The sequence below is a fragment of the Vicinamibacterales bacterium genome, assembly GCA_036504215.1.
Lineage (GTDB): Bacteria > Acidobacteriota > Vicinamibacteria > Vicinamibacterales > Fen-181 > FEN-299.
In genome coordinates this window covers 57,672-115,342 of the sequence record DASXVO010000054.1, presented here as the reverse complement: position 1 = coordinate 115,342, position 57,671 = coordinate 57,672, and the positions used below count along the sequence as shown (strand labels likewise).

Annotated in this window: 48 protein-coding genes (2 of these 48 cut by a window edge); 28 read left to right on the top strand and 20 right to left on the bottom strand. The window is 67.4% G+C overall.

Annotated features, from left to right (window positions below; all coding sequences use genetic code 11):
• Nucleotides 1–1,885, bottom strand: partial view of an alpha-galactosidase gene (locus VGK32_15345; protein HEY3383145.1) — the 5' portion only. 242 nt of this gene lie to the left of the window's left edge; the window shows 1,885 of its 2,127 coding nt (coding positions 1–1,885); the start codon lies at nt 1,883–1,885; the stop codon falls past the left edge of the window.
• Nucleotides 1,886–2,073: 188 nt separating this feature from the next.
• On the opposite strand from VGK32_15345, the gene VGK32_15340 reads away from it, so the two are divergent.
• Both VGK32_15340 and VGK32_15335 read left to right on the top strand, forming a co-directional pair.
• On the top strand, nt 2,074–2,988 hold the full coding sequence (locus VGK32_15340) for an MBL fold metallo-hydrolase (protein ID HEY3383144.1): 915 nt from the start codon (nt 2,074–2,076) through the stop codon (nt 2,986–2,988).
• Nucleotides 2,985–3,131 carry a hypothetical protein gene (locus VGK32_15335; GenBank protein ID HEY3383143.1) on the top strand — a complete coding sequence of 49 codons (147 nt, stop codon included), beginning with the start codon at nt 2,985–2,987 and terminating at the stop codon, nt 3,129–3,131. The genes VGK32_15340 and VGK32_15335 overlap by 4 nt, the downstream gene beginning before the upstream one ends.
• Before the next feature lie 70 nt (nt 3,132–3,201).
• Here VGK32_15335 and VGK32_15330 read toward each other — a convergent pair whose 3' ends face one another.
• On the bottom strand, nt 3,202–5,895 hold the full coding sequence (locus VGK32_15330) for an ABC transporter permease (GenBank protein ID HEY3383142.1): 2,694 nt from the start codon (nt 5,893–5,895) through the stop codon (nt 3,202–3,204).
• Between the two features lie 4 nt (nt 5,896–5,899).
• Nucleotides 5,900–6,253 (bottom strand): PadR family transcriptional regulator, encoded by a 354-nt coding sequence (locus VGK32_15325; GenBank protein ID HEY3383141.1) that lies wholly within the window; start codon nt 6,251–6,253, stop codon nt 5,900–5,902.
• Between the two features lie 316 nt (nt 6,254–6,569).
• Here VGK32_15325 and VGK32_15320 point away from each other — a divergent pair, with 316 nt between their 5' ends.
• The 11 genes from VGK32_15320 (at nt 6,570) to VGK32_15270 (ending at nt 20,191) form a co-directional block, all read left to right on the top strand.
• A complete protein-coding gene (locus VGK32_15320; GenBank protein HEY3383140.1) occupies nt 6,570–7,181 on the top strand; it encodes a M20/M25/M40 family metallo-hydrolase in 612 nt (203 codons plus the stop codon).
• A gap of 66 nt (nt 7,182–7,247) precedes the next feature.
• Nucleotides 7,248–8,231, top strand: a complete 984-nt coding sequence (locus VGK32_15315; protein ID HEY3383139.1) for a TAXI family TRAP transporter solute-binding subunit — start codon at nt 7,248–7,250, stop codon at nt 8,229–8,231.
• Nucleotides 8,228–9,934: a HAMP domain-containing sensor histidine kinase gene (locus tag VGK32_15310; GenBank protein HEY3383138.1), complete on the top strand. Its 1,707-nt coding sequence runs from the start codon at nt 8,228–8,230 to the stop codon at nt 9,932–9,934. The genes VGK32_15315 and VGK32_15310 overlap by 4 nt, the downstream gene beginning before the upstream one ends.
• Nucleotides 9,909–10,616: a response regulator transcription factor gene (locus tag VGK32_15305; GenBank protein HEY3383137.1), complete on the top strand. Its 708-nt coding sequence runs from the start codon at nt 9,909–9,911 to the stop codon at nt 10,614–10,616. Before VGK32_15310 ends, VGK32_15305 begins: the two co-directional genes overlap by 26 nt.
• A gap of 142 nt (nt 10,617–10,758) precedes the next feature.
• Nucleotides 10,759–12,600, top strand: a complete 1,842-nt coding sequence (gene ggt / locus VGK32_15300; GenBank protein HEY3383136.1) for a gamma-glutamyltransferase — start codon at nt 10,759–10,761, stop codon at nt 12,598–12,600.
• A gap of 29 nt (nt 12,601–12,629) precedes the next feature.
• Complete coding sequence (locus VGK32_15295; GenBank protein HEY3383135.1) at nt 12,630–13,193, top strand: DUF6305 family protein; 564 nt, start codon at nt 12,630–12,632, stop codon at nt 13,191–13,193.
• Nucleotides 13,194–13,203: 10 nt separating this feature from the next.
• Nucleotides 13,204–14,511, top strand: a complete 1,308-nt coding sequence (locus tag VGK32_15290) for a hypothetical protein (protein HEY3383134.1) — start codon at nt 13,204–13,206, stop codon at nt 14,509–14,511.
• Nucleotides 14,512–14,530: 19 nt separating this feature from the next.
• Entirely contained in the window at nt 14,531–14,677 is a 147-nt protein-coding gene (locus VGK32_15285; protein ID HEY3383133.1) for a hypothetical protein, read from the top strand.
• Nucleotides 14,678–14,686: 9 nt separating this feature from the next.
• Nucleotides 14,687–15,829 carry a succinylglutamate desuccinylase/aspartoacylase family protein gene (locus VGK32_15280; GenBank protein HEY3383132.1) on the top strand — a complete coding sequence of 381 codons (1,143 nt, stop codon included), beginning with the start codon at nt 14,687–14,689 and terminating at the stop codon, nt 15,827–15,829.
• A gap of 120 nt (nt 15,830–15,949) precedes the next feature.
• Nucleotides 15,950–18,865 (top strand): TonB-dependent receptor, encoded by a 2,916-nt coding sequence (locus VGK32_15275; GenBank protein HEY3383131.1) that lies wholly within the window; start codon nt 15,950–15,952, stop codon nt 18,863–18,865.
• A 33-nt stretch (nt 18,866–18,898) separates the two neighbouring features.
• Nucleotides 18,899–20,191 (top strand): dicarboxylate/amino acid:cation symporter, encoded by a 1,293-nt coding sequence (locus VGK32_15270; GenBank protein HEY3383130.1) that lies wholly within the window; start codon nt 18,899–18,901, stop codon nt 20,189–20,191.
• Between the two features lie 142 nt (nt 20,192–20,333).
• On the opposite strand, the gene VGK32_15265 is transcribed toward VGK32_15270, so the two are convergent.
• The 9 genes from VGK32_15265 to VGK32_15225 form a co-directional block, all read right to left on the bottom strand.
• On the bottom strand, nt 20,334–20,954 hold the full coding sequence (locus tag VGK32_15265) for a hypothetical protein (GenBank protein HEY3383129.1): 621 nt from the start codon (nt 20,952–20,954) through the stop codon (nt 20,334–20,336).
• Between the two features lie 141 nt (nt 20,955–21,095).
• Nucleotides 21,096–23,096, bottom strand: a complete 2,001-nt coding sequence (locus VGK32_15260) for a TonB-dependent receptor (protein HEY3383128.1) — start codon at nt 23,094–23,096, stop codon at nt 21,096–21,098.
• 341 nt (nt 23,097–23,437) lie between these two features.
• Nucleotides 23,438–26,524: a carboxypeptidase regulatory-like domain-containing protein gene (locus VGK32_15255; GenBank protein ID HEY3383127.1), complete on the bottom strand. Its 3,087-nt coding sequence runs from the start codon at nt 26,522–26,524 to the stop codon at nt 23,438–23,440.
• Nucleotides 26,525–26,810: 286 nt separating this feature from the next.
• Entirely contained in the window at nt 26,811–27,236 is a 426-nt protein-coding gene (locus VGK32_15250) for a hypothetical protein (GenBank protein ID HEY3383126.1), read from the bottom strand.
• A gap of 86 nt (nt 27,237–27,322) precedes the next feature.
• Nucleotides 27,323–28,492 carry a hypothetical protein gene (locus VGK32_15245; protein ID HEY3383125.1) on the bottom strand — a complete coding sequence of 390 codons (1,170 nt, stop codon included), beginning with the start codon at nt 28,490–28,492 and terminating at the stop codon, nt 27,323–27,325.
• Nucleotides 28,493–28,494: 2 nt separating this feature from the next.
• Nucleotides 28,495–29,982 (bottom strand): MBOAT family O-acyltransferase, encoded by a 1,488-nt coding sequence (locus VGK32_15240; protein ID HEY3383124.1) that lies wholly within the window; start codon nt 29,980–29,982, stop codon nt 28,495–28,497.
• A gap of 59 nt (nt 29,983–30,041) precedes the next feature.
• A complete protein-coding gene (locus VGK32_15235; GenBank protein ID HEY3383123.1) occupies nt 30,042–30,566 on the bottom strand; it encodes a hypothetical protein in 525 nt (174 codons plus the stop codon).
• Complete coding sequence (locus tag VGK32_15230) at nt 30,563–31,714, bottom strand: 4Fe-4S binding protein (GenBank protein ID HEY3383122.1); 1,152 nt, start codon at nt 31,712–31,714, stop codon at nt 30,563–30,565. Before VGK32_15230 ends, VGK32_15235 begins: the two co-directional genes overlap by 4 nt.
• Nucleotides 31,707–32,357 (bottom strand): sulfite exporter TauE/SafE family protein, encoded by a 651-nt coding sequence (locus VGK32_15225; GenBank protein ID HEY3383121.1) that lies wholly within the window; start codon nt 32,355–32,357, stop codon nt 31,707–31,709. The genes VGK32_15230 and VGK32_15225 overlap by 8 nt, the downstream gene beginning before the upstream one ends.
• A gap of 163 nt (nt 32,358–32,520) precedes the next feature.
• Between VGK32_15225 and VGK32_15220 the strand changes: the two genes are divergently transcribed.
• Entirely contained in the window at nt 32,521–32,787 is a 267-nt protein-coding gene (locus VGK32_15220; GenBank protein ID HEY3383120.1) for a hypothetical protein, read from the top strand.
• Between the two features lie 63 nt (nt 32,788–32,850).
• On the opposite strand, the gene VGK32_15215 is transcribed toward VGK32_15220, so the two are convergent.
• From VGK32_15215 to VGK32_15185, 7 genes are all read right to left on the bottom strand, one after another.
• The gene (locus tag VGK32_15215) at nt 32,851–33,345 is read right to left on the bottom strand and encodes a type II toxin-antitoxin system VapC family toxin (GenBank protein HEY3383119.1); all 495 of its coding nucleotides are present in this window, start codon (nt 33,343–33,345) and stop codon (nt 32,851–32,853) included.
• Nucleotides 33,288–33,575, bottom strand: a complete 288-nt coding sequence (locus VGK32_15210) for a type II toxin-antitoxin system prevent-host-death family antitoxin (protein ID HEY3383118.1) — start codon at nt 33,573–33,575, stop codon at nt 33,288–33,290. The genes VGK32_15215 and VGK32_15210 overlap by 58 nt, the downstream gene beginning before the upstream one ends.
• A gap of 31 nt (nt 33,576–33,606) precedes the next feature.
• Nucleotides 33,607–34,959, bottom strand: a complete 1,353-nt coding sequence (locus tag VGK32_15205; protein ID HEY3383117.1) for a sigma-54 dependent transcriptional regulator — start codon at nt 34,957–34,959, stop codon at nt 33,607–33,609.
• Complete coding sequence (locus VGK32_15200) at nt 34,956–36,359, bottom strand: HAMP domain-containing sensor histidine kinase (GenBank protein ID HEY3383116.1); 1,404 nt, start codon at nt 36,357–36,359, stop codon at nt 34,956–34,958. The genes VGK32_15205 and VGK32_15200 overlap by 4 nt, the downstream gene beginning before the upstream one ends.
• 40 nt (nt 36,360–36,399) lie before the next feature.
• On the bottom strand, nt 36,400–37,041 hold the full coding sequence (locus VGK32_15195) for a hypothetical protein (GenBank protein ID HEY3383115.1): 642 nt from the start codon (nt 37,039–37,041) through the stop codon (nt 36,400–36,402).
• A gap of 17 nt (nt 37,042–37,058) precedes the next feature.
• Nucleotides 37,059–38,303, bottom strand: a complete 1,245-nt coding sequence (locus tag VGK32_15190; protein ID HEY3383114.1) for a BamA/TamA family outer membrane protein — start codon at nt 38,301–38,303, stop codon at nt 37,059–37,061.
• 140 nt (nt 38,304–38,443) lie between these two features.
• Complete coding sequence (locus tag VGK32_15185; GenBank protein ID HEY3383113.1) at nt 38,444–39,286, bottom strand: C-GCAxxG-C-C family (seleno)protein; 843 nt, start codon at nt 39,284–39,286, stop codon at nt 38,444–38,446.
• A 208-nt stretch (nt 39,287–39,494) separates the two neighbouring features.
• On the opposite strand from VGK32_15185, the gene VGK32_15180 reads away from it, so the two are divergent.
• The 11 genes from VGK32_15180 (at nt 39,495) to VGK32_15130 (ending at nt 53,302) form a co-directional block, all read left to right on the top strand.
• Nucleotides 39,495–40,472 (top strand): DUF1684 domain-containing protein, encoded by a 978-nt coding sequence (locus VGK32_15180; GenBank protein HEY3383112.1) that lies wholly within the window; start codon nt 39,495–39,497, stop codon nt 40,470–40,472.
• Nucleotides 40,473–41,102: 630 nt separating this feature from the next.
• On the top strand, nt 41,103–41,693 hold the full coding sequence (locus VGK32_15175; GenBank protein HEY3383111.1) for a hypothetical protein: 591 nt from the start codon (nt 41,103–41,105) through the stop codon (nt 41,691–41,693).
• Nucleotides 41,694–41,733: 40 nt separating this feature from the next.
• Nucleotides 41,734–42,906, top strand: coding sequence for a L,D-transpeptidase (locus tag VGK32_15170; protein HEY3383110.1), 1,173 nt, complete (start codon nt 41,734–41,736; stop codon nt 42,904–42,906).
• The gene (locus VGK32_15165) at nt 42,845–43,648 is read left to right on the top strand and encodes a L,D-transpeptidase family protein (GenBank protein HEY3383109.1); all 804 of its coding nucleotides are present in this window, start codon (nt 42,845–42,847) and stop codon (nt 43,646–43,648) included. The genes VGK32_15170 and VGK32_15165 overlap by 62 nt, the downstream gene beginning before the upstream one ends.
• Nucleotides 43,649–43,654: 6 nt before the next feature.
• Nucleotides 43,655–44,461, top strand: coding sequence for a hypothetical protein (locus tag VGK32_15160; GenBank protein ID HEY3383108.1), 807 nt, complete (start codon nt 43,655–43,657; stop codon nt 44,459–44,461).
• A 183-nt stretch (nt 44,462–44,644) separates the two neighbouring features.
• Entirely contained in the window at nt 44,645–45,196 is a 552-nt protein-coding gene (locus tag VGK32_15155) for a hypothetical protein (protein ID HEY3383107.1), read from the top strand.
• A gap of 165 nt (nt 45,197–45,361) precedes the next feature.
• Nucleotides 45,362–46,471, top strand: coding sequence for a histidine kinase (locus tag VGK32_15150; GenBank protein HEY3383106.1), 1,110 nt, complete (start codon nt 45,362–45,364; stop codon nt 46,469–46,471).
• Nucleotides 46,468–47,226 (top strand): LytTR family DNA-binding domain-containing protein, encoded by a 759-nt coding sequence (locus VGK32_15145; GenBank protein HEY3383105.1) that lies wholly within the window; start codon nt 46,468–46,470, stop codon nt 47,224–47,226. The genes VGK32_15150 and VGK32_15145 overlap by 4 nt, the downstream gene beginning before the upstream one ends.
• A gap of 225 nt (nt 47,227–47,451) precedes the next feature.
• Nucleotides 47,452–48,576, top strand: a complete 1,125-nt coding sequence (locus tag VGK32_15140) for an efflux RND transporter periplasmic adaptor subunit (protein ID HEY3383104.1) — start codon at nt 47,452–47,454, stop codon at nt 48,574–48,576.
• On the top strand, nt 48,576–51,674 hold the full coding sequence (locus tag VGK32_15135; GenBank protein HEY3383103.1) for an efflux RND transporter permease subunit: 3,099 nt from the start codon (nt 48,576–48,578) through the stop codon (nt 51,672–51,674). Before VGK32_15140 ends, VGK32_15135 begins: the two co-directional genes overlap by 1 nt.
• Nucleotides 51,675–51,751: 77 nt before the next feature.
• Complete coding sequence (locus tag VGK32_15130; protein HEY3383102.1) at nt 51,752–53,302, top strand: TolC family protein; 1,551 nt, start codon at nt 51,752–51,754, stop codon at nt 53,300–53,302.
• A 118-nt stretch (nt 53,303–53,420) separates the two neighbouring features.
• On the opposite strand, the gene VGK32_15125 is transcribed toward VGK32_15130, so the two are convergent.
• Entirely contained in the window at nt 53,421–56,582 is a 3,162-nt protein-coding gene (locus tag VGK32_15125; GenBank protein ID HEY3383101.1) for a glycoside hydrolase family 2 TIM barrel-domain containing protein, read from the bottom strand.
• 125 nt (nt 56,583–56,707) lie between these two features.
• On the opposite strand from VGK32_15125, the gene VGK32_15120 reads away from it, so the two are divergent.
• The 3 genes from VGK32_15120 to VGK32_15110 all read left to right on the top strand — a co-directional run.
• Entirely contained in the window at nt 56,708–56,971 is a 264-nt protein-coding gene (locus VGK32_15120) for a hypothetical protein (protein ID HEY3383100.1), read from the top strand.
• A complete protein-coding gene (locus VGK32_15115; GenBank protein HEY3383099.1) occupies nt 56,946–57,419 on the top strand; it encodes a hypothetical protein in 474 nt (157 codons plus the stop codon). Before VGK32_15120 ends, VGK32_15115 begins: the two co-directional genes overlap by 26 nt.
• Nucleotides 57,420–57,521: 102 nt before the next feature.
• Nucleotides 57,522–57,671, top strand: partial view of an amidohydrolase family protein gene (locus tag VGK32_15110; GenBank protein ID HEY3383098.1) — the beginning only. It continues 1,473 nt past the right edge of the window; 150 of the gene's 1,623 nt are visible here — the first part of the coding sequence; it begins with the start codon at nt 57,522–57,524; its stop codon lies off the right edge, out of view.

Here is a 57,671-nt window from a genome sequence, read left to right as displayed (position 1 = left end):
ACACGTCGAGCAGATCCACTCCCCCGCCCGTGATGTGGCGGCTCGTCGCGACGATCTGCGGATGAGGAAGGCGCTCGCGGATGATGAACACCTGCGAGTTGAACGCCGGGGAGATCGGCCCGGGCACGAACGACCCCGCGTCGGCGGAGATGAACCTCCGCTCCCAGAACTCGAATACCGTGTAGCGCTTGTTCGGGTCGAGGCCAATCGCCTCCCAGCGGATCTCGTCGAATGCGCCGCCCGTGCGGCCGAGCACGACCCATGATTCGAACGGTCGGGCGATCTCCAGTTCGTAGAGGTGCGCGGCGGGCGTCAGGCCGGCGTCGAACGGTTTCGGATCGCGGCCGCTGACCTCTCCGTCCACGCGTGCCAGTTCCGACGAACGCGACGGGTCGACGTCGTAGAGCTGGCCGGGCGACGTGACGAGCACCGGCGCGGCCCGCCGGGCGGGTTCGACGAACGCCGTGCGATATCGTTCGGGTTTGTCGGTGAGGAGGAACAGCGATCCCGTCAGCGACGTCACCATCGTCGAACGCCACGCGTCCGTCGCGCTGAGCTCGATGTGATCGGGATCGTTGCGCCACACCACGTTGTTGAACGAGTTGTACTGCGCGAGCCCTGCGTAGGAGAAACCGTCCGTCCCGATCCGGCAGCCATCGACCAGGCCGACCAGTTCCGGCCGCACGCCCCAGCACGCGAGCAGGAAGTGATCGCGGCCGACCTCCTCGCGGACCGCCGCCACGTATTGGCGGAGCACGTCTCCCGGTTGAAGGTCCTTCTTCTCGAAATGCCCGCGGTACGAGTTGTAGCCCTCGTACCGCAGGTGGCGCAGGGCATCCAGCTTGAAATACTCCCAGCCCATGCCTCGAAGGCCCTTGTAGATGGGACGGACGAGCGCATCGAGCGCGCCGGGCACCGACGCGTCCACGGGATGATCGATCCAGTTCCCGCGCGCCACGCCGCCCGCCGCATTCCGCACGAACCAGTCCTTGTGCTGATTCGCGTAGTCGGTTTGCGAGAACGTGGCGTTGGTCCAGATGCCCGGCTTGAGTCCCTTCTGGCGGATGTAGTTGGCGGTGGCTTCCATGCCCTGCGGGAACTTGTCATTCGGCTTCAGCCAGAGTTCGGGCAAGCCGGTCCCGCGCTGGTACCCATCGTCAATCTGCAGGTACTCGTAGCCGTACGGCAGGAGGACCTCGGACATGACGTCGGCGGTCCGGCGCACGTCCTGATCGGTGACCTTGTCGAAGAAGGCGAACCAACTGCACCAGCCGACCACCGGCCGGCTCCAGACGGCGTACGTCCAGGGTTCGAAGTGTCGAAGGCCGCGGTGTTGCTGGTAGAAGCGTGGCCGAAACCTCAGCACAATCTCAGTGCCGCGCGCCTCGAGCGAGAACGTGCGCGTGTCAGCAGTGTCGGATACCGGAGTCACCGTGACGGCCGTGCGAGGGTGATCGTCCACCGACAGCACCCAGTCCCATCGCCGGTCGTAGACAGCCTGGTTCAGGCGGCTCCGGCTCAGCCCCGAGCTGTGCCTGACGACGGGAAGCGCGCGAACCGCGCGATCGCTCTCGCATGGAAACGCTTCCGCGCTGGCTGTGACGATCCCTGACACCTCAAGCTGACCACGGGTGGCGAAGAGGGCCAGGACCTGATCCACCGCCTCGCCCCGCCGCGAGACCGACGGCACGGCAACGCGCAGCGCATCAGGATTCCTGATTCGCCCGTCGAACACCACCGATCCGTTGTAGCGAATGGTCACGTGATCGCCCTCGACGGCAATCTGGGCCGGGGCGTTGGGCGGCGCGGCGCGATCGGCCACGAGGATGGAGCCGACCCAGGAGCCGAGCAGAAGCGTGAGCACGATCCGCGCAGCATGCGTCATCGCGCGGATGCTACCACAGGGCGATTCGACCGTCAGACCCGCCTGGCCTCCCTGCCTGTCACCTTTCGGCCCGCGCGCGCACATGGAGAGGAGGTCCGCCACGCGCGTGGGGCCAGCCAGGAGGCGCGGTGAGGCAGCGGCGGCTGTGGCTTGCCGCCATGGCGTCCGGCCCGACAGGAGGTGGTTCGATGTCCGCTCGAATCCGTGGAATCCTCGTGTGCGCGTCGCTCGCGGCGGCTCTCGGCGCTCCGGTCCTGGCGCAGGATTGGGACAAGCTCCCGGTCAGGACTGTAAAGGTTACCGACCAGATCTCGATGCTCATCGGCGCGGGCGCCAACATCGGCGTCAGCATCGGCGCCGACGGCGTTCTGCTCGTCGACAACGGGTTCGTCCAGCAGAGTGCGAAGGTCAAGGCCGCGGTTGCCGCGCTCGATCCGCGACCCGTCAAGATTGCGCTCAACACCAACTGGCACATCGATCACGCCGACAGCAACGGCGTGTTTGCCGCCGGCGGCGCCGTCGTGATGGCGCACCGAAAATCGCGCCCGCATATGCTCGTCGAGCAGCGGATCACGGAGCTCGACCCGGCGCTCGTGGTCCCGCCCTGCAAACCGGAGGCGCTCCCGGCCGTGACCATCACCGAGCCGACAACCATCTACTTCAACGGTGACGAGATCGCGGTGATCCACGTGCCGACCGCGCATTCGGACGGCGACCTGGCCTACTACTTCCGCAAGGCCAACGTGCTGTTCACCGGCGACTTGCTCTTCCCCACCAGCATCCCGTTCATTCATTTCACGGGCGGCGGAACGGTGGCCGGGATGATCCGCGCCGCCGATCGGATCCTCACGGTGGTCAACGACCAGACCAAGATCATCCCAGGGCACGGACCGGTCTCCGCCATCGCCGACGTGCGCGCGGCGCGCGAGCTGTTGATCACGGTCCGCGACCGCATTCAGGCGCTCGTGAACGCCGGCCGCACGGCGGAGGAAGTGGTGGCCGCCAATCCGCTGCAGGATCTCTACAAGCGGAGGGAATCGGTGCCCCCCGAACGGTTCGCGCGCCTGGTCTACGAGGATCTGAAGAAGGTCGGGCGAAAGTGAATTGGAATCTCGGCTACGATGTGTTCATGCTCAAGGACGCGCTGCTGAGCGACAACGCCGATCGCACCAGGACGGTCCAGGGGTTCTGCAATACCGCGAGCTACTCGGCGATGAGACTGATCCTGGACCTGTGTCGGAAGTAGTGCGGACCTCGGCCAGGATTCTGGCGGCCCTCGCCGGCAACAACAGGACCGTCGACCGCTGGTTCGGGGTTCATTCCTCTCGCAACGCTCCAGCCGCGTGGAGGCGCGCCGCGCGAACCGCCGGCACGATGGTGGCCACCACGCCGGTCATCGTCAGCAGCGCGCCAGCCACGACCATCGCCGTCGGGTCGGTTGGCGTCAACCCAAACAGCAACGAGCGCGCTGCGGTCGCTGCGAGCCCCGCCAGCACGGCTCCGAGTGCGATGCCGGCCCCAAGCCAGCCGAGCGACTCGCGAGCCACCATTTGCACGATCGCGAGTCGCGTCGCGCCAAGGGCGAGTCTCACTCCGATCTCCTGCCGCCGCCTGACCACGAGGTACGACAGGACGCCGTAGATCCCGATCGCCGACAACGCCATTGCCAGGATCCCGAAGGACGCCGACAAGGCTGCCAGCATGCGCTCGCGCTGCGTGGCGTGGCGAACGATCTCCGAGAGCGTGGAGAACTCGATGGAGATCGCGGGCCCCACCTCGGCAATGGCTCGACCGACGGCCGACCTGAGGACCGTTGGCGGCAGACGCGAGTGAATCAACAGCCGCGCGTCGCGATCGGGCTCCGCGTCCTGATCGAGCGCCAGGTAGGCGACGGGCGGCACGGGGTCGCGCACGTCGGAGTAGACCGCGTCTTTGACCACGCCGACGATTTCGTACGGCATCCAATGGCCAGGCGTCGTCTGGATCTCGAACGAACCTCCGACCGCGGTGGCCGGGGAAAGGAATCGCGCGGCGAATGTCCGGTTGACGATGGCGACAGGCTTCGAGCGGGTGTCGTCATGATCGTCGAAGTCCCGGCCCGAGACGAAGGACAACCCCATCGTCCGAAAATAGCCAGTGCCCACCCGATGAAAGGACGTGTCCCGCTGCGTGGTGCTGGTGCCCCTGACGACGCGAATGGTGTCGTTCATCTGCATGCCGGCCATGGGCACGATGGCCGTCCGGGCAACGGACTCGATACCCGGCACCGCGCGGAGGCGCTCGATGAGCGTTCGATGGAGCGCGGGCAGCCGGTCGTTCGGCACGCCCAGGCGCCCCAGCGAGAGTTCGGCAGCCAGAACCCCGTCAACGCGGTGCCCTGTGTCGAAGGTGGCCAGGTTGCGCAGGCTCAACGCAAACAGCACGGCACTGCCCACCATGACCATCGACAACGCCACCTGCACCACCACCAGCGTTCCCTGAAGGCCGTGGCGTCCGCGATCGATCGACGCGCCCCGGCCTCCGGCCTTCATCATTCGGTGGACCGGCGTGGCCGTGGCGCGCAGCGCCGGCGTCAGCCCGAATGCCAGCGCCGTGACCATCACCATCGCGATCGCGAACCCGAGCACTCGCCAGTCCATCGAGAGGTCCATGAACACTGGGTCCTGTGCGGTGCTCAGAGAGGCGACGAGCAATCCGCTCAGACCGTGGGCCAGCAGAAGACCCGACGCCGTTCCGATGGCGGCGAGCAGCACGCTCTCGGTCAACAGTTGGCGGACGACCCGCCAACGCGACGCGCCGGTCGCCAGGCGCACGCCGACCTCACGCTCGCGGGTGCCCGCCCTCGCCAGCATGAGGTTCGCGAGATTGACGCACGACGCGAGCAGCACCACCCCTGACAGCGCGAAAAGGAGCCAGAGGGGCGTCCCGTAGTCCGCGCGAAGAGACGAAAACCCGGCCGAGCACGAAACCGCCTCGAGCTTGAACGCCAGGTAGTCCTTCGCCTGCTCGGGATCGAACCACGCGGACAGCGTGCGCTGGAACAGGCTCGGCGAGATGGCGCGCAGATGTGCCGTCGCGCGCTCGCTCGTCCACGCCGGACGCAGCCGCCCCATCGCGGAGAGCCACCATACGTGAGACTGCTCGATCATCCCGGCGTCGGGCTCGAGGACGGCGGCCGCGCAGATGGGCACGGCCACGTCGTAGGATCGGCCGACCTCGACGCCATGGAACGTCGGAGGCGTGACGCCGATGATGTCGAATGGGTGTCCGGCCAACTGAACTTTCCGGCCGAGCACTCCGTCCTCTCCGCCGTACTCCCGCTGCCAGAACGCATGGCTGATCACGGCGCCGGCACCCGCACAGCCGGGGCGATCGTCGGCATCGTTGAAGACCCGGCCCCTCGCCGCCGGCACGCCGAGCACCTCGAAGAAACTCCCGCTGACGTACAGTCCGTGCGCCTTCCGAACCTCTCCTCCGCGTGCCAGATCGAACCGCTCCGCCCCCCAGGCCAGCACGCCGGTGAACGCCTGCTGGCGCGCGCGAATCTGTTCCCACTGCGGGTTGGTCAGCTCGGCATACGAGCCGTAGAAATTGCCGGCCCGGCTTCGAGGTGTGGCGATGCGCACCTCGACGAGTTCCTGGGGCTGACCTACGGGGAGCACGCGGAGCCGAACCGCGTCGATGACCTGGAAGATCGCGGCGTTGGCGCCGATCCCGAGCGTGAGCGACAGCACGGCAACGGCCGTGAAGCCGGGCGTTCGCCGAAGGAGCCTCACACCGTAACGCAGGTCGCGCCAGAGCGCGTCCAGGCTGGCGATGGTGTTCATACGGTAGATGTCCTCGCGAATCCGAAGCACGTTCCCGAGCTTCCGATGCGCGGCGCATCGGGCCTCGTCGGGCGCCATGCCGCGGGCGATGTTCTCGTCGGTCTCGATCGCGAGGTGGGCCTCGAGTTCCAGCGCCCGTTCGGCATCCCATCGGCCCCGTCGGAGAAAGCGGGTCCATCCCATGCGATCACTCCGTCGCGGGCTTGACGATGCGGTTGACCGCCTGGACGAGCGCGTCCCAGCGACTCTCCTGCCGGACGAGTTGCTTGCGGCCGGCGGGCGTGAGGCGGTAGTAGCGGGCGCGGCGGTTGTTCTCGGATGTCCCCCAGAACGAGGCGATCCATCCACGGTCCTCGAGCCGGTGCAGCGCCGGGTAGAGCGACCCGTACTCGACCTGCAGCACCTCGTCGGAGCGCTGCTCGATGGCGTGGGCGACGGTGTGGCCGTGGGCGGGGCCGAGCATCAGCGTCTTGAGCACGAGCATGTCCAGCGTTCCCTGCAGCAGTTCGCCGTCCAGCGGGGCGGCTCCTCGTTTCGGCATGAACACACGATACTCCAGTAGATTATCTTCTGCAAGAGATACGATCTCATGGGCGTTTCGGTTCACTATGCGACAAATGTGGCCGTATCTCAGGAATGTGTCTCAGTGAGATAGTCTATTGGCGAGATGCGACACTGCGGCGCGCCCGGCATCATCTACATTCCCGATCGGCCCGTCGCCAACCCGAACGGCGACTGGCAGGCCGGCTTCAGGCCAGCCATCATCTCGATGAAAGCGGCCGCTGTCCTTCACAACCTCATCGACCGTCCGCGTCAGCGTCCAGTCCACCCACGTCGCCAGCGGCACCGGCTACAACGTGATCGGCATCGTCGAGGGATCGGATCCGGCGTTGCGGCAGGACTACGTGGTGATGGGCGGCCACATGGACCACTGCGGCTCACTCGGCGCCGGTTACTACCCGGGCGCGAACGACAATGCGTCGGGCACCGCGGTGGCGATGGAGATCGGCCGCGCGATGGCGCTGCTCGACAGGAAGCCGAAGCGTTCGGTGGTGATCGCACTGTTCGGCGGCGAGGAGATGGGGCTGAAGGGATCCGAGTATTTCGTCACGCACCTGCCAGGCGACCTCGGCAAACCGGCGGCGATGGTCAATTTCGACATGGCCGGAGAGGGCGAGGGCGCGGCCTGCAGTTTCAGCCCGGAGCCGGCCGCGGTGAAGCGGATCCTGGACGAGGCCGAGGCGGTCGCAAAGACGCTGAAGGACTCGAGCCCGCTGCGGCCGTCGGACGGCGGCAGCGACTTCGCGCCGTTCATGGCGAAGGGGATTCCGGCGCTGACGTGCTCGTCGAACGGTCCACACCAGGCGTACCACCAACTCGGGGACACGATCTACCGAATCAACCCGGACGTGATGGCCGACATCGCGCGTCTCGGCTATCTGGCCGCGTTCAAGCTGGCGGATCAGTAGGCGGCCGGCCCGGGGGCGGGACATTCTCGCTGGACGCGTTGAAGCCCGCGGAGGTAGCCTTCGCGGATGGTGGGTGGACGACGAGGTGGCGGAAAGAGCGGCTCGTTCCGTGTCCTGGCTGCAGGCGCAATCGGCATGATGGCGTTCGCCGCGGTGGGCTGTCACCAGACGGTGCCCGCTGCGCCACGCTCCGTGGTACGACTGACCACCGGCACGCCCGGCGCCGGCTTCTATCCTCTTGGGCAGGCGCTCGGGCGCGCGTACAGTCAGGCGTCACGCTCACTGGACGTCCAGGTCCGCGACAGCGTCGGGTCGGTCACGAATGTCGAAGCCCTGCAGCGGGGCGACGCCGACGTCGGCCTGTCGTACGCGGACGTGGCGTACATGGCATATGCCGGACGGCTCGAGAGGCATGAGGACTCCTTCGGAGAACTCCGAGGGATCGCTGTGCTGGAACTCACTCCTGTGCACCTCGTGGTCCGCGCTGACTCCGGTATTCGCGAGCCCGCCGAACTGCGGGGCCACCGCATCGGGGTCGGCCTTCCGGGCAGCGGCTCCGCACTGACCGCCGACATCGTTCTCGCTGCGCTTGGCATCGACGGCTCCGCGGTGCGGCTCGAACCACTGCGATATGTCGAGGCCGGCAGCCGGCTCGCGGCGGGCACGCTCGATGCGATGTTCGTCACCGGCGGCGACCCGATGGCGTCGGTGCGTCTCTCGACCGCGGCCGGTGCCCGCCTCATGCCGCTGACCGGGCCCGCGATCGAACGCCTGCGTCACGACTATCCGTTCTACCGCACCGCGGTGATCCCGGGCGGAACCTACCCCGGCCATCCCGATCCGATCCAGACCATTGGCGTGGACAACCTGCTGATCTGTCGCAAGAGCCTCGACGAATCGCTGGTGCACGAGTTCACCTTGCGCTTCTTCGAGATCCTGCCGTCGCTCTCGATGCTCACGCTGATGGATGTTGACCAGGCGCCGGCCACGCCGATCCCGTTGCACGACGGCGCCGCGCGGTACTACCGGGAACGGGAGTTGTCGCGATGACGGCGATCACCGGCAGAGCCTCTCGGCTGCTGACCTCGGCGCTGGTGGTCGCCGTCGTCGCGGCGTTCGTGGCGTTTGCGTGGTTCGGCTTCCGGGCCATCGAAGGGTGGCGCGAGAGCGCCAAGCTGCTGGCGTCGCAGCGGGCGGCGGAAGCGGCCGACCGGCTGGCAACGGCACTCGGCCGCGACATGCGAGGTGTTCAGGCGACGGTGCTGGGCTCGGCGCAGTGGGACAAGTTCATGCTGGACCCGCCCTACGACGTGCGGACATTCGCCGCCAGCGCCTTCGCCCGCTATCCGTACCCCGAGTCGTTCTTCGCGTGGCGCGGGTCGGCGACGCCCTCGTCGGTGGTCTTCCTGAATCGTTCCGATCGCCGGCCGGCATGGATGCCAGGCGCGGCTGGTCCTAACCGGTTCCCGGCGATTGTCGAGTACGACCAGGCGGTCGCCGACCTGCTCATGCGCCGTATCCAGCGCGACGCCGTCGGCCGCCGCCGCTTTTCGATATTTGAAGCGCGCCTCGGCGAGGCGCCGTACCAGGTCGTCGCGCGCCTGCTGTACCGCGATGCCGAGCGCCAGCAACTCGAGGGGGTCTTCGGTTTCACGGTGAACCTCGCCTGGGTGGCGCGCTCGTACTTCCCCGACGTCACTCGACAGGTGGCGCGCATCGGTGGAGCCCGATCCGCGCAAGTCCTCGCGGTCCTCGACGACCGCGGCGAGCGAGTCGCTGGAACGTTGACGGGCGTTCTCGCAGAACCGACCGCCCGTCGCACCTTCTCCCTGTTCTTCTTCGACGCTGGCCTCGTCGCCGTGGAGTCGCCGGCTGACCTCACACGCAGGCAATGGAGCGTGATCGCGGCCGGCGGATCCGATCCGACGCTCACCGAGGCGCTGCGGGGGAGCAGCGAGACACTCGTTGTGGCCGGCATCGCCACCGCGACACTGGCCGTCGGCTTGATCCTGACCGCACGGGCGACTCGCGCCAGCGCCCGGCTCGCCGAACTGCGATCGGACTTCGTGCAGACCGTGACGCACGAACTGAAGACGCCGATCTCGAGCATCCGCACGGCCGGCGACACTATCGCGCGTGGGCGCCTGAACAGTCCCGAGTCGCTCGCAACGTACGCCCACCTGGTCGTCCAGGAATCGAAGCGGCTCGCCCGGCTCGTGGACAACCTGCTGGCCTACGCGCGGGTCACCGACATGACGGAGGTCTACACGTACGAGTCGGTCGACGTGCACACGCTCGTCGATGACGTGCTGAGCGGGTTCCGAGCGGCGCTCACGGGGGCGGGGTTCGAGTTGCACGTGGACCTCGCGAACGACCTGCCGCCCGTCCGCGCCGATCGCACGGCCTGCGCGCTCCTCCTCGACAACCTCGTCGACAATGCCATTCGATACTCGAAGGAAGACAAGTGGCTCGCCATCGGCGCGCGACCGGTCGGCCAGGCGGTTGTCGTCGAGGTGAGCGATCATGGGATGGGCATCCCGCCGGACGAGATCACGCAGGTGACGCGACGATTCGTGCGCGGACGCGGCGCGGGACCCGGTGGCAGCGGCCTCGGGCTCGCCATCGCGAACCGCATCGCGCGGGATCACGGGGGCACGTTGACCATCACGAGCGAAGCGGGCTCGGGCACGACGGTCAGTCTCACGTTGCCAGCGGCCGGGGGACGGCATGAAGAAGCGGATTCTCGTCGTTGAAGACGACTCGGCGCTCGGGTGGATGCTGTCCGACAACCTCGCCTTCGAGGGGTTCGACGTCAAGTGCGTCGGCGATGGCAATCTCGCGTTGAATGTCGCTCGTGAGTTCGCCCCGGATCTGGTGATTCTCGACGTCATGCTGCCCGGGCGCGACGGCTTCGAACTTGTCGGCCTCCTGCGCCAGGGCGGCCCGACCCCAATCATCATGCTGACCGCCAGGGGGCAGAAGACCGACAAGCTCAAGGGCCTGAAACTCGGCGTGGACGACTACGTCACCAAGCCGTTCGACATCGAGGAACTGATGGCCCGGGTGCACAACGTGCTGCGCCGGTCGAGTCCCGATGTCGAACAGCTCGCACTCGGCCCGGTGACCATCGACTTCCAGTCGATGACGGCGCGGCTCGGCCCGGAGGAGGTGCACTTCACGCACCGCGAGTTCACGCTGCTCCGGTACCTGGCCGAGCGCCGAGGACGGGTGGTCTCGCGCCACGAACTGTTGCGCGAGGTCTGGGGCTACCCGGACATGCCCGCGACGCGTCTGGTCGACAACGCGATCGCCCGCCTGCGCAAGAAGATCGAACCGGACCCCGGAAATCCCCACTACGTGCACACCGTCCGCGGCGACGGGTACACCATCACGCCCGAGGGCCGATCGGGCGCCTCGCTTCTGCAGCCTCGATAGCGGATCCCTCCCGCCGTGTGGAGCGTTACAAACTGGGACAACGCTCAGCCGGCGCGCCTCCTATACTCGGTTCGCCACGGGATCGCGACCTACCCGCCTGTCACAGACGCGGTAGCCGGCCGCCCGTAGGCGGGGGGTGTCGATGAACGCACCGCGAATCCGGTGGTCGTTGAGAATGGGTCTGGTCGTGATCCTGCTGGCGCTGTCAGGCGCGATCCTCCCGGCGCAGCGCATCCAGTACCAGGCGGTCGGCACGCGGGCCATGGTGGCCTCGGCGCACTCCCTCGCGACGCAGGCCGGCCTCGACATCCTCAAGAAGGGTGGCAACGCGTTCGATGCGGCGGTGGCCGTTGCCGCGACGCTCAACGTAGTGGAGCCTTCCCGGTCCGGCATGGGCGGTGTCGGCTTCATGACGCTGTATGTCGCGAAGACCGGCGAGGTCGTCTCTCTCCAGATGACCGGAGCGGCGCCCTACGCGGCGACGCCGGATCGGTTCAAGAACAAGCGCGACCAGGAGGCGGGGTACCTCGCCGGCGTCGTGCCCGGGAACTTCGGCGGTTGGGTCACCCTCCTCGACACATACGGAACGATGACGCTGGCGGACGTGTTCGCCACGGCCGTGCAGTACGCGGACCAGGGCTTTCCGGTCGACAGCTACCTGCGCGAGACGCTGGACGACTCGAGGTCGGCCCTCGAGATCTTCCCGACGACCGCGGCCGTGTTCGTGCCGAACGGGGCGCTGCCGACGGAAGGCGAGCGGCTCGTCCAGAAGGACCTCGCCAACACATTCCGGCGAATCCTGGCCGTCGAGGCGGGCGCGCGGAAGGCCGGCGGGACGCGCACCCAGGCGCTGACGGCTGCGTACGATTTCTTCTACAAGGGTGCGCTGGCGCAGGAGTTCGTGGCCTTCTACAAGGTCAACGACGGGTTGTTCACGCTCAAGGACTTCGCCGACTACCAGCCGGTCTGGGCGAAGCCGATTCACACGACCTACAAGGAGTACGAGGTCTACAGCAACGGCCCGACCTCGCGGGGCGGCATCCAGACGCTGATGAACCTCAACCTGCTCGAGTCCTACGACCTCAAGGCCGTGGGGTTGAACAGCGCGGAGTACATTCACCTGCTCGCCGAGTCGATCAAGCTCGTCAACGCAGATGTGTATCGATACGTGGCGGATCCCAAGGTCGCGACGATCCCGCTCGACGGCCTCCTGTCGAAGGCGTACGCCGCCGAACGTCAAAGGCTCATCAGGCTCGACCAGGCGAGCCCCTACGCGCCAGCGGGCAACCCGTCGGCGGGCCCGAAGCCCGGCAGCACGACCGCGAGCACCGCGCGTGCGTCGCGCACGGGTCTCGCCGCGCCCGACACCTCCATTGCGTCGTACGACGACGATCCCAACACCACCCACTTCGACATCGTCGACGCCGCCGGCAACGCCGTGGCCTGCACGCCGACGATTGGGACCTTCGGGACGAAGGTGGTGGTCGGCCGGACCGGCATCATCTTCCACAACGCGACACGCTACGGCTCCTTCTCGCCCTACAAGGACGATGTGAACTTCATCGGGGGCGGAAAGACGCCGCTCATCAACAACTCGCCGCTCATCGCCCTGAAGAACGGCAGGCTCTTCATGGTGTGGGGCACGCCCGGCGGAGAGAGCATCGGCCAGACCCAGATGCAGGTTTTCTTGAATGTCGTCGAGTTCGGCATGGGGATCCAGGACGCGATCGAGGCGACGAGGATCGAGTTGCGCGCAAAGCCCGACTTCTACCGGCCGGGGGCCGAGGTGAGCGTGGGCTTCGAGTCCCGCCTCCCAGAGGCGGTCAGGAAGGCGCTGCAGGCGAAGGGGAACCAGATCCGCGTCGAGGACCAGCCGTTCGCCCAGGTCTTCGGCGGCATGCAGGGCATCCTCGTCAACCAGGCGCTCCGCACGCTGACCGGCGGCGCCGACCCACGGCGCGGCGGGTGCGCGCTGGGGTACTGAGCCGACACGAACACGTAGGAGCACTGTCGATGTCCACGCGTCATGCTATCGCAGTCTTCGTCGCCGGCGTGTCGGTGTCGCTCGCGGTCGTCCTGCCGGCCGGCGCGCAGCCGCCCTTCACCTCGGCGCCGCCCGTGGCCATCACCTCGTGCGGACAAAGCCCGGACGCATACACCGTCAGCCTGCTGAGCAAGCGCGTCAGGCTCGAGCACTCGTTTGACAATATGCTGAAACCGGAGGCTCTCAAGGCGGTCAAGACGCTCGTCGTCGTGATGGGGGGCAGCGCGAAGGGGCTTGGCGAGGCCGGCATCGACGAGAAGGGCGAGCTGGCCCGGGTGGGGCAACTGTTGACGAAGGCCAGGGAACTCGGCGTCAAGGTGCTCGCCGTCCACGTGGGAGGGCAATCGCGCCGGGGCGCGCTTTCGGACAAGTTCATCGATCCGGTGGTGGCGAAAGCGGATTTCGTGCTCGTGACGGAGGATGGGAACAAGGATGGCGCGTTCACGAAGGCGACCACCGCCCGGAAGATTCCCCTCGTCGTTGTCAAACAGGTCGCGGACATCGGGCCAGGCCTGAGAGCGGTCGTTCGGTAGCGGGGCGGCGATGAACGCGACCACCACCGCCTGTCTGCTCGTCGCCGCGATGGTCACGGCGTTTGGCGTGGCCATGCGCCTCGGCCGGCTCTCGGACGCGCTCGCGATCCTCGTGGCGGCGGTCACGGGCATCGTGCTCGCCGGATTCGGTCCGCTCGAGAGCGTTCGGCACCTCGTCGACGGCAGCTTCACGTTCCTGCCGATCGTGCTCATCATCTTCGCGGCGCAGATCTTCATCAACATCGAGAAGGCGTCCGGCGCCCTCGACGCGACGGTGCGGGACCTGGTGGCGCGGTTCCACGCGCGACCACGCCTGCTGCTCGTGCTGCTGATGTTCCTGGTGATCCTGCCTGGCGCGCTCACCGGCCCCGGGGCGGCCGGGCAGTTCGCCTTTGGCAGCGTGGTCTCGTCCCTGTTGCTGCTCATGGGCATCCCGCGCGTCAAGGTGGCCTCGTTCATCGCGATCGGCGGGACGATTGGCATCTTTGCGCCCCCGGTGAACATCCCGGCGATGATTATCGCGGCGGGCATCAACATGCCCTACATCGGGTTCTTCTGGCCGCTCCTGATCGTGACCGTGCCGCTGGCCGTCTACGCAGCCCTGCACCTGGGATGGCGGCACATCCATGGTCCGCTCGACCGCGACGCGGCGCTCGCCGCCCTGCCCGCCGTTCCGGCGCACATGACGGCACTGCGCGTCTACCTGCCGCTCACGATCGTCGTGGTCCTGATGCTGCTCGTGCGGACCTTCCCTCACGTGATTCCGCCAATCGGCATTCCGCTGATGTTCATGGTCGGCGGCGCCGTGGCGTTCGTCTCGGCCGGATTCCGCATCGACCTGCTGCGGGTGGCTCGCGAGACGTTCCGCGAGACGCTGGAGGTCAATGCGATTCTCATCGCGGTCGGGTCGCTGGTGCAGGTGATGGCGGCCAACGGCGTGCGCGGCCTGTTCGTGATCTCGTCGATCAGCGTGCCGGTCTATGTGCTCTACGCGGCCATCTTCGTGGTCTGTGTCTGCCTTGGTGGCGTGCTCGGTCCGTTCGCAGTGGCGTCGGTCTTCGGCATTCCGTTCATGCTCGCGCTGCTCGGCCGGGATCCCATCATGGCCACCGTGGCGCTGAGCCTGCTCGCCTGCGTGTCCAGCGTGACCCCGCCGACGGCGATCCTCGGGAAGAGCGCCATGATCCTCGCCGATTGCCACGATTCGTACGGCTCGTTTCTCCGCGTCTCGGCCGTGCCAACCATGACGATCGCGATCGCCGGCATCCTGGGGGTGATCTACGCGAACGCCCTCGGGGTGTTGCGCTTCTCGTGGTGACAGACAGGAGGCGGACTCGATGATCCTCGTGGCCTACCGCGTGCTCTGCGCCGTCATGGCACTGCTGGCCGCGTGGGCGGTCGTGGCCGAAGGATCCCGCCAGGAGCGGGTGGCAGCGGCTGTGCTGCTGGTGCCGCTCGTCCTGCGTGCGCTCCTGATCAAATAGAGGAAGGCGATGCCTGAGCGCGTGTCACGACGATTCGGCGTACTGGTCGGGCTCGTCGCCCTGTCGGTGATGCTGGTCAGCGGGCGGGCCTTTGTGTCGGTGCACGAGGCGCAGATCGTTGGTCGAGGGCCGGGTGTCTCGCGCGTCGTGCCCTTGAGCACCTACTTCGACGGCCTGCGCGGTACGCCCGGCGACACGAGCGTCTACCTGCTGGACAGCGGGACACCAGGCGGCACGATGCTCGTCATGGGAGGCGTGCACGCCAACGAGCCCGCCGGCATGATGGCGGCGGTGCTCCTCGTGGAGAATGCCCGGCTCACGGCCGGACGGCTCTTCGTGATCCCCCAGGCCAACGCCAGCGCCGCCACGCACGTCGAGTCGTCCGAGGGCTTTCCGACTCGCTTCACCGTGAGAACGGCGAGCGGCCGGACGCGTTGGTTCAGGTATGGGGGGCGCCTCACCAACCCGGTGCACCAGTGGCCCGATCCCGAGGTCTACACCCACTACCCGAGCGGCCAGCTGCAATCCGATTTCGATGTGCGCAACCTCGACCGCTCGTTTCCGGGCCGGCCCGACGGTGGCCTCACCGAGAAGATCGCCTTCGGCATCACCCAACTGGTGCGCAAGGAACGCGTGGACCTGACGGTCGATCTGCACGAGGCGCGGCCGATGAATCCGATCGTGAACTGCGTGATCTTCCACGAGCGTGCCCAGGAGATCGCGACGATGGGGGCGATCGACCTGGAGCTGAGCGGGGTCAAGCTCCGGCTCGAACCCTCGCCAAAGAACCTGCGGGGCATGAGTCACCGCGAGCTCGGGGATCACACCGGAACGCTCGCGCTCCTGCTCGAGTCAGCCAATCCGATCATGGATCGTCTCCACGGCCGGACGAGCGAGCGGCTCATTCTGGACGGGAAGGACGAGTTCTTCGTCCGCGCGGCGCACAGCGGCCTGCTCTACGTGCCGTACGGCGACAAGGGGCTGCCCATGGAAGAGCGCGCGGGGCGGCACCTCAGCGCGCTCGCAGCGTTCGCACGCATCTTCAGCGAGCTGCACAGCGGCCGGCCCATCACGATCGAGCAGGTACCCGATTACACCGAACTCCTCTCGAGAGGCATCGGCGCATGTCTTCGAGACCCTGGGGCGTTGTAGGCGCACCGCCCGTTACACATTGGGACATCCGGGCGGCGCAGGCTGCCCTATAGTCGGACAACCTGAGGTCCGCGCATCCCGAGACGGATTGCACCGAATCAGCAGCAGAGGGGGAATGTTATGTGGCGTTCGCGAACCTGGATCCTGGTGTTGACGTTCATGGCCCTGGCTGGCACCGTGTGTGCCCAAGGCAATCCGACCGGGACCATTTCCGGCCACGTGGTCGACCCGGACAGCCTGGCGCTGCCCGGCGTGACCGTCACCGTCGCATCGCCGGTCCTGCAGGGCGTCCGCACCACGGTGACCTCCGCCAATGGCGACTACATCATCCCGTTCCTACCCTCGGGCGACTACACGGTGACCTTCGAGCTGCAGGGCTTCTCGACCGTCAAGCAGGCCGTCAGCCTGAAGATGGCCGACACGCTGCCAGTCAACGCCAAGTTGGGGCTCGCGTCGGTGACCGAGGTGGTCAACGTGACGGCGGCGACGAGCGAGACGGCGCCGACGGCCACGGTGGCGACGACCCTCAAGGCGAGCACCGTCGAAGCGCTTCCACTCGGGCGTTCGCTCGACAGCGCCACGCTCTTCAGTCCGGCCGCGACCAACAACGGGCCGGGCGGGAACATCATGATCTCAGGCGCGCTGTCGTACGACAACCTCAACCTCGTCAACGGCGTGAACATCAATGAGACCCAGCGGCAGCAGGCGCGCACGTTGTTCATCGAGGACGCGATCCAGGAGACCAAGGTCTCGGCCGGCAATATCTCCGCCGAGTACGGGCGGTTTCAGGGCGGCGTCGTCAACATGATCACCAAGTCGGGCGGCAACGCCTTCAGCGGGTCCTTCCGCGTGACGTTCACCAACGACGCGTGGCGGGCGCTGACGCCGTACCCCGGCGACTCCACGCTGGACGTGGTGGTACCGGCGTACGAGCTGACGTTCGGCGGCCCGATTCTCAAGGACAAGCTGTGGTTCTTCTCGGCGGGCCGATTCCAGAAGAACTCGGCGAGCGTCGCGGCTCCCTACACGGGCTTCAACTACACGAAGGTGGTGGATGACAAGCGCGGCGAGGGAAAACTCACCTACGCGATCAACGCGAAGAACACCCTGAAGGTGTCGTACCTGAAGAAGAGCCTGGCCACGACCAACAACAGCTTCGGCACGATCATGGATCAGGCAAGCCTTTACGACGACCGCACCCCCGAGTCGCTGGTGGCCGCGAACTACCAGACCGTGCTCAGCAACAACCTGTTCATCGAGGCCCAGTATTCCTCCCGCAAGATGGAGCTGCTCGACCAGGGGTCGAGCTTCATGGACCTCATCTACGGCACGCCGATCTGGGATCGGTCGCGCGGTCAGGCCCGGTTCAGCTCGCCGACCTACTGCGCGGTCTGCCCGAACTACGCCAACCAGATGAACAACTGGGACGCCTACGCCAAGCTGAACTACTTCCTGTCCACGAAGAGCCTCGGATCCCACAACATCGTCGCGGGATTCGATGTCTTCAAGGACATGCGGAAGAACAACCAGAACTCGTCGGCCAGTTCCTACCGCGTGCAGGCGACTGGGGCGGTCATCGACGGTCTGAACATCTACCCGGTCTTCAAGACGTCGACGACCTATGTCGAGTGGCTGCCGGTCTTCGAAGACACGAAGGGCAGCGACCTGCGGACCTATTCCGGGTTCATCAATGACGTCTGGCGGTTGAATCCCGCGGTGACCATCAACCTCGGGCTTCGGTACGACAAGAACAGCATCAGGGACCAGGGCGCCCAGCCGGTGGCCAATGCCGCGATGTACAGCCCGCGGCTCGGGGCGACATTCGACCTCAAGCGCGACGGGAAGTGGCTCGCCAACGTCGGCTACGGCAGGTATACGGGGACGTTCATCACCCAGGTGGCCGACGCCGCCTCGGCAGCCGGCCGCCAGGCGTCGTACAGCTTCCTGTACCAGGGCCCGGCCGTGAACACCGCCGCGACGGGGCCGTACCTGACGTCCTATCAGGCGCTGCAGGTGCTCTTCAACTGGTGGAACTCCACCGGCGGCCCCAGCCGCGCGCCGCGGCAGAGCCCGACGATTCCCGGCGTCAACACCGCCGTCGCATCGGGCGTCAAGCCGGCGACCACCGACGAGTACACCTTCGGCATGGCCCACCAGTTCGGGGCGAAGGGCTCGGTCCGCGTGGACTTCATCTATCGCAAGTTCAACAACGTCTACGGTGACTTCCTCGACATGTCGACCGGCGTGGTCACCGATCCGAAGACCGGCCAACGCTTCAACCTCGACATCGTCAACAACACGAACAGCGTCGAGCGCGACTACAAGGGAGTCAGCGTACAGTTCAGCTATCGTCCAGTGACGACCCTGCAACTGGGCGGAAACTACATGCTCTCCTACACCCGCGGCAACATCGAGGCGGAGAACTCGGCCAGCGTCACCACCTTCGCCAGTGCGAACTCGTACCCCGAGTACCGGCAGGCGGCCTGGAACTATCCCATCGGCTACCTCAACGGCGACCAGCGTCACAAGCTGCGCGCCTGGGGCACCTACGACCTGCCGGTCCCCGAGGCGGCCGGGAAGTTCGCGTTGGGCTTCATGCAGCGATTCGACTCCGGGACGCCCTACGACTACAACATCGCGCTCGATTCGAGGCCGTACGTCGCCAATCCCGGCTACCTCAACCCGCCCTCCACGGCGATCTACTACATCAGCGAACGCGGTAGCTTCCGCTTCGACGGAGCCTGGCGGACTGACCTGTCACTGTCGTGGAGCCACGGCGTTCCGGGATGGAAGCGCGCGCAGGTCTTCGCCCGTTTCGTGGTCAACAACGTGTTCAACAGTCAGAGCCTCACCAGCTTCAACACCACCGTGATCGGGAAGAGCGGGGATTCGACGCTGACCGCATTCAACCCGTTCACGACGACGCCCGTCGTGGGCGTGAACTGGAAGCAGGGCCCCAGCTTCGGGCAGGCGGTCAGTCCCAACAGCTACCAGTCGCCGCGCGACTTCAACCTTTCCGTGGGGTTCCGGTTCTAGCAGGCCGCGCACAGGGCCCGGAGGACGCGACACGTGACCGGACAGCGGACCTTGGGCCTGAACCTCGGGACGAAGGCCATCATCGGGCTGGCCGGCGGGCTCGCCGTGGGCGCCGCGCTCGCGGCGACCGGCCACGCGGCCGCGCTCACGGCCGGCGCGGCGATCGAGATCGGTGGGAAGCTCTGGATCAACGCGATCCTGATGACCATCCTGCCCTTCGTGGTCTCGAAGCTTGTCGGGAGCATCGCGGGCAGCGGTGACCCGCGTGAGATTGGGCGGGCAGGATGGCGGGCGGGCGCGGTCATCCTCGGGCTGCTGACCGGCACCGCGGTGCTGGCGGTGGTCACGATGCCAATGGTCTTCGCGCGCCTGCCCATCAACGCAGCGACCTCCGCGGCGCTTCGAGCGAGCGTGTCGGCCCCGGTCATGGCAGGACCCAATCCCAGCGCCGCCCAGTGGATCCTCGAACTGGTGCCGACCAACGCGATTCGCGCCGCCGCCGACGGCACGATGGTCCCCCTCCTGGTGTTCTCGGTGGCGTTCGCGCTTGGTGCGGCGCGCATTCCTCAGGCACTGCGGGACCCGCTCGTCACGCTGGTCCGGTCGGTCGATGCGACGATCACCGTGGTGCTGAACTGGATCGTCTCCCTCTCGCCCTATGGTGTGTTTGCCCTCGGCGTCGGCCTGGCGATTCGCGTGGGCGTGGGCATCGTCAGCGCTCTGGCATACTACGTCGTCGTGTCGGCGGTCGCACAAGTCGTGTTCACAGTGTTTCTCTATCTCGTGGTGCTCGCAGGTGCGGGCGTGTCGCCGCTACGGTTCGCGCGTGCGGCCGCGCCGGCGCAGATCGTCGCGTTCAGCACGCACTCGTCGATGGCGTCGTTGCCGGCGATGGTGGAGGGCGCGGAGCGGCACCTGGGCCTGTCGCAAACCGCAACCGGGTTCGTGCTGCCGCTGTCGCTGGCGGTCTTCAAGTACTCCTCGCCCGTCTGGTTCGTGGTGGTCACCTGCTTTGTCGGGCGCCTGTACGGCATCGCCATCGACCCTTCGCACACGGTGGCCATCGTGCTGACCGCCGTCGTGACGAGCTTCGCGGTGGGCGGGGTGCCGAGTGGCGCGGTGGTCGTGGTGGCGCCGGTGCTCGCGGCGGCGGGGCTTCCGATCGGTGCGCTTGGCCTGCTACTGGCCATCGACCCGATTCCCAATGCCTTTCGAACCGTCGCCAATGTGACAGGCATGCTGGCCGTGACGACGCTGGCCGACGGCCGCGACCGCGAGCGGCGTCACGTGCCGGAACAGGCAACTCCACGACCTCCACGGCCGTGATGATCGTCGCGCCGCCCGTCACAGCGGCGTTCGTGCAGGTTGGCGGCACCTGCCATGGTGGCACTCTCCATCTCCCGAGTCGAAAGAACGGAGAGTGCCACCTTCTCCTGGTGTCACCCGTTGGTCACTACCGTGACCCTTCCTAGAAGCGCACGCCGAAGCTCATGCGGAACGTGCGCGGCGTCTGGTAGGCGTTGGCCGACAGCGGTTGACCGAACGCCACCGGGTTACCGGCCAGATCCCTGCTCGTCGTGCCCGGATCCAGCACGTAGTTCACACCGGCGACCGGGGCCGTGGTGAACGCATTGAAGGCTGCCAGCCCCCGGATGGTGCCAGGCGACGCCGCGGTGAACACGTTCTGATTCAGGTTGGCGACGCCGGTTACCGCCGCGCGATCGAACAGGTTCAGCACCTGGCCCTGCCAGAACGCCTCGACCTTGCCGACACGATACGAGTAGTTGAGGGACAGGTCCGTCCGGATCATCCAGTCGCCACGGTACGCGTCGCGCGCCGCGAAGTAGTACTGCACCGTCGAACCGCCCTGCGCGGTCGTGTAGCCGGGATTGGCCACGTAGGGCCGCATGTCGATGCCGGCCACCGCGCCATACGGCGAGCCGCTGTTCAACATCTGCAGCACGCCCACGCCGAGCCTGCCGAAGCGGCCGAGGCCCATGTCGTCGTTCGCGAAGATGCGGCCTCGATGACGCTGATCGGATCCGAGGTCCCCCTCCGGGTAGTTCCAGCTCGGATCCTTGTAATCCATGTACTGGTTGGCGGCGGTTCTGACCGGGCCGGAACCCGTGTTCTCTCCTTCGACGTTGCCGCGGTTCTCCGAGATCGTCCAGTTCCCGCAGAGGGTCAGGTCTCGATTGACGCGCCACGACAGTTGCGTGTTGACACCCCATTAGCGACGCCACACCGAATCCGTGTTCTGCACCAGCGTGAGGTCGTACCTCGCGCCGCTGACCGGGTTGGTCACCTTGCCCGTGGCGATGCTGGTGTAGTTGCCGTAGAAGTTCGCCGCGGGACGATACGACGCGTCCACGCGCAGCAGCACGCGGCCGAAGTTGTGACTCATGCCGGCCATGTACTCGGTCATGTACTGCGCCTTGAGGTTGTCGCCAATCCTCGTGCTCAAGCCGGGGATCGTCACCGCCACGAGGTTCGGATTGTTTGCCCCGCCTTGGGCATCCCACCACGCGAAGAGGGTCGGCAGCGCCTGATCCGGCGTCAGGTACGGTCCGCTCGCGGCGCCGTTGACGGTCGTCCCCTGGTAGTACCACTGGTAGAGCGCAGGCTGACCGCCGGCCGAACCGGCATCGGCGACGCTGTTCGCCATGCTGGCGACGTAGCGCGCGTAGGATCCGAAGACCGTCGTCTTTCCGTCACCCTTCGGGTCCCACGTCATCGAGAGCCGCGGACTGAACGTCGCATCCTTCGCGACCTCCGCGCCGCTGCTGTCGATGCTGCGGTTGCGGTCCCACCGGAGGCCAAGGTTGAAGCTGAAGTTGTTGCTCAGGCGCCACGAGTCGTTGAAGAACCCGGAGTAGGTCCAGATGTTCGTGCCCTTGGTCGGCACGAGGATCGGCCGGTAGCTGATGAGGGTCTGGTTGGACCCGGTCGTATTGGTGACCACCGGGTAGAAGGTCGACCCGTTCTGGATCGAGCGCGGCACCGACACGATGAAGTCGCTGCCCGACTGGTGGTTGTTCGAGAAGCGGTAGTCATTGAAGACGTCGACGCCGGCCACGATGTTGTGCGAGCCGGCCTTCGACGTGGACAGGAAGTAGTTGACCTTGGCGAGGATGTCCTGGTTGTCGCGGCTTTCGCCGGTGCAGACACCGCAGAAGGTCGGCGCCCAGAACGTCGTCTTGGCCCGGTCGGTGAGCTGCGTGCCGTAGATCCGGTCGGTGTAGCGCGACCCGTCGTTCTCCCACGCCAGGTGGCGCTGAGAGTACTGCGCCTCGAAGAACAGCTTCGACGACAGAATCGCGTTGTAGTTGAACGAGTACATGTTCTGCGGCAGACGCCGGTTGTACAACTGACGCGGGTCCATGCCGTTGAAGAAGTAGTTGTTCGCGCTCGTCGCCAGTTGGAAGGCCGTGCCGCGGATGTTGTGGTTCGGATTGATCGCGTACGTCAGCTTCTCCTCGAGGCGGTATTCCTTCGTGGACTGGTTGTGCGGAATCGCCGAGAACGCGAAGGTGTTGGAGGTCGCGGTCTTCCGGTACCGGCCGTCGTGGAAGAACCACGGCTTGTCCCTCAGGATCGGCCCGCCAACCGTGTAGGTGTAGGTCGGCACGGTGATGTTGGTCTTCGGCTCGCCCCAGGGCGACGCGCTGCCGGTCGTGGTGGTCGTTTCCTGGATGGCGTCCTCGACGAACAGCCCGAGCGGCTGGCCGCGCAGGTTCTCGTTGATCACCACGCCATTGAGGAGGTAGAGCCCCTCGTAGGACAGCGCACCGGAGATGGTGACCGCGGCACTCGGCCCCGTGTTGTTGACGCCGGGCGCCAGCAGCACGGTCTCGGTCACCGACCGGTTGGTCGGCAGCTTCTGGACCAGGTCGGACTTGTAGCTAATCGCTGCGGAGGCCGTCTGCGCGAAGTTCTCGGTCTTCCCGACGACGGTGACCGATTCGCTGACCGAGGCCACGGCCAGTTTGACCGCGACCAGGACGGTCGTCTCGCCGGGCGACACGCGCTGTTCCAGCGTCTTGGTCGAGAACCCGGCCAGTTCGAACGTGATGCGGTAGTCGCCGGCCGGGAGCAACGGCAGGACGAAATCTCCATTCGCCGACGAGATGATGGTACGAGCGCCCTGCATGGTGGGCGACGATGCCGTGATCGTCACTCCAGGAATCGCCAACCCATCGGGATCGAGAACCTTCCCCGAGAGTGTGCCCATGGTGTTGCCCTGCCCGAAGGCGATTCCACCCCAGGCCAGACAACACGCTACGACGAAATCAGTATTTCCGGACCGAACGACGTCTCGAGGAACGGGTGCACCCACCTGCGGCCGATCGCAACGAGCGCGTGAGATCGGCTGGGGACCGCGGCTCCGACGAGCAGGAACCACGCTGACCCGCAGAGTGGGGCACGTCGGCGGCTGACGAGAGAAGGCAGCAGAGGTGACACTTCCCATATCCCGAGCCTGGATGGAAAGTGCCACCCGTTGGTGCCTGCCTTCTCAATTCTCAGTTCTCACTTCTCGATTCTCACTTCTGTCTCCTGTCTCCTGACTCCTGCTCAGAACGTCGCCCGGAAGCCGAACCGAATGACCCTCGGAGCGAGCAGCGAGCTGATCTGGTTCGCGTTCCCCGCGTTCTGGGTGCCCCGGATCGAGAGCGAGGTGTTGGCGTTGAACAGGTTGAAGATGTCGACGCTCGCCTGCACCTTGAGCCGCTTGAAGAGCGTGAATGGCTTGTCCACCCGCACGTCGAGCTGCTGGAAGGTGGGAAGCCGGACGTCGCCGACCTTGTCGAGCATCACGTACACCTGGCCCGCCCCGTTCAGCCGGTCGGCGATGTTGATCGTCCGGATGAACGGATAGCCCTGGCGCACGTTGTAGAAGCCGGCCACGCCCACCTGCCAGAGGGGCAACTGGTAGGCGCCCGTCAGCCTGAAGATCCACTTGGCGTTCGGGAAGACGTTGCCGAGGCCGCTCGAGCTCGACAGCGGCGCGAACTGGCCGCCGTCCAGCTTGTCGATGTTGGTCGGATCCTCGTACGAGGCGTCCGAGGCGTACGAGCGCGTGGCGTCGTTGTACGAGAAGCCGCCGCTCATCATCCAGCGCTTCGACATCCGCTTGCGGAGGCTCAGCTCGAAGCCCTGGTAGGCGCGTTCGTAGCCGGGCTGATTGTTCAGCACGTACGTCGTCGGAATTCGGCTCGTCGGCTGGTAGTAGGTCACCGCTGGGCAGTAGGCGCCTGCCGGGCACGCCGAGGCCGGCGGCGTGTAGGTCACCGGCACGTAGTTCGCCGCCGTGAAGCCCACCGTGTCGCCGCCGGCATTGGGCAGGTTGGAGTTGATGAGGATCGGGTCCTGCAAGCCGTCGGTCCAGCGGAAGTTCGAGTACTTCCGATAGATGTAGCTCGCGCTCACGCCGAAATTCGGGCCGAGCTGCCGGTCGAACCCGATGATGACCTCATTGGTGGCGTCCGGCTTCAGGCTCGGGTCCACCGACCCGGTGGTGCTCACACGGGTCGGGTTGGTGTAGTCGTAGCCCGGCGTGTAGTTCTGGGGGATCGCCGTCAGCACGACCTCGTTCGCCTGGACGAACTTGTCGTTGTTCAGGTCCACCCACGGATAGCGGATCAGCGTGGAGCCGGTCGTGAGGTAGAGGCCCGACAGCGCACCCGTCCCAAGCTGTCCGACGTAGCGCGCGAAGTTGAACTTGAACACGTTCTTCGAGTCGCCGGTCAGGTCGTACGTCAGGCCGATGCGCGGCGAGAAGGTCTTGAACGCCACACCGGAGTCCGCGCCGGGGAAGGACAGGGCCGGAAGCTGGTTGAAGGGCTGCCCGGTATACGTCATGTTGTTGTACACGCCCTTGAACGTCGCCTGGCCGTAGAACGGGTTGGCCGGCACGTCCTTGGGCTGCTGGAAGTCACTCTGATAGTCGAACCGGAAACCGAGGTTGACCGTCAGGCGCTTGCGCGAGTAGGCATCCTGCACGTAGAACGAGCGGTTGTGCAGGCCACCCTCGCTCGTGCCGTCGCGATAGAGCTGCGCGGCCGACGCGTTCATGGTCGTGAAGTTGTCGAACCAGGCCTGGGTGTTGCCGCCCCAGTGCGTCCTTGTGAACGCCAGGTCGTTGCGGTATTTGAAGCCGGCCTTGATCGCGTGGTCGCCGCCCAGCTTGCCCGGCAGGAAGTAGCTCAACGTCACGTCGACGCTGTCGGTCGGACGAACGTAGGTATTCTGGCTGAAGGAGCGCATGAAGGCGCGGCTCGAGCGGTCATAGGCCACCTGGACCGACGAGAGGGCGTCCTCGTGGAAGTCCATCACGAAGTTGTTGCCGACGTGGGCGTACTGGTACTCCATCATCAGCTTGTCGCTGAAGATCTGCCGGTCGCTCCACTTGTAGGTCTTCGGCATGCCGGTCTTCCAGAGCGACGACCCGAGCGAGGTGTCGGCGACGCCGATCTGGCGATTCGTGGACTCGATCGGGTGCAGGTCGTCGGCGCCGCGCGCGTTCCGGACCTTCTCCGCACCGTTGTAGAACCAGGAGAACTGGTTGTTCTTGAACAGCTCCACGGCCACCTTGAAGTTGTAGTTGTTCAGGATCGTCTGGTCGGTGTTGAGGCAGGCCCGCACATCGTCCACCGGGTAGTTGAGCGGCGCGGCCGCGACCGGCCGGCACGCGTCGGTTCTCAGGAAGAAGTTGTTGATCCCGACCCTGATGTCCTGCTTGCCGTAGCTGCCCCAGAACCAGGCGCGCCCCTTCCTGATCGGGCCGCCCACCTCGAACCCGTAGTCCTTGATGTTCTGAATCGGGTTGCCCGAGGAGGCGCCCTGCCGGCGGATCTCGTCGGTGACGTTGTTCGACTGGAACTTCTGGTCCGTGATGTAGAACCGCGTGCTGCCGCGCAGCGCATCGGTCCCGCTCTTGGTCACGACGTTGACGGCGACGCCGGGCGACTGCATCGTGACGTCCGAGCCTCCCGTGCTGACCTGCATCTCCTCGAACGTGTCGAAGTCGAAGTAGACGGGCGACCCGCCAGTCGCCGCCATGTCGGTGATGTCCACGCCGTCCAGGTTCCACTTCTGCTGCGAGAACGCGGCGCCGCGCGCCATGAAATTCGACTGCTGCCCGGACCCGCTGCCGCCGACGTTCTGCCGGTCCATCGCGACCGACGGCGTCTGCTCGATCATGACCCACGGATCGCGGGCCGAGGGGATCGACTGCAGCGCCTCCTGCGTGAAGCGCGAGCTCTTCCCGGTGTCCCTCAGGTCCACCACGGGCGTCTCCGCCTGTACCGTCACCGTCTCCTGGACCTGTGAGATCTCGAGCGAGGCGTTCACCTGCACGTTGGCGCCGATCTCCACGCGCACGGCGTCTCGCACGAGCGTCTTGAAACCGGTCAGTTCGAACCTGACGGCGTAGGCACCGACCCCCAACCCGGGGAATCGATAGGTGCCGGTCGCACTGCTGGTCGCCGCCACCGGCTGCAGCAGCGATGGCCCGGTGAGCGTGACCGTGACGCCGGGCATGACCCCGCCCTGCGCGTCGCTGACCTTTCCGAAGATCTCGCCCGGTTGCTGGGCGAGGCTCGACGCCGCGACGCAGAGCGCGATCGCGAACGCGAGCAGGAGTGACCTTCCGAACTTCATACCGCCTCCTTGATTGCCGCAAGACCGAGGGCGCAGGCGTCGCCGCGGACCCATCGCAGGGCCATCGAGCGCGCTCACGGTGAATCCGCGCTCTTCCCACGTTAGGGGGAATCTTCGAGGCTGTCTTTTCGGAAGTGATCGGTTTCGCGGGGGAAAACGTGCGGATCTGCGGGCAGTTTCCGAGGGCCGTCGGATCCGGTTCGTCGAATCCAACATCTCGGATTGGCGGGGCTGTCGGTGTCCGAATCTGGCATCGACGCCGGCAATCGCCGGTCGGCGCATGGCTTCAGCCAAACGCCATCCCCGTCTCGTCTCGAGCAGCGGGAGCAGCGCGGCGCAGGCGGCTGACGGGCACCGCCGCCCCGCACTGCATCACGACCTGGTCGCGCTGGCTTGCGTCGGCCACCCAGGCGAGACGGCCGGGGTGGACCGAATGCGTCAACTCGTTCGACGCCACGAAGGCGGCGAGCGAACCCTCGTACACGCGGTCCCGCGCGCCGTGGCAGACGACTGCGCCGGACTGCATCGGACCGTGCGCTGACGCCGTCAACTCCAGCGAGTGCTGGTTCAGCCGGCCATCCTGCTGGTGGATGTCGCGCACGTTGCCGCTGACATCACGCCGGCAGCGAAGCACCGACGAGTAGCTGGCCTCCGGCAGCGACACGGTGCTCGAGTGCCCGAGGACGATGACGCTGGTGAGTGCGTCGCGCACCGCGAAGGCGCCGAGGACGGTCGGGCTGAAACGGTGACACCTTCCATGCTTGCGACCCGGTAAATGGAGCGTGTCACCTCTTCCCGTCACCTTGTCCCGCGGTGGAGCTCCTGGAGAATCGCCGGCTGATTCACCGGGCTGAGTACAGAGAGAAACCTCTCCGCGTATTCCTGGATGACGAGAACGGGACGTTCCGTCTCCACCACGCCGGCCTCGAACTCCGTGGTCCGGAGGAACACGGACCGGCCGAAGTGCTCAGGCAGGAACGGCATCAAGGCGATGGAGAACGAATCCCTGAAGACCACGGCGCGCTCGATGCGAGCCTTCCGATTCTCCGTGACGATCGGCGGGAAGCGGGACAGCGAGGCGAACGCACGTCCGTCGACGTTCTGGAACGAGTTCGGCGAGCGCCGGACCAGGATCGGGATCGTCTCCTGCATGGACTCGCCGAGGCCCAGCATCTCCGAAAGATCGCCAGACCCGCGTCTCCAGCTGAGATCGAACCGAGACAGCGGCACGGGTGCCTCACCGGGAAACCACCGCGCGAGACGATCGATGATCGCGACGTAGGCGGCGTGGGCGCCCAGGGCGTTCCAGTGCGTGTCCGTCGTGTCGTAGACCTGGGCCCCTCGCTTCGCCTCGCGCAATGTGCTGCGCAGGTCGAGAAGTTCGACGTCGGGTACCCCCTTCACGGCCTTCACGAGCTGATCCAGCCGGTTGCCCTCGGTCGTGAGAGGAATCCAGGCCGGGAGATGCTCCGGGTAGACCGATGACTTCCCTGGAGCGATGACAACCAGGTAACGGGCACCTCGCTTCGCGAGCCAGCGACTCCGGTCCTGGAGACACGTGACCCAGTTTCGCAGCGCTTCGTCGGAGAAGCGGTTTCGTCCCTCCACGTACCTCAGCGCATCGTCCCCTGAGTAGTAGAGCCATCGATCGCGTCCGATAACGACCGGCACCGTGTCGGTCGGACGGGTCTCCATCGCGAGCGATGCGCGACTGTGCAGGCGAATGAGCCAGCTGCGAAACCCGAAATGATCGCGAAAGTACGAATCGAACTGTCCCGGAAAACCCCACGCTGCCTGCAGGGACCGGGGCCTGGAGGGCGGCGGCGCCTTCGCACGCCGCTCGTTCGGAGACCGGGACGCGTCCAGTCCGAGTGCCGGTCCTGTTACGGGAAGCACGAGCGCCCCGAAGAGGGCGACCGTGATGGCGATATCCGCGATGGCGCGCCGTGCGGTGTTCGTCACTGCCATGTCTAGAACCGGAAGTAGATGAACGGCGTGAACGTCCCGGCAGAGAGCCAGGACAGGGAAGCGATCAACAGGCCCATGACGACGACGATTTCTCCAAGCGTCAGGAATGCCGACCCGATTGTCCCGGCACGTTGGACCCGAACGCGGAGCCACGTCCCGGTCAGGCCTCCGAACCTGGTCGACAACAACACGCCGGCGAGCAGGGCGAGGACGACGTCGAACCCGCCGTAAGTCGTGACCGGCAGCGCGGAGCTGCCTCCGAGCCCGACGAGCGCGGCCAGGTACCGGGCGGCCTGCCTCGCGGAACTCGCCCTGAAGATCGTCCAGCCAATCATCACGACGAACATGGTGTAGATGTGCTGAACCGGCCGCGGAAGCCGCCCGATGCGCTTGCCCACGCGCGTGCGTTCGACCGCCAGCACGAGTCCGTTGTAAAGGCCCCACGCCACAAAGGTCCAACTCGCCCCGTGCCACAAGCCGATCAAGAGCATCGTGACCAGCGTGGCGGCCACGTAGGCCCCCTGGTCCTGGAGACGGGTGGAGCCCCATCCCTCCAAGGCCCTGCCCACGGGGTACGCGACGCGCAGGAACACGTAGTCGCGGAACCAGGACGAGAGCGAAATGTGCCAGCGCGTCCAGAATGCCCGCAGCGACAACGCAGTGTACGGATGGTCGAAATTCTCGGCGAACCGGAATCCCAGCATCCTGCCAAGACCGATGGCCATGTCCGAGTAGCCGGAGAAATCGAAGAAGATCTGCAGTGTGAAGCACCCGAGGCCGAGCCACGCGACGCCTGTCGAAAGGTCCTGGAGTCCGAGCGAGAAGACCATGTTCGCAGGTCCAGCCAGGGTGTCCGCGATCAGCGCCTTCTTGGCGAGGCCGTACACGAATCGGCGCGCGCCCTCGGCCCCGGATTCACGCGTGAGCACCCGGTCGGCAAGCTGATGCGCGAGGTCGTGGTAGCGAAGGATCGGTCCCGCCATGATGGTCGGGAAGAGGGCGATGAAGAGGCCCAGTTTCAGCGGGTCACGCTGGGCCGCGATTTCCTGGCGGTGAATGGCGAGGACGTAGGTCAGCGCCATGAACGTGAAGAACGAGATGCCGGCCGGCACGTGCCAGTTGGGCACGATGAACGGTGTCCCTCCGACGAATGCCAGCATCCTGTTGGCGTTGACGAGGACAAAACCCGCGTATTTCATCAACAAGAGCGGCGTGAGGTTGATCATCACCGCTGCCGCGATTGCCCACACTCGCCACCGGCCGAGTCGAGGCTGCTCCAGCATCAGCCCGAGCGCGTAGTTCGCCACAATCGAGCCGAGGAGCAGGCCGACAACCGGTCCTTCGCCCCAGGCGTAGAAGATGAGACTGGCCACCAGCAGGAAGAGATCGCGAGGCCGACGCCATCGACAGACCCAGTAGACCGCCAGTACGACGGGAAGGAAGAGGAACAGAAATGTCGGCGACGTAAATGACACGACGAGTCCCCTCATGGCGAGATCAGCGCGCTCGCCTTCCTGAGGCGAGGCCCGTCACGACCTGAGTGCGGGCGTCAGTGAGCGGCAGCCAGCGCGACTGCCCCATCGAGCGGGATGCGCACGACGATTCGATCGCGGAGCCGGATCGCGAGGGCATCGAACGACTCGCCGGCGCCGCGACCGGTCCTGAAGCCGCGCACCACCCGCGTCCGCGCGACGATGTCCACCGAGAGCGGCGCCTGCGGATCCCCGGGCACGTCGAACGACACCAGCGCGTCGGCGCGGCCATCACCGTCCACGTCGACCTCGTCCGAGACGCGCGAGGGCAGCGCGTCAACCGGCGCCCACGCCACCTGCACGAACGGCCCCACGCGGGGCCAGAGCCCGCCCGGCCGAATCACCTCGTGCACGGCGATCCGATAGCGGTCGTGGACGATGCTCCGAACCTCGGCGCCCCCGCCGAAGACCGGGTCGATGTGCAGCCCCAGGCTCGCCACGCCGTTCGTGAACGCGCCCCGCAGGACGAACGGCGTCAGGATGGCGGCCACGATCGTCAGCGCCGCCCCAGTGTAGCCCAGCACGGTCGTCATGCGTTTCATCGCACGCCTCCGAACGACAGGATGGTCTGCACCGAGTTGGCGATGATGCTCCCTCCGAACATCGTCGCGAACGCCCACGCCGCGTAGAGATACAGCAGGCGGGCGCGTTCCGGTTTCACGCCGACCGTCGTCCCCTTGACGTGCCAGACCGCCGCGCCCTTCTTGCACGTATCCACGCACGCGCCGCACTTCGTGCACGACATCCGCGTCACGCCCTTCGCCGTCGATTCGGCGTCGATCGAGAGGGTCGGACAGCTCTCACGGCACGCGACGCAATCGAGGCACTTGCTGCGGTCGATGCGGATGTCGAACACACTCAGCTTGTTCGATACCGACTGGAACGCGCCGAACGGGCAGAAGAAGGCGCATTGGGTGCGCTTCTTCGTCATCACCGGCAGCGCCACGACCAGGCCCGCGAACAGCGTCGTGAAGATCCCGAACTGTACAGCCGTCTCGAACGACCGTACCGCGGGGAACTCGGTCACGGCCTTGAACGGGCACAGCCACGCGCAGTAGGTGGGCTCGAACGTGGCTGCCGACAACAGCACGATGGCGGCCAGCACGCCCCACGGTCCCCAGCGCCACGCCGGCGCGATCCGGCGAATCACCGGCTTCCGGCGGATGGCCGCGCAGCCCTCCTCGATGCCGCCGAAGAAGCACGCGAACGCGCACCACCCCTTGCCGAGGACGATCGTGGCCGCGAGCCAGAGGCCGACCATCGCGGCAATCGCGTGCGGGTTGCTGGCGGTCGGCAGGATCGACCCGGGGAAGATGATCGTGCGGGTCAGTGCGGCCGGCACGATCATCATCGGGATCGCGAGGAAGCAGAACGGTGTGTTGCCGAGCAGCATCTGCTCGACCGAGATCGACATCGCGCCCCGCTCGGCGACCAGCGCGGCGATGAATCCGACCGGGAACAGGACGCCCATCGCCACGAAGAACACGCGCCGCCACCGATGGGTCCGCCCCGTCTTCAGCATCAGGAAGAAGAGCACCACCATGAAGATCAGCGTGGCCAGCCCACCGAGCTTCGGCGCGAGCCCGTTCATCGCGAATACCCGAGAGAACATCAGCAGCGCCCAGAGGAACATCGGGACGGTCAGCACGATCGACCGGCCGATCGACCGCTTCACGGCGGAATCACCCATGCAACCACCTCGCGCCGAGGGACACGATGCCCAGATACGCGTAGTAGACCGCCACCACTGCCATCGCCACCCGTGCGATCGGCACCGCGCCCTGGAGGCGCCGCAGCGGGGCTGCGCCGAGAAACGGCAGGAACCAGACCGTCGTGCCCACGAAGAAGAGGCCGAAGAAGATCAGCGACGACAGCAAGCCGGGCGTCTCGGCCGCGCGCACCGTCGCGGCCACGAAGGGACCGCACAGGTTCACGCCGCTCAGCAGGCCGAGGAGCGTGGGCCCAAGCCAGCCGGCGCGTTCGACGAGGAGGGATGAGAACCGGCGGCGGGCGGACCCACACGACACGTAGTAACGCCCGGCCGTCGCGGCGTACCACCCGAGCATCAGCGCCAGCACGAGATGGGCCGTCCCGAAGACGAGGGCGTTCGCCCGAAGGCCGGAGGGTACCGCCACCACGGCGCCCCAAACCAGCGTGGCGTAGAACTCGTAGCCGACGAGCCGGCCGATCAGGAACTGCGCGAGCAGCGCCGCGGTCCCGCCAAGACCGCGATCTCGCGACAGCAGGAACGGAAGGAGCACCGCGCCGCACGACGCCGTGCAGATCAGTCCCGACGAGAACCCGAGGAGAATTGGCTCGACCGCGTGGTCCATGGCTCGTGCCGACGCCACTGTAGCACACGCGTCGGCGGCCATTCGTCCCGCAGCGCGACCATCAAGTCGACACTCGACGCCCGAACCGCCGGAAGGGCGCCCGCCGTTCCGCCTCGACGCGCGACAGGCCACTTCGCTCGAGATCTTCCGCGCGAATCAGCAGGTGGACACGCAGTTCCGCGTCGAGATCGTCCTCGACCGCCGATCGGCGCAGAATGGATCTGACGGGCGTCGCGATTCCGTTCGAGCCGAAGGTGACGCAGACCGTCTTCACCCGGCGGGCAGACGCGGCGATGCGGACGCGCGGCTTCCCGGCCAGCCCGATCGGGAACTGGTCTCCGCGCAGGGAACGACGTTCGACGTGAAGGGGCTCCCGGGCGTCAGCATCGAGTTCAAGAGAAGGACGACCATCGCGAAACGGAAACGATAGCTCGAGTGGAGCGCAGCGCGTCGTGAGCCCCGCCGAACCATGATGCCCTGGCGCTCGCCGACCTCACCGTCGGCCCTTCGGCAGAGATTCAACGGTCAACCCCTCGTGCCGGGCCGCCTCCGTCAGCCGGTCGTCGAACGCGACGAAGGGCACGGGCTGGCGCACCTCGCGTTGCAGGAAGAGGCAGCTCGCGAGCTGCACGGCATCACCGGCCCGCAGCCGATGGCGAAGCAGGAGTGCTCGCGCGTCGGCCGCAACCTCCGGAGTGCACTCGACGACGATCCACGTCGCGACGTCGTCGGCGAGCGAGGCCAGCGCCCGGTCCCGATCCACGATCGAGAACGCGCCTTCCCGCGCGCGGCGAACCAGCGCGGACGAGACCTCTACCTCCGAGAGGCGGCTTGCAGCTGCCGAATCCGCCTCGAGCAGACGGCGGACCGCCGCGGCGCCAGGTTCCCGGACGTAACGCTTCACCAACGCGCTCGCGTCGAAGTAGCGGATCAGAGACGCTCCTCCCGGTCCTCGAGAACGGCCGAGGACAGCGAACGTCCCGTGCACCGGATCGGCCGGAAGGCCGCCATCGATTCACGAGCGGGAAGGGTCACGGCCCGCCTGCCGGAGAGTTTCAACAGGGCCGCGGGCACGCTGGAGTCGGGAGGCAGCGGCCGCAGTTCCGCTACCGGCTCGCCGCGGTCCGTCACGAGCACGATGCGCCCTGCGCGAACGCGGCGGAGATACGTGCCGAGCCGCGTCTTCAGCTCTCGCGCGCCGACGGCTGTTCGCTCCATGTGGTCATTGTGCCTACATCGAGACGTCGAGTCAACGGCCCCGGCCCTCGCGTTCGAGGCCGAGGGCCCGGATCCGCTTGTGCAGGCGCGTGCGCTCGATCCCCAGAGCGCGGGCGGCGGCCGAGATGTTCCAGCCGGCGTGGGCGAGCGCCTCGCGCACCAGGTCGCGCTCGGCCTGGGCGCGTGTCTCTTCGAGCGTGGACGGCGCGCCCGGCTGGTGGGACAGCCGGATCTCGACCGGGACCGCGTCGGCGGTGATCGGATCCGGCGCGAGAATGGCCATCCGCTCGACGACGTTCCGCAGTTCGCGAATGTTGCCGGGCCATCGGTACGCGCGGAACTCCTCGAACACGCCGCCGTCGATCCGCTTGGGCTTGAAGTTGTTGCGGCGGCAGAACTCGTCGACGAAGTACTCCGCCAGCGGGCGGATGTCCTCGGGGCGTTCCCTGAGCGGCGGCACGCGAATCGGAACGACGCTCAGGCGATAGTACAGGTCCTCGCGGAACTTCTTCTCCGCCACGAGCGCCGCCAGGTCCTGGTTGGTCGCGGAGACGACGCGGACGGTGACCTGCATGGTGCGCTCGCCCCCGACGCGCTGGAATTCCCCCTCCTGCAGTACCCGAAGGAGCTTGGCCTGCGACGCCTCGTGCAGGTCGCGCACTTCGTCGAGGAAGATCGTCCCCCCGTCGGCCAACTCGAACTTGCCGCGCCGGCTCGAGGTCGCGCCGGTGAATGCGCCCTTCTCGTGACCGAACAGTTCGCTCTCGAGCAGGTCCACGGGAATGGCCGCACAGTTGACCTTCACGAACGGGCCCGTCGCGAACGGACTGTTCCGGTGCATGTGCGCCGCCAGCAGTTCCTTGCCCGTGCCCGATTCCCCCGTCAGCAGCACCCGGGCGTCGGATCGCGCCACCTGTGTCGCCTGTTCGAGCACACGCTGGAAGGCCGCGCTCGATCCGATCATGCGGGGCGCGTCACCAACCAGTTCGCGCAGCCGCGCGTTCTCCCGCTGCAGGGCCGCCTGCTCGAGCGCGTTCTTCAATACCAGCAGCAGCCGGTCGCGCCCGAGCGGCTTCTCGAGGAAGTCGAAGGCCCCCGCGCGGGTCGCCGCCACCGCGTCGGCAATGGTCGCGTGTCCCGAAATCATGATCACCGGCGCGTGCGGGCGCTGCTCGGCGACGAGCGGGAGCAGCTCGATGCCGTTGGCGTCGGGCAGGCGCACGTCCAGCAGGTAGGCCTCGGCGTGCGAGCGGGCCAGTCGCCGCCGGAAGTCGGCGGCGGAGCGGCACACAGCCACCACGTAACCCGCGCCTTCCAGCACCAGCCGAAGCGAGGCGCCGACGTTCTCCTCATCGTCCACGATCACGATCGTCTTCGCGGTCATCGTTCGGCTCTCTCCGAAGTCGGGATCGCCAGCCTGAACCCGGCGCCGCCGAGTCGCCCCTCGATCAGGGTGAGGTCTCCGCCGGCGAGCAGCGCGTTCTTGCGCGAGATGGCCAGGCCGAGCCCCATGCCGTGCTTCTTGAACGAGATGGAGGGCTCGAAGAGCCGCGCGCGGGCGTCCCCGCTCACGCCCGGCCCCGAGTCGTGCACTTCGACGACCGCGTCGTGCCCCGACCTGCCTGCGACCGCCAGCACCACGCCACCATCTCCGGCGGCCTCGGCGGCGTTTTCCAGGAGGTTGGTCACGATACCCTTCACGTGGTCTCCGTCCGCCCAGCCGGTCGGCGCGTCCTGGGACGAGGCGACCTGGTAGGAGACCCCGGGATGCCCGCCGCGCAGGAACTGCACGCGCTCGCGAACGATGGCATCGAGATCGAGCCGGGCCGGATGCACCTCGGGTTCGGCGGCGAACTCCGAGAACGCGCGAACGCGGCGCTCGAGGCTCGTCACCTCGTCCACCACGATCGCGGCGGCCTGCTCGAAGAACTCCGGGCCGGCCGACGACTGCCGCGCCACGATCTCCTCCACGGTGAGCCGAATCGGCGTGAGGGAGTTCTTCAACTCGTGCGCCATCTTGCGCGCCAGCAGTTGCCAGCTCGCCACCTGTGTCAGATACACGAGGCGGTCCCGGCTCTGCTGCAGGTGACCGGCCGTCTGGTTGAACGCCTCGATCGCGAGGCCGATCTCGTCTCGCCCGGTGGACTGGAGACGCGTGCCAAAACGGCCGGCCGCCACGTCCCCGAGCCCCGCCGTCAACTGCTGGATCGGCCGGCTGATGCGGATCGACAGGTAGAACACGACAGAGAGCGAGAAGACCCAGACGAGCGCGCTCGAGAGCACCAGGGCCAGCGTGAACCCGCGCGGGAGATTGCGCTGACGGAGTTCGCCGGCGCGGGCGCGCGCCTCGCGAATCTGCCGCGTGATCTCGCCCATGCGGACGCCGTCGAGGGACGTGGTGTAGAGCCACAGCTGATGGTCCCGCCTCACCGCGTAGTGCAGGCGTTCACCGTCAGGCTCGGACAGGATGAAGCGCTCAGCCTCGGAGCTGTCCCAGAAATGCTGGAGCGGCGCCGGCCAACCCGCCCGCGAGGACTCGGCGAGACGCTGCGGATCGAGTCGGCCGGAGATGGCCTCGTCCTTCAGGTGCTGCCGGGTCTGCCGGTAGTACTCGCGGCCCACGCCCTCGAGCGAGCCGGCGAGCGTCGCCACATCGTCGGTGGCGACGAAGGCCAGGCTCCGCGACATCAGGGCGGAACTCATCCAGAGGATCGCGGCCAGCGGCAGCAGTGTGGCCGCCAGGAACACCAGGACGAGCTTGTGGCGCAGCCGATTCACGCCCATGTCGAGAGTCGGCCCTCCCCACCCCGGCGTGCTCGCTCGGTCACTTCGGCGCCTTGTCCTTGATGTCGGCGAGCCGCTGCGGGAGGGAAACCGCCTCCCAGCGGGGCGGCGCCGCGCGTGTCTTGCGGCTGAGCAGGTCGATCAAGCCCGTGAACGTCGCGGCCGAAGGCGCGTCGGCGGCCTGCGCGCCTTCCTCGCGCAACGAGCATTCCAACTTTACCACGAAGGTTTTGTCCGCCGGGGCGGCCCGGACCGGCAGCGCCAGGAGCTCGAGGCACCAGGCCTCTGCCGCCGCGGCCGTCAGGTGCGACCTGGCCACCTTCGGGTCGTCCACCTGCGCCACCGAGAATCGCTCTTCCCAGAGGTCGTAGCTGAAGATCACCTGCCGCGTGAGGCTGGCACCTCGCGCCCCCCCGCGTTCGACCTGGAGCGATGCGGAGAAGACGTAGGTCACCGACCTGCCATCGCGCAAGCGCTGGAGCGGCGTGCCCGTGAGGACGTGAAACTGGGGAGCCGAGAGACGGAGGCGATCACCGTCGCGTTCGACCTTCAACAGCGCGGACTGCGCCGACAGGTGAGAGAACACGGCAAGCGCCACGGCCGCACCGAGCAACGCCCGGACGCGGCGCCGGCCGCGCCGGTGCGGGTGGTCGGTGCCGCAGGTGATGAATGGCTGGGTCATGTCAGTCACCCGCGGAACTAGCGCCTGAAGCCGAACATGAACGCGGGTGTCACGCCGTGGAACCGGAGGGGGATCCCTAGCGACATGAAGAAGCCGTTCTTCCACGCCAACCCGACCCCGACGCTGTGTTTCACGTCCACACCCTGCGACGGCTCCCAGACCGAGCCGAAGTCGTAGAACACCTGGAACGGACGGTATCGGTACTCGAGCGAGCCGTAGGCGAGCCGGCTGCCGCCGAGCGGGGCGACGTCGAACTTGTCCCATCCTCGCAGCGTCGTGGCGTTGCCGATCGAGAAGCGCTCGAACAGCGGGGCCCGGCCGCTGAGGTGACCGCCCTGGAAGTGGAGCCCGAACGACTGTCGTCTCACGCGGAGCGTGTAGTCGGCCGCGACCAGGTGTCGGGTGTAGGAGAAGTCGCTCTCGAGCGTCGATGTCGCGTCGCGCACGCTGTATTCGGCGCCGATCGAGTGGCGGAGACCGCGGCGCGGCCGCACGTCGCGCCGGAACTGCACGCCGAAGGTGAATGCGTTTGCGGCCTGGTCGTGGGGCGTCGGGTACTGCATCTCCAGCGTCTGGAAACTGCCGCCGAACGTCACCTTGATGTCCCGGATCGGAAGAACCGAGACCGAAGGCGAGAAGACCTCCCGCCGGCGGTAGGTCCCGGGAACCCAGGGAGCAGTCACGAGGGCCGCCTCCGTCTCACTCTCGAAGGAGGGGTGGAAGTAGTCGTACTCGAAGCCGACCTGCACCTTGTCGGTTCCAACCCTGCGGTGCTCGTAGCGCAGGAGCACACCATTGTTGCGCTCGAGCAGTTCGTCGGCGCTGCTGACGAGACCGAACGAGAAGTAGTTGTGGTGCGTCTCGAAGCCGGGCACGATGGCGCCGCTGAATCCGTCGTGGGTGGTGTAGAGAAGCGGCGACACGCGCGCGTCGAACGAGGGTCTCCGGGTTCGCTCCGCGTCGTAGACGACCTTGACGCAGTCGGGACGCTCGCCGCGCTTCACCTTGACGGTCACCGTGTAGCCCTGCAGCTCGCTCCGCAGTCTGTGGGCGAAATGGTCGGCTGCGTCGGGATCGTACTTGTTCCCAACGAGCTTCTGCATGTCGCGGCGCAGCGACCGGCTGATCGTCGAGTCCGAGACGCCGGAGACCGAGACGCTCTCGACCTCGTAGCGAGTGTTGACGTTGGTCGGGGCCTGCGGCCCCCGACCGAACGCGACGCCGGGCACGAACAGGAGCAGGACGAGGGCGAGGCGTGTCATGCGCTGAATCATGCCCGGTGCCACAGCAACCTTCGAGCCATACCGCAAGTGCTTGACAGGACGAGGCGTGGGGCGCGAGCAGCCGTGAACCTCCGTCACAGGTGTGCGCGTTCCTCCCGGTCGGCCCGCCCCCGCTGGCATCACTGAGCAGCCAACGTCTCGATGATCTTCGAGCAGCCTCCAGCGCAAACGTGCCCGGCGTGGTCGCCGACGCTCTCGAATCTCCGTCCGACTATCTCGGAGCACTCGAATTCGTAGTCGGTGCACTTCATGAACGCTTCAATGGCCCTCGCCGCGCCGGGATCCCTGAAACCGACCTTGCCGTCTCGTTCCCTGCTGTCTCTCATCCCGATGATCCAGATCGCGGCCCCCAACGCCCCGCAGGCACCTCCACACAGGCCGATTCCGCCCGCCAGTCCCGCGGCCATGACGGCGTGCACGTCGGATGCACCCATCTTCCGCGCCAGCATCGCCGCGCAACTCACCGGAGCGGAGGGCGCCTCGACGTGCGCGTCGGAGAGAGCCGCGTCTATCTCACTGAACGCGACCGGGGCATATTTCGCGGCCATGCGAAAACAACCGATGGTCCCGCCTTTCAGGAGGAAATAGGTCATCATCTTCATGGTTGACGACGACTGGTCCAGGTCGGTGATCTCGAGACAGTTGATGTGTCCATTGCGGGCGCGGAAGGCGTCCACGAGCCTTCGTGCGGCGATGATCGCCCTCATCTCGGCTTCGGGACCCGAACCGAAGCGTCGATACGCCTGTGCCCCTGCGGCCAGCGCCGCGCCCCAAATCATGCCGCACTGGTAGCCGTGCTGCATGATTCCGCCCGCGAAGGGCACGGCGGCGTGCTCCTCGGCCTTCAAGGGGTGTTCGAACGCGCGGTCCAGGACGTTGAACAGCGCCTCCGAGCAGGCCCCGACCGCGAGAAATGTGCGCGTGGTTCCTATCGACGAGATCCGGTTGCCCGCTTTGGTCATTACGTTTGCTCCCACCCCCACTCTATCGCTTCCGGTCGCGCGGGTGGATCGTGCCACCGCCTGGCCCGGTCACGGCAGGCCGACCGTCCGAGTATGTTACGCCGGCCGGCGCCGTATACTGCTTCCTGGTCCGCACGCCGGCGCAAACGTCGGTTTCACATCAGCGACGGCGGCGTCCACCGCTGCCCACAGAAAGTCGTAGGTACTCATGAGCGGAAACAGTCTGCGAAGACGGATTGTCCTGGTGATGATGGCGGCGCTGGCGGTTCCCTGTGTCGCACCCGCGCAAGGCGGCGCGCAGAAGCCCGCCGCAACGCCGACCGACCCGGTTGCCGCGATCCTGGCTTCGCACAAGACAGCCGATGACGCGTACGCGAACGCACCGATGTCGCCGTTCACGGCGGTTGCCGTGCAGTACTTCTCACCAGGGCAGGCGATGCGTCTCGGGATTGGGCCCTCCGGCGCGGAGTTCGGCACGAGTCCCGCGGCGCCTGACATCATCGAACTCACCTTGGACGCCGGCGCGTTCTGGGTGACGCCGGTGGCGGGAACGCCTCCCCTCGTGGTCAAGACGAGCGGCGAGGGTGACGTCTCGGGACTGCCGGGTGCGGCCGTGACCGGACGGACGAAGCTCGCGCCGCGCGAGGTGGTCCGCATCGGCAGGTTCTTCGTGGAGTTGTACGCGCGGCCGGACACGGGAAACGCGCGGGTGTTCGATCCCGAGTTGCCCGCGCGAACAGCCTACGCAGGCCTGAAGTGGTACCCGCCCGCTCCATCACTCCAGGTGAAGGCCCGCTACGTGGCGAACCCGACCCCCGCGCCGGTGACGATCACGACGAGTCGGGGTCTGCGGAAGGAGTACTTTCGGGTGGGAACCTTCGAGTTCAGCGTCGACCGAACCGCGCAGCGCCTGACGGTCCTGGCGAGTGTCGCGTCACCCAAGGCCGGCGATGAGCTGTTCGTGGCATTCCGCGACCTGACGACGGGCAACGAGACGTACGAGGTTGGCCGCTACCTGTTCATCCCGTGCGCGGAGGCCGGCGGCACCTACGTGCTGGACTTCAACAAGGCGACCAACCCGCTGTGCAACTACTCGCCTCATTACAACTGCCCGATTCCGCCGAAGGAGAACCTGCTCACGGTGCCGATTCGCGCGGGCGAGATGAAGTACCCGGCGCGGCATTGACCCAACCGTCCACCGGCGGCAACCATGACCCACGAATCGATGCGCCTCCTGGTGGGGACGACGATCAGGATCGCGGGCGCGCCCGCCTCGTCGAGCAGCGGCAGGGCAAACGGAGCAGCGGCAGGGCACACGCCAGCACCGGTCGGCCGTTGAGCCGCCCGATCCGGAACTCCCCGACCGTGAACTGTCGGGTGGCCAGCGCCCTCCTGACGTACTCACGGTCCATGAGATTGAGGGACCCGGGCGAGGGCAGCGAGCTGCAGAACAAGTCGCGGTTGGGCGCCGTGGCGTCGAGGGCCACGATGGAAGGATGGCTGGCGAGGCCCTCGAGGATGCCTCGCGCGCAGCTCGGCGCTGGGTACCGATGGCGCAGCAGGGCACGACGACGCCCGGACTCGCCGCCAGCATCACCAGTGCGACAATGCGGATCCGAAGGCTGGAAGAGGTCACATCAGGGTTCCCACGGCATCGGCCACGGCGCGACGGCGAAGCAACCGGGTCCATCATGGCCCCGTCCCCGTCCGCGCGCGAAGGGAACACGTGCCGTCACGGTCGGGCAGTAGTATGATCCGCCGTGCGTTCCCGAGGCCCGGAGTGAGGTCGCGGGACACCGTTCAAAGGAGACAGATCATGCGCATTCGTCTCGGACTTTCCATCCTGGTTCTCGGCCTGGCCGTCACAGTCGTCGGCTGCGGCACGCCGCCGACAGCCGACATCGATGCAGCGAAGGCCGCGATCACCGCCGCCGGCACGGCTGGCGCGGGCGAGTACGCCGCCGCGTCGTTGAAGGCGGCCGAGGACGCCCAGGCCGCGCTCGACGCCGAACTGAAGGCGCAGGACGGCAAGATGTTCAAGTCGTTCGACAAGGCCAAGGACCTCGCCCTCGCCGCGAAGGCCGCCGGCGAGAAGGCCGCCGCGGACGCCGCGGCCGGCAAGGAGAAGGCGAAGGCCGACGCCACCCAGGCCATCGCCGACGCGAAGGCCGCGCTCACCGAGGCTCAGGGCCTCCTCGACAAGGCGCCGAAGGGCAAGGGCTCGGCTGCCGACATCGCGGCCATGAAGACCGACCTCACCAACGCGGCGACCACCATCACCGAGGCCGAGGCGGCCATGGGCACGGCGAAGTTCCTCGAGGTGAAGGCGAAGGCGGAGTCGGCGAAGAACGCGGCCACGACGGTCAAGACCTCGGTCGAGGCGGCCATGGCCGTCAAGAAGAAGTAGCGCTGGTCTCGGAGCAGCGACGACGTGCGGGGTGAGGCTCATGCGGCGCGGTAGTCGCCATGCGTGGCGGACGGCCGGCGCAGTGGCCGTTGGTGTGGTGTGCCTGGCCGGCGCGGCGTTGGCCGTGCGAGGCGTGGCGCTTCGCCGCGGCGCGATGATGCAGATGGCGGCCGCCGCCGCCGGCTCCGCCGTCGGTGCCGCGCGAGCCGCGAACGCGATGCACTGGGCGCCGGACGAGTTGGCGGTCGCCGAACGTGCGTCGCGCGAGGCGCTCACGCGGCAGCGCGTCGAGCAGGTTCGCGTGTGGCCAATCCCCGACGCGGCGCCCGTCGTCGCCGCGTGGTCGGCGGCCGAAGCCTCCGCGCGCGCCGCTGAGCGGTCGGCACGCGACCGGCGCGCCGCAGGAGCCAACTCCGCCGGCGAGCAGATCGACAAGGCCAGCCAGGCGGTCGCGGCCGCCGAGACGGCCGCGGCGACGATCTACCTCGGACCCGATCGACAACTCCTGGCGACCTCACGCACCGTCCTCGACGAGGCACGTGCCTACCAGCACGCGGGCGATCTCGAGACGGCCGCGGCGCGCGCCCGGGTGGCGGCGGCGCTGGCCGACCAGGTCCGCGACCGGGCCGCCGCGCTCGCGGCCCGGTACGCCGACGCCGGGACGATCGCGCGATGGCAGGGCTGGAAACGCGAGACGATTGCCTGGTCCCGACGCGAGGGGCGCGCGGCCATCGTCGTCGTGAAGGACGCGCACGAGATGACGCTCTTCGTGCGCGGCGAGCCGGTGAAGACCTATACCGTCGAACTCGGCTTCAACTGGATTGCCGACAAACGCCGGGAGGGCGACGGCTCCACGCCCGAGGGACGCTACCGCGTCGTGGCTCGGCTGGACCACCTGGCGTCCGACTTCTACAAGGCGCTGCTCATCGACTATCCCAACGCCGGCGATCGTGCGGAGTTCGGCCGCGCTCGTCGCCGCGGCGACATCCCGGCGTCGGCCCGAATCGGCGGGCTCATCGAGATCCATGGCGGAGGCGGGCGTCGCCGCGACTGGACGGAAGGGTGCGTCGCGGTCACCAATCCGGAGATCGAGGACCTGTTCGGCCGCGTGAGCGTGGGCACACCCGTGACCATTGTCGGGAGCGACACCTATGGACCCATTGCCGAGTTCGCCAGGGGACGCCGCCGGGACGCCGCCGACCGCAGACCCTGAACCTCGCCCGGCCGCCCAGCCTCCGGAGGCCGACCAGGCTCGGAGCGTCGTGCGCGGGCCGCGCCGCCTCGGTCCGGTTCCCCTCGACCGGCGATCGACAGCCGTCGCGGCCGGGATCGCCGCGCTGCTCGCCAGCATCGCCTGGGCCGGCACCGGCTACCACTACGAGCCGTATGTCGACCAACCGCCTCCGATCGTGGCCAAAGCGGCGACCACCGAACGGGAACTGAGGCAAGGGGCCGTGCGTCTCGACCGGCGGAACCGCGACCTCACCGCGCGTCTCAAGGCGACCGTCCCCCGAGGCGTCTACATCGTCATCGACCAGACGCAGAACCGGCTCTACCTCAAGCGCGATGACGACACGCTGCTCGAGGCGAAGTGCTCGGCCGGGTCGGGGATGGTACTGAAGGAGTCCGGCGGCAAGAAGCGAGAGTGGGTGTTCGACTCGCCGCGAGGACGGTTCGAGGTTCTGTCGATGAGGCGCAACCCGGTGTGGGCAAAGCCCGACTGGGCCTTCGTGGAGGAAAACCAGCCGATCCCCGTCAACCCGGCCGACCGGCTCGAGTCGGGCTCGCTCGGGGAGTACGCCCTCAACTTCGGCAACGGCTACATGATCCACGGAACGCTCTACGAACGCCTGCTGGGCCGTGCCGTCTCGCACGGCTGCATCCGCGTCGGACGCGACGACCTGCGGCAGGTCTGGGCGAACGCGCGGATCGGCACCCACATCTTCATCTACTGAGACGCCATGGCACATCACCACGCGTTCACGCGGACCTGGCTGGCGATGCTCGTCGCCGGAACGGCCGCCCTCGCGGCCACCTCGTGTGCGAAGGACGAGGCCACGCCGGACCCGTCGGGCAACTCGGCGCGGGCGGCGAGACTTCAGCGGCTCAACGGCCTCCTGGAGCGACAGATCCAGTTGGCCGACGGCAAGGAGTTCTACCTCGTGCTCGACCCTGCCGCCGCCGATCTCACGCTGATGCTGAACGGCGCCGAGCTCCAGCGGTATCGCGTCGTGGGCCTTCAGGTGGGCCAGCCGCGGGTGACCTGGATCACGCGCCGCGATCCGCGGCCGTGGCAGGACGTCATCTGGTCGCACGGTGAACTCGATCCTCCGCGCCAGCTCGATCGGCTCGTCATCCAGGCCGCGCCGCCCACCAAGGACGCCGCCGAGCCCGAGGCCCCGCCCGTGCCACCGACGCCCGAAGAGCTGTACCCGATCCCGACGCGGTACCAGGTGCGGTTCGACGACGGGCGGTCGATCGAGGTTCGTCCGCTGGACGTCGATCGGGACGCGGGACGGATGGCGCGCCTCCGCGCGTGGTGGAGCGCGAAATGGCACGATGTCGTGGCGGCCCTCTCCAGCAGGGACCACGACAGCGTGCGGCTGCGCATCGCGCTCGGCCCGAAGGATGCGGCATCGCTCTACCGGTCACTGCCGCCCGGTGTGCGGATGATCGTGCTCTCTCGGGATTCTCTCCCCGCGCCCCGAAGCACGCCACGCCCGTCGTCCGCGCCCGTGCGCGCACCGGCGGCGCCAGGAAACCCATAGCAGGCGACGCGGCGGGACCGGTAGCGCCGGCCCACACCCGCAAACACTCCGTTCGTCCCGCATTCTCCGCCTTCCGGCACATTCCGGCTGCGCCCGGGCCAGGAGTGGCGAACACTCTCGCGAGAGGTCTGCCACATCACGAATGGCCGGACGAGGCGCGGGCCCGCCCGGAAGGGAGGACATGTGAATCGCAAAGAGTTCCTGAAGAGCGCGTGCGGTCTCGGCGTGTGCGGATGCGCGCTGAATCTAATCGGTGCGCCCGGGCTGTTGCACGCGGCAGGTGGCGACAAGCCGGCGACCGAGCCCCCGGACCAGCGGCTCGCCTTCGCCCGGTACCAGATCGCCAAGATGGCCGGCTTCATGGCCGCCGGCCCGGCGGCGGAGGCCTGCGCCGGGATCATCGAGAAGACCGGCCGGGAGTGCGCCAAGCTGGGCCAGCTCCATGTCAAGTTCAAGGGCGACCCTGAAGGGTACTTCGCCGAAGCGAAGAAGAACTGGGGCACCGAGTTCACCTGGGACAAGCAGAAGGGCGTCATCACCATCGTCGGGCCCGAAGGCGAGTGCAATTGCCCGATGGTGGACAACAAGCGGACCCCTGCGTTCTGGTGCAACTGCTCGGTTGGCTACCAGAAGGAATCGTTCGAGGGCATTCTCGGACGACCGGTCCAGGTGTTCCTCAAGGAATCGAAGCTCGGCGGCAGTAAGCGCTGCGTGGTCGAGGTCAAGCTGGCATAGCCGCACGAGCGCCCACAGGACCACCCAGACACCTGCGCCTTGTGCGCCGGACGTTCGCTCCACGAGAATGCGTGGGCAGACGGCGCACATCGCATATATTGGGTGGCCACGCGCGTCTCCTGAACATCGGCGGCCAGGAGACATGGAGATCCGGCAGGTTCGACGATGACGGCCGACAAGGCAACCGACGCGCCCCGCATGGCGGACTTCCTGCTCTCGTGGGACCGCCTGGGCTTCCGCCTCCTGGTCTTCGGGGGGCTGGCGCTGCTGTGGATTCTCCAGGGGAGGGGGCTCGGCGGGGCCTGGCCGGATCTCATCTGGGGCGAGCTCGTCGGCATCATGCCCTGGGCCTTCCTCGCCCCAATCGTGCTCGCCATGGACCGCCGCGTCCGGATCGAGCGGCTGGGCCTGGGACGCGTCCTGGCCGCTCATTGCCTGGGCATGGTCCTGGTCTTCATCCCCTACTGGTTCATCCAGCGCGGCGTCAATCTCGCGTGGGCCTGGTATGCGTCCGGCTGGAGCGCGCCCCACCTCACGCTCTGGCTGCCAACCAGGAAGAACGTGCTCGGCAGCTTCATCAATGTGCCGTTCGTCTACCTGCTCATCCTGGTCGGGGCCGCGGCCATGCGCAATGCGAGGGCTCGCCGGGAGGAGGAGGTCCAGGCCGAGCGCCTGGCGGGTCAGCTCTCCGAAGCCCGCCTGGCCCTGCTTCAGCGACAGATCCATCCCCATTTCCTCTTCAACGCGCTCCAGGCCATCTCGACGCTGCTCCATCGCGATCCCAAGACCGCCGACCGGCTGCTCATGCGCCTCTCCAGCCTGCTGCGAGCCATGCTCGACGATGCATCCAGGCACACCATGGGCCTGGTGCTGGAGATGGAGCTGACCCGGAAGTACCTGGAGATCGAGCAGGCCCGATTCGACGACCGCCTGCGCGTCGAGTGGAGCGTGGACGTGACGCTGCTCGATGTCCAGGTGCCAAGTCTCATTCTTCTCCCGGTCGTCGAGAACGCCATTCGTCATGGCCTCTCCCCGAAGGTGGGGCCGGGGCGACTGAAGGTCTCTGCGGCGTCCGAAGGGCCCTCGCTCGTCCTGACCGTCGAGGACGACGGTCTTGGAACGACTCTCCCGCTTCGTCCCGGCGTGGGTATCGGCAACACGCGGGAACGCCTCCACGCCATGTACGGCGAACGAGGCCGGCTGGAGATCGACACCCGACCGAACGGCGGCTTCCGCGTCAGGATTCAGATTCCCCTGGAGGCAGAACGGTCATGATCCGGTGCCTGGTCGTGGACGACGAGCCTCTGGTGAGGGAGCGGCTGCGCACGCTGCTGGCAGCCCATGCGGATGTTCAGGTGGTGGGCGAGCGGGGAGACGGACCTTCGGCCCTCGAGGCCTTCCAGGAACTGGCGCCCGATGTGGTCTTCCTGGACATCCAGATGCCTGGCGTGAGTGGTTTGGAAGTGGCGGAGACCTGGCGCCGGGAGGGTTCCCTGCCGGTCGTCGTCTTCGTGACCGCCTTCGACGAGTTCGCCCTCGAGGCGTTTCGCCTGAATGCGCTGGACTACCTCACCAAACCCATCGACCCGGAACGCTTCACGGAGTCGCTGGACCGGGCGCGGGAAGTCCTGGCTCGGCAGAACCGGGACGACCTCGACCGGCGCATCCAGGCCATGCTCGACATGCACGAGCGCAGGCAGTCGGTGCGCCCCCACATCGTCGTGCGGGACCGAGAACGGTACCTCCTGGTTCCCACCACCGAGATCCACGCGCTCGAGGCCACGGGGAACTATGTGTGCGTCCACTGCGAACGGGCGAAGCACATCCTGCGCAGCACGCTGTCGGCCCTCGAAGCCAAGCTGGATCCGCAACGATTCCTGCGGATCCACCGCTCCTGGATCGTCAACCTGGACCGGGTACGGGAAGCCCAGCCCTGGACGAAGGGCTCGTGGATCGTCGTGACCCGCGGCGGACTGCAGATACCCGTGGGCCAGCAATACCGGGACGTGCTGCTGAAGATCCTGGCGTGACCTCATTGCCGACCGATCCGGCCTTACTTTTGCTTTGACCGTTCTCACCGCGTCAAATCCCACTCGATCTCGACGTGAATCACGACAGACCGCTCGGCCGTCGTGACCTCTGTCGCAGCAGAGTTGAACTCATCCGTGGGAACCGGCGTGGCCCCTCACCGCGTCATAGCGGAATGGGCATTCCACGACGTGAAGTCGAGCGATGAGGACGGAGGTTTCTCTGTCATGAAGAAACGGATGACCTTGATGTTGATCGCCGCGTTCGCCGTCATTGGCGTGCTCGGCGCCGTGAAGGTGAAGCAGGTGCGCTCGGCCATTGCCGAATTCTCCGCGTTCCAGCCGCCGCCCGAGGCGGTGACCACGGTGATGGCCACCGAGGAACGATGGCCCGCAACCCTGGCGGTGATCGGCACCGTGGCGGCCGTCCGCGGCGTGACGGTCAGCGCGGACCTGCCGGGCATCGTCGTGTCGATCGGGTTCGAGTCGGGTCGGAGCGTGAAGGAAGGCGACACGCTCGCGCAACTCGACACGCGGCAGGAGCAGGCGCAGCTCGCGGCGGCGGAAGCGCAGCGTCACCTGTCGAACGTCAACCTGGAACGGATGCGCGGCCTGAAAGGAGAAGGCGTGATCTCCCAGGCGGAGTACGACCAGGCCGAAGCCGCGCAGAAGCAGGCCGAGGCGAGCGTTGGCGAGACGCGGGCCACGATCGCGCGCAAGACCATCCGGGCGCCGTTCTCGGGCGTCCTCGGCCTGCGCCAGATCAACCTCGGCCAGTACCTGGCCGGCGGCGCGCCGATCGTGTCGCTGCAGGCGCTCAATCCGATCTACGTGAACTTCTCCGTGCCGCAGGAGCAGGTCGCCAGGCTCAGGTCGGGCACCGGCGTTCGTGTCTCGATCGAGAACTCGAACGCCGAGATTGCCGGCCGGGTCACCGCGATCGATTCGGTCGTGGACGAGGCCACCCGCAACATCCAGGTGCAGGCGACGTGCGCCAACGCCGGCGGCGCGCTGCACCCGGGGATGTTCGTGCAGGCCAACGCGGCGGTGGGCGCCGGCGACACGGTGGTGTCTCTCCCGACGTCGGCCGTCAACTACGCGCCGTACGGCGATTCGGTCTTCGTCGTGGCGGAGATGAAGAACCCGAAGGGCGCCACCTACCGCGGCGTGGAGCAGCGGTTCGTCAAGCTCGGGAGCGCCAGGGGCGATCAGGTGGCGGTGCTGTCGGGCGTGAAGCCCGGTGAAGAGGTGGTCACCTCGGGCGTCTTCAAGCTCCGAAACGGCGCCGCGGTTCAGATCAACAACAAGGTCCGACCGTCCAACAAGCCGGCGCCTCGGCCGGAGGACAGCTAATGAAGCTGACCGATCTCTTCATCAAGCGGCCGATCCTCGCCGTCGTCGTCAACCTGGTGATTCTGATTGCCGGCCTGCAGTCCGTCCGCGCGCTGTCGGTGCGTCAGTACCCGCGCAGCGACATCGCGATCGTCCGGGTCACGACCGTGTACGTCGGCGCCAACGCGAGCCTGGTGCGAGGCTTCATCACGACGCCGCTCGAGCGCGTCATCGCGAGCGCCGACGGCATCGACTACCTCGAGTCGTCCAGCGCGCAGGGCGCGAGCACGATCACCGTCCACTTGAAGCTCAACTACGACACCAACGCCGCGCTCACGCAGATCCAGGCGAAGGTGGCGCAGGTGCGGAACGACATGCCGCCCGAGGCGCAGGCGCCGATCATCCAGCTCGAAACCGCGGACAACCAGTTCGCGGCGATGTACATCGGGTTCTCGTCCGCCAACCTCGACCAGAACCAGATCACCGACTACCTGACGCGCGTCGTCCAGCCACGGCTCTCGGCCATCAGCGGCGTGCAGCGCGCCGACATCCTCGGCGACCGGACGTTTGCGATGCGGGTCTGGCTCAAGCCCGAGCGGATGGCCGCGCTGGGCATCTCGCCCTCTCAGGTGCGCGACGCCCTCTCGAAGAACAACTACCTCGCCGCCCTCGGCCGGACCAAGGGCTCGATGGTGTCGGTGAACCTGATCGCCAACACCAACCTCCAGACGCCGGAGGAATTCCAGCAGTTGGTCGTGAAGGAGGACAAGGGCGTCGTCGTCCGGCTCGGAGAGATTGCCGACGTCGTGCTCGGCGCCGAGAACTACGACTCGGACGTCCGCTTCAACGGCCAGAACTCCACGTTCATGGGCGTGTGGGTGCTGCCGACGGCGAACTCGCTCGATGTCATCGCCAGGGTGCGCGAGGCGGTCAGGGAGATCCAAGCGCAGCTCCCCGTGGGCATGAAGGTCGGCATTCCCTACGACTCGACCACCTACATCCAGAACGCGATCGACGAGGTGTTCAAGACGCTCACGGAGACCCTCCTGATCGTCATCCTCGTGATCTTCCTGTTCCTGGGATCCGCGCGCTCGGCGCTCATCCCGGCGCTGGCCATTCCGATCTCTCTTGTCGGGGCGGTGTTCCTGATGCTCGTCGCGGGTTTCACGATCAACCTGCTGACGCTGCTCGCGATCGTGCTGTCGGTCGGACTCGTCGTGGACGATGCGATCGTGATGGTGGAGAACGTGGAACGCCACCTCCGGATGGGCCAGCGCCCGTTCGACGCGGCCGTTGCCGCGGCGCGCGAACTGGTCGGCCCGATCATCGCGATGACGATCACGCTCGCGGCCGTGTACGCGCCGATCGGCCTGCAGGGCGGCCTCACGGGCGCGCTGTTCCGCGAGTTCGCCTTCACGCTGGCCGGCGCGGTGATCGTCTCTGGCGTCGTCGCGCTCACCTTGTCGCCGATGATGTCGTCGCGGCTGTTGCGATCGGGCGCCGTCGAGCACGGGTTTGCCGGCATGATCAACCGCCATTTCGACGCCGTGCGGCTGCTCTACACCAGGGTGTTGACCGGTACGCTCCAGTACCGGCCGGTCGTCTTCGTCCTCTGGGCGATCGTCGCCCTGCTGATGGTGCCCTTCTACCTCTTCTCTCAGAAGGAACTGGCGCCGAGGGAGGATCAGAGCGTGGTGTTCGGCATCATCCAGGCCGCGCCGAATGCGACGCTCGATCAGACGAAGCTCTTCTCCGCGCAGGTCTACGACATCTACCGGTCGTTCCCGGAGTCGGAGAGCATCTTCCAGATCACGTTGCCGACCGGAGGGTTTGGCGGCATGGTCACCAAACCCTGGAACGAGCGCGCCAAGAGCACGCAACAGCTCCAGATCGAGACCGCGGCGCAGCTCTCGAAGATCGCGGGGGTGCGCGTCATCTCCCTCGCGCCGCCGGCCCTCCCTGGCGGCGGCGATTTCCCGGTGGACTTCGTCGTCGCCTCGACGGCCGAGCCGCAGCGCCTCGTCGAGTTCGCCAACCGGCTCGTCGAGAAGGCGTTCACGAGCGGCCTGTTCATGTTCGCCGACTCCGACTTGAAGTTCGACCAGCCGCAGGCCGAGGTCGTCTTCGACCGGGACAAGCTCCGATCGCAGGGCGTCGATCTCCAGCAGGCGGGCCGCGACCTCTCGACGATGCTCGGCGGGGATTTCGTGAACCGCTTCAGCGTCCAGGGCCGGAGCTACAAGGTGATCCCGCAGATCAAGCGGGCGAATCGGCTGACGCCGGATCAACTGAAGGACATCTACGTCACCGGCGCCGGCAACAAGCTCGTGCGGCTGTCCACCTTCGCCACGCTGAAGACGACGACCGAACCGAGGGAATTGAAGCGGTTCCAGCAGTTGAACGCCGTGCGGATCCAGGGCGTCATCCCGCCCGGAGTCTCCCTGGACGCCGCGCTGCGCATGCTCGAGGACGAGGCGCGCCGCATCCTGCCGACCGGCCAGGGCTTCGCCGTGGACTTCGCGGGCGAGTCGCGTCAGCTTCGGACGGAGGGCGGCAACTTCCTCGGCACGTTCCTCCTGTCGGCAATCCTGATCTACCTCGTGCTCGCGGCGCAGTTCGAGAGCTTCCGCGATCCGTTCATCATCCTGGCGGGATCCGTGCCGCTCGCGCTGTCCGGGTCGCTGCTGTTCTCGTTCCTCGGCCTGACGACGCTCAACATCTACAGTCAGATCGGCTTGATCACGCTGGTCGGACTGGTGTCGAAGAACGGCATCCTGATCGTGGAGTTCGCCAACAAGCTCCAGGAGGCGGGCAGCGACAAGCTAAACGCCGTCGTCGAAGCCGCATCCACGCGGCTTCGGCCGATCCTGATGACGACCGCCGCCACCGTGATGGGTCATCTGCCGCTGGTGTTCGCGCGGGGCCCGGGCGCCGGCGCCCGCAACAGCATCGGCATGATGCTGGTCACCGGGATGGTGATCGGATCGGCCTTCACGCTGTTCGTCGTGCCGTCGATCTACGTGCTCGTGGCGCGGCGCCATGCGGTCAGGGCCGGCGAGTCCGGCTCGGAGGAGACCCGGATGCCGGAACTCGCGGAGGCGCGGACCGCGGGCGGCTAGGTTGAACCACCGAGGACGCCAGAGACTCCAAGTCACCGCGGCTGACGACACCAACTCGAGAGGATTGACGACCGACCATGCGCCGAACGCTGTTGATGATATCCATCTGGGTGGCGGTTTCCGCGTCGCCATCCGGGCAGGCGCCGGCGATGCCGGCCGCCGCCCAGCCCGAAACACTCCGCCTGACCGTGAACGACGCCGTGAAGATGGCGCTCGATCACAACATCGAGCTGGCGGCCGAACGGATCACGCCGCAGATTGGGGACACACAGATCGCGGCGGCGGCCGGAGCTTTCCGGCCGACGTTCAACACCGGCCTCCAGCGGAACAACCAGCTCGAGCCGCCGTCGAGTTTCCTGGTGCCGACGCCCACGCGCAACGACGCCGTCACGACAACCCTGGGCCTCTTCCAACGGCTGCCGTGGTACGGCACGTCGTACAGCGTGTCGTGGGACTACGTCCACACGAGCAGCGACAGCTTCCTGAACAGCTACAACCCGGTGCTGCAGTCGGGGCTGTCGGTGTCTCTGTCGCAGCCCCTGGTCCGCGACCTCGCGATCGACTCCGCGCGGCTGCAGTTGGCGTCGAGCCGCGTGAACCGCGCGATTGCCGACACGCGCCTTCGCGAAACGCTCGTGCAGACCGTCGCGAACGTCAAGAGCGCGTACTGGAACCTCGTCACCGCGATCGCGAATGTCGGCGCGCGCACATCGACGCTCGACCTCGCCCGCGAGCTGGTGCGGGTGAACAAGGTCAAGGTGGGCTACGGCCAGTCGCCGCCCCTCGACCTGGTGTCGGCGCAGGCCGAGGTTGCCGCCGACCAGGAGCAGCTCATCATCGCGGAGACGGCGGTGAAGGAAGCCGAGGACGTGCTGCGGACGCTGATCTTCGACACGAGCGATCGGAGCGCGTGGCGCGTGGGCCTCGAGCCCGCCGATTCGCCCCCGCTCGGCCTGGCCTCGCCAGACCTCGAAGCCGCCGTGACCGCCGCGCTCAAGGACCGCACCGACCTCGTCCGGGCGCGCAAGGAAATCGACAACGCCGATCTCACCGTGAGGTTCACCGACAACCAGCGGCGCCCCGACGTCCGGCTGAACGCCAGCTACCAGGCCAACGGTCTCGGCGGCACGCAGGTGTTGCGCACGGGCGGATTTCCCGGCACGATCGTCGGCCCCGGCGCGGAGACCGGCTTCGGGTCCGTGATGAACCAGGTGTTCTCGGCCAACTACCCGACCTGGTTCGTCGGCGTCAGCTTCAACTACCCGATCGGCCAGTCCACCGAGCACGCGAACCACGCCCGCGCCACACTCGAGGACCAGCAGGCGCGCGAGCGGCTGAAGAGCGCCGAGTCGCGCGCCATTCTGCAGGTGCGGGACGCCTGGCGGAAGATCGAGATGAACGCCAGGCGGATTGAGACCGCCCGCGCCGCGCGCCAGCTCGCCGAGCAGCGGCTCGAGGCCGAGCGCAAGCGGTTCGACGCCGGCATGTCCACCAGCTTCCTCGTGATCCAGGCCCAGCGGGATCTCGCGCAGGCCAGGACGAACGAGATCGGCGCGATCCTGGCGTACGACCTCGCCCTCGTCGAGTTCGAGGCGATCCAGCAAGCGGGCCGGGCAACAGGCGGATAGCTGCCGGTGCGACGATCTCTCCCGGGAGATGGCCTCTGGTTGGCCACGATGGAACGACCGGCCCCACGTCGCAAGGCGTGGGTTACGCCCTGAGCGTGCAGCTCCACACCGCCGACGCTCATCGCCCCTCGCCGAACGAGAAGACCAGCGTTCCGCGATAGCTGCCGGAGGCCGTGGCCGGACGCCCCGACGGGCCGGACTTGTCGGGGGCGACGAACTTCGACCCGATGGCGGGAATGGCGTGGAGGAACGATACGTCACCCGCGGGGAACTCGACGGTGGTGTTCTGGTGATCGATCCGCGGCGTGCCGACGCGCAGGTAGATGTCGGGCGTCGCGCTCGCGATCGTCAGCGGCCCCGCGGCGGTGTCGAGCCGCGCCCAGCGCAGGCCCGCGAAGCAGCCTTGAAACTCGGGATAGCTCCACGCCTCGCCGGGCTGGATGTCGTGGCGCGCGATCTCGTGAACGCCGAGCCACGTGCCCCGGCGCCTGTTCTGCCAGACACGGTACGGACCGTCGCCGAGCCACCTGAGCGAGCGCATCGTCTCCTCGGCGTGGTCGAACGTGATGCCGTGATAGAGAAACTCGCCGCCGAGCGCGTAGCGGTACTCGAGGCGCAGCGATCCGTCGCCGCCGAGCGTCCAGCGGATCTGGTCGAATCCTGCCGTGCCGCGACCCTCGACCCACGCGACGGTTTCGCCGCTCCGCGCGTCGCGATCCACTCCGCCCGTCACGACGCCCGCGGCGGCTGGCGCGGCCGGGAAGCGGCCCGCCGCGTAGCCGAGGCGCACGGCCGTGACGGCCATCGGCCCGCCGTCGGAGCGTCGCACGTTCGAGAGCCTCACCGCGAGCACGGACTGCGGCGGAAAGCTGAAGGCCTTCCCATCACCCGCGCGCCGCGTGCCGTCGTAGACGGTCTTCCATGAACGGCCATCCGCCGAGAGCTCGAGCCTGAGGCCGGCCCACGACACGGCTCGCGTGTAGTCGAGGTCGATCTCGATCACGTTGGCCAGGTGCGGCGCGGCGAGCTGGCGCGTCCCGGTGGCGGTGTCTTCCCGCGCGAAGGGCAGCCACTCGGCCGGCCCGGCGGAGGCGGGACGGCCGAACGCGACCCGCGGCCCGTTCGCGAGGGCGGACGTACGATCTCCCCGGCGCAGGCTGCGAAGCAGACCGGTGGCGGCGTCGAAAACCGCCGTCACCTCGCCCGAGGTGAGACGAATCTCGCCCGCCATCTTCTCGACCTTCGGCGACGCGCCGCGGCGCGCCGCCAGGGCGTTCACGCGCGGGCCGGACGCTGTCACCGGCCATGTCCACGTCCACAGCTCCTGTCCGTCCGGGCCGACTGCGGCGAGCGCCAGCGCATCGGCGTCGCGCCAGCGTGCGGGAAGGGCCAGGGCCAGTTGACCGCTGGCATGCGGCGCCACGGCGGGGCCGGGAGCGCTGCCCTCGGAGATCACGGTGGGCGCGGCGTTCCTGCCGCCCGGTCCGGGGTAGCGCACGAGCCGCCAGTCGAAGCGGCACCGCGCGAGCGAGGTGAAGTCGTAGCGATTGGCCACCGCGATCGTGCCGGCGAACGTCGCGTCGAGCACGGGCGAGGTCACCTGGACCGGAGACCACACGTCGCGCACCGTGTAGTAGCTGCCCTCCTTCTCGTGGCGCGGACCGACGATGCCGTCGGGGGCGAAGGTGCTGAAGACGTCGATGCGTCCGTTCCGGTCCGTGCGCGCGATGCCCTCGTCGGCGAAGACCCACAGGAATCCGCCGGCCCCGAAGGGCGACCCGGCGATGGCGTTCCAGTAATCCTCGAGCCCAGCGCCCGCGCCGCCGTCGTAGAGGCCGTGAATGAACTCGGTCGGCATCACGAGGTTCGGCCCGAGCAGGCGCCTCGCCAGGTCGTCGTAGGTCGGATAGTGCTTCGTGTCGATGTCGTCGTGTACTTCCCACGGGTGGAGCACCCGGCGGCGCTGCGGGTCGTACAGGTCGAACTCGCCGTCGAGTTCGCGATTCCAGCCGCCCTCGTTTCCGTTGTCCCAGAACAGGATGCTCGGGTGGTTCACGTCGCGCTCGACCATCTCGCGCACGAGGCGGCGGCCAACCTCGGTGTCGTGGGCGTGGTGCCAGCCGCTCAGCTCGTCGAGCACGTAGAGGCCGAGTTCGTCGCAGGCCTCGAGGAACGCCTCGTCCGGCGGATAGTGCGACATGCGGACGGCGTTCATGTTCATCGATCGGATGAGGCGCGCGTCGTCGTAGCAGTCGTCGCGATCGAGGCTCCGGCCGGTTTCGGGGCGGAAGCTGTGGCGATTGACGCCCTTGAGGAGGATGCGCTGGCCGTTCAGGAAGAGCCCCTGGCCGGCCCGCACTTCGAACGTGCGGAAGCCGAAGCGCGCCGTCGTCGCGTGCAGCACCTCGTCGCCCTTGCGCAAGGTCAGCCGGACCGAATAGAGCGCGGGGGTCTCGGCGGTCCAGAGCCGGGGGCCGTCCACCTTCGCGGCCAGCCGCACGCGGCCTGCGCCGCCGGCTGGAATCACGGTCGAGAACGGCGCGCCCACGGCGGTGCCGTCCGGGGTGAGAATCTGCGCCGCGACGGCCGTGGCGTCGCGGACGGCGGCGAGCGTGACGTCCGCCGAGAACGTGCCGTCGGCCCTCGCATCGATGGCGACGTGCTCGATCGACTGCGCCGGCGCGGCCTCGATCCACACGGGCCGGAAGATGCCGCCGAACACCCAGTAGTCGCCGCCGCGCTCCGCGATCTCGGTGTCGGCGTTCGCCGAGGCCTTCGCGACGTCCACCTCGAGCACGTTGTCGGCCGCGACGCCGAACGTCACGAGGGACGTGACGTCATAGTGGAAGCGGTAGAACGCGCCCTGGTGCGCCGGACCCGCGAGACGGCCATTCACTTTCACCGTCGCGTCGGTCATCACGCCGTCGAACACGAGGCGGATCCGGCGCCCCTTCCACGGTTCGGGCACGGCGAAGCGGAGGCGGTAGAGCCCGTGCTCGGTGCTCTTCGGCGCGGCATCCTGTCCGTAGTTGTAGTGGCCGAACCCGTGCTGCTCCCAGTTCGACGGCACCGGGATCGTGGCCTGCTCGCCGGCGCGCCGGCCGCCCGTCACCGAGAACTCCCACGACACCGCGTCCTTCGGGCCGTGGCCGGACAGGTACTGGCGCTCGGTCCGCGGGTCGGCGGCCTGCGGATTGGCGGCAGAGACGCCGGCCGCACAGAGCACCGACGCCACGACTCCGCACACCAGCGTGATGCCGTAACGGTTCGCATGGGGCATGGCTTGTCCTCGCGTTTCCTCTTCAGGCCGCAGCCCGAGCAGCATAGCACCCGCGGCGAGCGCTTCCTCACCCTTCGAGTGTGGGAACACCCCTTCGCGGACACCGCCGGCACGGTGCCGGTATTATGATCGCCTTGGTGAACCGGCAGGATCTCCTCGCGTTCGCTCACCGCGACTGGTCGCTCGTCGCCGAGGCGAAGGCCGAGTTCTGGCGAGACCGCAAACGCGACCGGACCGCCGACGACACCTTGGCGATTGGCGAACAACTCCGCCAGCATGCGCGGGCCGTGCGTCCCGACTGGCCCACCGAGTCCGAACGTGCGGCAGACCTCGCCGTCCACCTGCGCGTGACCGAGGCCCTCCGTGCCGTCCGCATCCGGTCCCGCTGATCTCCTCGCCGAACTCTCGCACGAACTCGCGCGTCTTCGCGTGCCGTGGTACGTGTCCGGTGCGCAAGCCGTCCTGATTTGGGGCCGGCCGCGCTTGACGACCGACGTGGACGTGACCGTGCGGCTGGGATCCCTGGACAGCCGCGAATTGGTGAGCGCGTTGCAGGGACGGGCGTTCGACCTGCGCATCGTCGCCACGCCGGAGTTCGTCCGACAAGCCCGGGTGCTTCCACTCGTTCACCAGCCGACGGGTCTCGCGCTCGACGTCGTGTTGGCCGGACGACCGAAGGACATCGACGACATCCGCGGCATCCTCATGGATCGGGCTGGCCTTCTCGACCTGCCGCTGATCCACCGAACGCTGGCGGTACTGGAAGAGGCGCTCGGCCAGCCTGATCTCGTGCCGCTCTTCGAGGCCGAGGTCGAGAGATCCAGGGGGCGAGGTTGACCGCCGCGGGCACCGAACCTTCTACGCCGGCCGTCCGTGTACTCCCATGTGGTCGCTGACCGTCGGTTGAGAACCGCCCAGCCCCGACACTCGAACGTGAACATGCAGACAATTCGATCTCTCGAATGCCCTGAAGGTCTTGCGGCAAGCTCGACGCCGGTGAGCGGCCCGCGCGGGCGTGACGCGTCGTTGAAGGAGAGCGCCATCACGGCGACCTCGTCGAACGTGGTGCTCTCGATCGCCGTCGCGCTC

Bases quoted from the DNA above. Each gene is read 5' to 3' on its own strand.
- VGK32_15340 (HEY3383144.1), top strand. From the start codon at position 2,074: ATGTCCGCTCGAATCCGTGGAATCCTCGTGTGCGCGTCGCTCGCGGCG.
- VGK32_15330 (HEY3383142.1), bottom strand. From the start codon at position 5,895: ATGGGATGGACCCGCTTTCTCCGACGGGGCCGATGGGATGCCGAACGG.
- VGK32_15325 (HEY3383141.1), bottom strand. From the start codon at position 6,253: ATGCCGAAACGAGGAGCCGCCCCGCTGGACGGCGAACTGCTGCAGGGA.
- VGK32_15315 (HEY3383139.1), top strand. From the start codon at position 7,248: ATGGTGGGTGGACGACGAGGTGGCGGAAAGAGCGGCTCGTTCCGTGTC.
- VGK32_15310 (HEY3383138.1), top strand. From the start codon at position 8,228: ATGACGGCGATCACCGGCAGAGCCTCTCGGCTGCTGACCTCGGCGCTG.
- VGK32_15305 (HEY3383137.1), top strand. From the start codon at position 9,909: ATGAAGAAGCGGATTCTCGTCGTTGAAGACGACTCGGCGCTCGGGTGG.
- ggt (HEY3383136.1), top strand. From the start codon at position 10,759: ATGAACGCACCGCGAATCCGGTGGTCGTTGAGAATGGGTCTGGTCGTG.
- VGK32_15295 (HEY3383135.1), top strand. From the start codon at position 12,630: ATGTCCACGCGTCATGCTATCGCAGTCTTCGTCGCCGGCGTGTCGGTG.
- VGK32_15290 (HEY3383134.1), top strand. From the start codon at position 13,204: ATGAACGCGACCACCACCGCCTGTCTGCTCGTCGCCGCGATGGTCACG.
- VGK32_15285 (HEY3383133.1), top strand. From the start codon at position 14,531: ATGATCCTCGTGGCCTACCGCGTGCTCTGCGCCGTCATGGCACTGCTG.
- VGK32_15280 (HEY3383132.1), top strand. From the start codon at position 14,687: ATGCCTGAGCGCGTGTCACGACGATTCGGCGTACTGGTCGGGCTCGTC.
- VGK32_15275 (HEY3383131.1), top strand. From the start codon at position 15,950: ATGTGGCGTTCGCGAACCTGGATCCTGGTGTTGACGTTCATGGCCCTG.
- VGK32_15265 (HEY3383129.1), bottom strand. From the start codon at position 20,954: ATGGATTACAAGGATCCGAGCTGGAACTACCCGGAGGGGGACCTCGGA.
- VGK32_15260 (HEY3383128.1), bottom strand. From the start codon at position 23,096: ATGGGCACACTCTCGGGGAAGGTTCTCGATCCCGATGGGTTGGCGATT.
- VGK32_15255 (HEY3383127.1), bottom strand. From the start codon at position 26,524: ATGAAGTTCGGAAGGTCACTCCTGCTCGCGTTCGCGATCGCGCTCTGC.
- VGK32_15245 (HEY3383125.1), bottom strand. From the start codon at position 28,492: ATGGCAGTGACGAACACCGCACGGCGCGCCATCGCGGATATCGCCATC.
- VGK32_15240 (HEY3383124.1), bottom strand. From the start codon at position 29,982: ATGAGGGGACTCGTCGTGTCATTTACGTCGCCGACATTTCTGTTCCTC.
- VGK32_15235 (HEY3383123.1), bottom strand. From the start codon at position 30,566: ATGAAACGCATGACGACCGTGCTGGGCTACACTGGGGCGGCGCTGACG.
- VGK32_15230 (HEY3383122.1), bottom strand. From the start codon at position 31,714: ATGGGTGATTCCGCCGTGAAGCGGTCGATCGGCCGGTCGATCGTGCTG.
- VGK32_15225 (HEY3383121.1), bottom strand. From the start codon at position 32,357: ATGGACCACGCGGTCGAGCCAATTCTCCTCGGGTTCTCGTCGGGACTG.
- VGK32_15210 (HEY3383118.1), bottom strand. From the start codon at position 33,575: ATGGAGCGAACAGCCGTCGGCGCGCGAGAGCTGAAGACGCGGCTCGGC.
- VGK32_15205 (HEY3383117.1), bottom strand. From the start codon at position 34,959: ATGACCGCGAAGACGATCGTGATCGTGGACGATGAGGAGAACGTCGGC.
- VGK32_15200 (HEY3383116.1), bottom strand. From the start codon at position 36,359: ATGGGCGTGAATCGGCTGCGCCACAAGCTCGTCCTGGTGTTCCTGGCG.
- VGK32_15195 (HEY3383115.1), bottom strand. From the start codon at position 37,041: ATGACCCAGCCATTCATCACCTGCGGCACCGACCACCCGCACCGGCGC.
- VGK32_15190 (HEY3383114.1), bottom strand. From the start codon at position 38,303: ATGACACGCCTCGCCCTCGTCCTGCTCCTGTTCGTGCCCGGCGTCGCG.
- VGK32_15185 (HEY3383113.1), bottom strand. From the start codon at position 39,286: ATGACCAAAGCGGGCAACCGGATCTCGTCGATAGGAACCACGCGCACA.
- VGK32_15180 (HEY3383112.1), top strand. From the start codon at position 39,495: ATGAGCGGAAACAGTCTGCGAAGACGGATTGTCCTGGTGATGATGGCG.
- VGK32_15175 (HEY3383111.1), top strand. From the start codon at position 41,103: ATGCGCATTCGTCTCGGACTTTCCATCCTGGTTCTCGGCCTGGCCGTC.
- VGK32_15170 (HEY3383110.1), top strand. From the start codon at position 41,734: ATGCGGCGCGGTAGTCGCCATGCGTGGCGGACGGCCGGCGCAGTGGCC.
- VGK32_15165 (HEY3383109.1), top strand. From the start codon at position 42,845: ATGGACCCATTGCCGAGTTCGCCAGGGGACGCCGCCGGGACGCCGCCG.
- VGK32_15160 (HEY3383108.1), top strand. From the start codon at position 43,655: ATGGCACATCACCACGCGTTCACGCGGACCTGGCTGGCGATGCTCGTC.
- VGK32_15150 (HEY3383106.1), top strand. From the start codon at position 45,362: ATGACGGCCGACAAGGCAACCGACGCGCCCCGCATGGCGGACTTCCTG.
- VGK32_15145 (HEY3383105.1), top strand. From the start codon at position 46,468: ATGATCCGGTGCCTGGTCGTGGACGACGAGCCTCTGGTGAGGGAGCGG.
- VGK32_15140 (HEY3383104.1), top strand. From the start codon at position 47,452: ATGAAGAAACGGATGACCTTGATGTTGATCGCCGCGTTCGCCGTCATT.
- VGK32_15135 (HEY3383103.1), top strand. From the start codon at position 48,576: ATGAAGCTGACCGATCTCTTCATCAAGCGGCCGATCCTCGCCGTCGTC.
- VGK32_15130 (HEY3383102.1), top strand. From the start codon at position 51,752: ATGCGCCGAACGCTGTTGATGATATCCATCTGGGTGGCGGTTTCCGCG.
- VGK32_15125 (HEY3383101.1), bottom strand. From the start codon at position 56,582: ATGCCCCATGCGAACCGTTACGGCATCACGCTGGTGTGCGGAGTCGTG.
- VGK32_15120 (HEY3383100.1), top strand. From the start codon at position 56,708: ATGATCGCCTTGGTGAACCGGCAGGATCTCCTCGCGTTCGCTCACCGC.